Below are 56,272 nucleotides of genomic sequence, written 5' to 3'. Positions count from 1 at the left end.
CCACCGGGCCGCAGGGGGAGCAGCCCTCGGGCGGCCCGGGAGCGGACGGTCGCAATTCCGACGCCCCTGCGCAGGGCGAGCACAAGCCGACCATGGCGTTCAGCCGCGTCCCGGACCCGGCGGCGGCCGATGCCGCCGCTGAGGCCGTGGCCGAGCCCGTGGCCGAGGGCGTCGAGCCCGCCGAGGACGGTGGGCACAAGGCGACCATGGTGTTCAGCCGGGTCCCGGACCCGGCGGCGGCCGATGCCGCCGCCGCCGCTGAGGCCGCCGACGTCGCCGACGTCGCTCCGGCCGACGGCGGGCACAAGCCCACCGTGGCCTTCACCAAGGTCTCCGCGCCGGAGGCGCCCGCTGCGGCCGCCGCTGCCGAGCCCGGCGTCGACCCGGCCACCGGCTACCTCGACGCGCCCCCGCCCGTCCTGCCGCCCGCCGCCCCTGCGGCGCCCGCCGCCCCCGCCCAGGCCGCGCCGGTGCTGCCGCCGGTCGGCAACCCGTACGCCACCCCGACCCACGGCGTCCCGGCCGCCGGCGCGCAGGAGCCGTACGGCACCGCGCCCGTGGCCCCCGTAGCCCCCGGCGCGCCCGCCGCGCACGCCCACCACCCCTTCGGCTCCGGCCAGCCGCTCGGCGGCTGGGGCGCCGGCCCCGACGCCACCGTCGGCGGTCCGGGCCACCCCGGCGGCCCGCAGGGCCCGCTCGGCTACCCGGCCGAGTACCCCGGCGGCCCGCAGGGCCCGAAGGCCCCGGGCAGGAAGCGCGGCGGACTGGTGGCCCTGATCGCCGCCGTCGCCCTGGTCGCCGGTGTGGCCGGCGGCGCCGTCGGCGTGACCGTCGCCCGGCACGACGACAGCACGAGCAGCAGCGCGAACGACCACCGCAGCACCACCATCCAGGCCGGCAACACCCAGAAGAACGAGCCCGCCGCCGGCTCGATCGCCGGGATCGCGCAGAAGGCGCTGCCCAGCGTCGTCACCATCAAGGCCGTGGGCAACGGCGAGTCCGGCACCGGCACGGGCTTCGTCTTCGACACCGAGGGCCACATCCTCACCAACAACCACGTGGTCGCGCCGACCCTCCAGGGCTCCGGCGGCAAACTGACCGTCAAGTTCGCGGACGGCACTTCCTACAGCGCCTCGGTGCTGGGCAACGCCTCCGGCTACGACGTCGCCGTCATCAAGATCGACAACCCGCCCAAGGGCAAGCTGACGCCGCTCCCGCTGGCCGACTCCGACAAGGTCAACGTCGGCGACACCACCATCGCCATCGGTGCGCCGTACGGCCTGGAGTCCACCGTCACCAGCGGCATCGTCAGCGCCAAGGACCGCCCGGTCGCCTCCGGCGACGAGACCGGCTCGCAGGCCTCCTACATGAACGCCCTGCAGACCGACGCCTCGATCAACCCCGGCAACTCCGGCGGCCCGCTGCTCGACGCGAGCGGCGCGGTGATGGGCATCAACTCGGCGATCCAGTCCAACGCCTCCGCCAACGGCCGGGCCGGCAGCATCGGCCTCGGCTTCGCCATCCCGATCAACCAGGCCAAGTGGGTCGCCGAGACCCTGATCAAGACCGGCAAGCCCGTCTACGCCAAGCTCGACGTGCTGCGCAACGACGACTACAAGGGCGACGGCGCGCAGATCCAGACCCGCGACATCCAGGGCCAGTCCGCCGTCACCCCCGGCGGCGCCGCCGACAAGGCCGGCCTCAAGCCCGGCGACGTCATCACCAAGCTCGGCGGCGCACCGATCGAGAACGGCCCCGCCCTGGTCAGCCGCATCTGGACCCACAAGCCCGGCGAGACCGTCGACGTCGAGTACACCCGCAACGGCCAGCCCTTCAACACCAAGGTCACCCTCGGCTCCCGCGAGGGCGACGCCTGAGCCCCCCGGTGACCACCGGTGAAACCGTGTGCACCGAACCCCGCCGGACCCGTTAGGCTGACCTCCGCCTGTGGAGAGCTGCCCGAGCGGCCTAAGGGAACAGTCTTGAAAACTGTCGTGGCGTGACCCGTCACCGTGGGTTCGAATCCCACGCTCTCCGCTGACGGGGAACACCCGGCCCAGGGCGGGTGCCGAGACCACTCGGCACCCGCCCTCGGCGTTTTCCGGGGGGTTCCGGCCGGCCGGTGTTGACCCTGACACCGTGGGAGGCGGTGGAGTGGAGACATCATGTTGAACATCGGAGACTTCGCCAGCCACGGCCGGGTGTCGGTGCGGATGCTGCGCCACTACGACGCGATCGGCCTGTTGCGGCCCGCCCGGGTCGACCCCGTCAGCGGGTACCGCTCCTACGAGGCCGCCCAACTCGCCCGGCTGAACCGGGTGATCGCGCTCAAGGAGCTCGGCTTCACGCTGCAGCAGGTGCGCGCGGTGCTCGACCAGCAGGTGGACACCGCCGAGCTGCGCGGGATGCTGCGGCTGCGCAGGGCCGAACTCGCCGCCGCCATCGCGGTGGACGAGCAGCGGCTGGCCCGGGTGGAGGCGAGACTCCGGACGATCGAGAGCGAGGGGAACATGTCCGAGCACGATGTGGTCGTGAAGCCGGTTCCGTCGGTGCGGGTGGCCCAACTGACCGGGGTGGCGGCGAGTTACGAGCCCGAGGACATCACGCCGGTGATCGGTCCGCTGTTCGAGGAGCTGTGCCGCCTGGCCGCCGAGGCCGGGATCGAGCCGGCCGGCCCGTCCGTCGCCTGCTACGAGGACTCGGCGGAGGAGGACGGCTCGGTGCTGATCCGGGTCTGCCTCCAGGTCGAGCCCTCGGTGAAGCCGGGGCCGTACGGGTTCGAGGTGCGCACCCTCCCGGCGATCGAGGAGGCGGCGACGATCGTCCACCACGGCTCGATGGACGCGGCCGTGGGAAGTTTCCAGGCGCTGGCCCGCGCCATCGAGGCCGGCGGCTACCGCTCGGCCGGGTACGCGCGCGAGCGGTACCTGGAGACGCCGGACGACATGTCCAAGTGGGTCGTCGAGCTGCAGGAGCCCGTGGTCCGCGCCTGACGGCCCGGCGCCGGGCGGCGCTTGCCCTCGACCAGGTCGAGGGCCCTAGCGTCGCCCGGCGTGACCATCACCGCCGCCGCCCCTTCTCTGCCCCGGCCGTACCTGTTCTGGCTCTCCGGGGTCCAGGCCGGGCTGCTGGGCGACGCCGCGCTGTACTTCGCCCTCGGCTGGGCCGCCTCCGCGTACGGGGGAGGGGCGGCCGGGCTGGTGCTGACGGCGATCACCGTGCCGCGCACGCTCCTCGTCCTGCTCGGCGGGGCGGTGGCCGACCGGTACGGCGCCCGACGGGTGCTGCTCGCCGGGGACGCGGTGATGCTGGCCGCCGTGCTGCTCCTCGCCGCCGCCGTGGGCCGCCTCGGCACTCCGCTGTGGCTGCTGGTCGCGGCGGGGGCCGTGATCGGCACGGTGGACGCGTTCTACCTCCCGGCGAGCGGCTCGATGCCGCGACGCCTCGTACCGGCCGAACTCCTGCCCAGGGCGCTGGCGTTGAGGCAGGCCGGCGGGCAGATCGCGGTCCTGCTCGGGGCGCCGTTCGGCGGGCTGCTGGTCGCCTCCGGCGGGCTCTGCGGCGCGGCCCTGGCGGACGCGGCGAGCTTCGGGGCCGTCCTGCTGGCCGTGCTGTACGTGCGCCCGGCGGGTGCGGACGGGCCCGCCGGCGGTGCCTCGCCCGGGCTGCTGCGGGAGGCGGCCGGAGCCGTCCGCCTCGCCCTGCGCGATCCGCTGCTGCGGGCCGCGCTCCTGCTCACAGGCGCGGCCGCCGGGGGCCTGCTGCCGGTGGTGTCCCTGCTCGGGCCGCTGCTGGCCCGCTCCCACGGGTGGGGCGCGGGCGCCGCGGGCCTCCTCGGGGGCGGGCAGGCGGCCGGGGTGCTGGCGGTGGCGGGCCTGGTGGCCTGGCGCGGCGCGCTGTCCCGCCCGGGGGTGGGTGCCTCGGCGGGCCTCGCCGTGGCCTCGGCCGGTACCGCCGTCCTGGGCCTCGCCACCGATCGGGCGACGGCGTCCGTCGCCGCCGTCGTGATCGGCCTCGGGTCCGGGCTCTTCGCCTCCCACCTCGGCCCGCTCGTCCTCGGCGCGGCCCCGGCTTCGCATCTCTCGCGCGTGCAGGCGTTGTTGACGCTGGTGCAGAGCACGGCGCTGATCCTCGCAAACCCCCTCCTGGGCCGCCTCGCGGACACCACTGGCGCCCAACTCCCCACGCTGCTCTGCGCCTTCCTCACCCTGGCCGCCGCCGCCAGCGCGGCGCACTTGCCCGGCTCCGGACCCCGGGGCAGAGTGCCGGTGTAAGCGGCGGGCGGCGGTGGAGCGGAGGCGGCGATGGGTGAGCTGGTGGAGCGGCTGGAGCTCGGCCTGCCGGACGGGTCCGTGGTGGTGGACCCGGACGTGACGGCCGCGTACCGCCGGGACATGGCCGGGTTCTGCGAGGCCGGCGAGCCCGCCGTGGTGGTGTTCCCGGAGACGGTCGAGCAGGTGCAGCACGTGCTGCGCACCGCCACCGAGCTGCGGGTGCCGGTGGTGCCGCAGGGCGCCCGCACCGGGCTGTCGGGGGCGGCGAACGCCGTCGACGGCTGCGTCGTGCTGTCGATGGTGAGGATGAACCGGATCCTGGAGCTGGACCCGGTGAACCGGATCGCCGTGGTCGAGCCCGGCGTGGTGAACGCCGAACTGTCCCGCGCCGCCGCCGAGTCGGGCCTGGCCTACCCGCCGGACCCGTCGAGCTGGGAGTCCTGCACGATCGGCGGCAACATCGGTACGGGCGCGGGCGGGCTCTGCTGCGTGAAGTACGGCGTCACCGCCGAGTACGTGCTCGGCCTGGACGTGGTGCTGGCGGACGGGCGGCTGCTCTCCACCGGGCGCCGCACGGCCAAGGGCGTGGCCGGGTACGACCTGACCAGGCTGCTGGTCGGCTCGGAGGGCACGCTCGGCGTGGTCGTCCGGGCGGTGCTGGCGCTGCGGCCCGCGCCGGCCCCGCAGCTGGCGCTGGCGGCGGAGTTCCCGAGTGCGGACACGGCGGGGGCGGCCGTGTGCGAGGTGATGGCGCAGGGCCTGACGCCGTCGCTGATGGAGCTGATGGACGCGACCACCGTGCGGGCCGTCAACGAGCTGGGGCGGATGGGCCTGCCGGAGTCGACCCGGGCGCTGCTGCTGGTGGCCTTCGACGGGCCGGACCAGGTGGCGGAGCTGGAGCGGACGGCCGGGATCTGCCGGGCGGCGGGGGCGACGGAGGTGGTGCCGGCCGAGGACCGGGCGGAGTCGGAGCTGCTGCTGGAGGCCCGCCGGCTGGCGCTGCCCGCGCTGGACCGGCTCGGGACCACGATGATCGACGACGTGGCGGTGCCCCGCTCCCGGCTGGCCGTGATGCTGAACGGGGTCGAGGCGATCGCCGAGCGGCACGGGCTGACCATCGGGGTGGTCAGCCACGCCGGGGACGGCAACACCCACCCGATCGTGATCTTCGACGCCTCGGACGAGGACCAGGCGGCGCGGGCCCAGCGGTCCTTCGACGAGATCATGGCGCTCGGCCTGGAGCTGGGCGGGACGATCACCGGGGAGCACGGGGTGGGGCTGCTCAAGCGGGACTGGCTGGCGCGCGAGCTGGGTCCGGTGGGGCTGGAGCTCCAGCGGCAGCTGAAGGCGGTCTTCGACCCGCTGGGAATTCTGAACCCGGGCAAGATGGTCTGATTTTCCTTCCGCCCAATTTTCTGATCTTCTCTCGCCTTCCTTTTCCGCCTTTTTGACAGTGACTGAAAAGTCGACACGGAAGGGTGGCCGAACTTTTCTGGGGCGCATTCGCGGGCGGGACGCGCCCCCGTGGTGCGCCGAGCGGTTCGTACGGTCTCCAAGCGCCCTCGCCAGGGCGTCGCGCCGGGGCTCACCGGAGGCCACCGTCCGGGCGAAACCCCAGTTCGCCGACGGTGTGTCGCCGCGCTGTCCGGTTTCGCCGCCGTTATGCGCCGCCTGGGTGGATATCACGCGAACGGGCGAAATCCGCCGTCGCGGCTAGTGCTTTGTCGATTTGTTGCGGAAGTCTGTCCCTCGGCGTCGCAGCCGCAGGTGTTCGTCTGGCCGGCGAACTCCCGCACATCGCGCTCGGAATCGGGCGAGATAAGAGAGATAAGCACGATAAGCAGCTTCTTGGAGGCTTCTGATGGCTCGTATCCACACCCGTCGGGTGACCGGGTTCCTGCTCGCCGCCCCGCTCGCGGCGGGCCTGCTGCTGGCGGGCGCCGGTGTCGCCGCCGCCGACAACGGCGCGGCCGCCGGGGCCGGTTCCAACGCCGGCGTGGTGTCCAACGTCGGCACCGGCAACGTCTTCGGCGGTCTCGACGGCAACTACGTCTCGACCCAGCAGACGGCCACCGGCTCCGGAGCGTCGAACCAGAGCAACACCCTCGCGGTGAAGGACAACGCGGGCAACGTCCTGGCCGGCCAGGGCAACAAGAACATCAACGTCATCTTCGCGCCGGTCTTCCACTGACCACCCCTCGCACCACCGACGGCGGGGGCGCCGGAGGTGGATGACCGCGGGCGAGCTGAGCATCCGCGGAGGGGCTCGACAACAGTCTCCGGGCGGCACGACCGCCCGGGCTCGGGTCATGTCGGAATGACGACGACGAGCGCATGACCGGCCAGCGGAAAGGGTCGCCGCGAAACCGGCCTCGTGGGCGGTGCCGCCATCGGCACCGCCCACGAGTGCGTCCGGAGCCGGGAGGGACGTGCCCCGCACCGCCGGAACCAGCGCCGGAACCACCGCCGGAATCCACCGGAACCCGCCGGAACGCCACCGAAACGTCACCGGAAACCGCCGCCCACCAGCGGGGACCCGGCCACCGAGGGCCCGCGCCCGGTGGCGTCGGCCCACGGCGGTACGGTTGCGCTCCGACAGCGCACCACGAGCCCGGGCCGGCAGTCGGCCCGGGCGGGTGGAGCGACCGCGGCAACCGGAGGGAAGGACGCCCCATGGCGGCGGAAGAGGAGAGCCTGACCGGCCCCGGCGGGGCCGTGTCCGAGCCGGACGCGCGACCCCGGCAGCCCGAGTGCCCCACCGGCCCGGGCACCGTCCCCGAGCTGCTGCTCGGCCGCCCGCCGATGGCCCGCCCGCTGCCGTCCTTCGACACCGGGGCCCTTCCCGACGAGCCCGGCCCGCTGTTCGTGGAGTGGCTCGCCACCGCGCTGGACGCCGGGGTGCTGGACCCGCAGGCGTTCACCCTCTCCACCGTCGACGAGGACGGCATGCCGGACGCCCGGGTGCTGGTGCTACGCGACGTGGACGCGGCCGGCACCGGCTGGAACTTCTCCATCACCGCCGACAGCCCCAAGGGCCGTCAGCTCTCCGCCCACCCGGCCGCCGCGCTGTCCGTCTACTGGCCGCAGCTGGGCCGCCAGGTGCGGGTGCGCGGCAGCGTCGAGCGCGCGGCCGACGTGGTCGCCGCCGCCGAGTTCGCCACCCGCTCGCCCGCCGCCCGGGCCGCCTCGCTCGTCGGGCGGCAGAGCGAGCGGATGACGGCCCTCGACGAGTACGACGACGCGCTCGCCGCCGCCCACCGCCAGCTGGAGGCCACCCCGGACGTGGTCGCGCCCGGCCACGCCGTCTACACCCTGTGGGCGCACGAGGTGGAGTTCTGGCAGGGCGAGGCCCGCCGCCGCCACGTCCGGGTGCGCTACACCCGCACCGGCCCGGTCCTCACCCCGGAGTGGACGCGCATGCTGCTCTGGCCCTAGACGGGGCCCTACCGCCGCCCGGTCAGCGTGGCCCCCACGCTGGCCGCGACCACGCACGCGATCCCCGCCAGCTGCGGCACCCCGAGCAGCTGCCCGAGCACCACCAGCCCGACCAGCGCGCTGACCGCCGGCTCCAGGCTGACGAGCACGCTGAACACCCGCTGCGGCATCCGCCGCAGCGCCGTCATCTCCAGCGCGTACGGGATCACCGGCAGCAGCAGCGACACCCCGGCGACCGCGGCGAGCAGCATCAGCGGCGAGGCGCCGGGGGCGGTCAGCCCGTCCCGGGCTTCGCCGAACCCGAAGGGAGCGAGCGTCAGCGCACCGGCGGTCATCGACACCGCGAGCCCCTGGAAGCCCTCGAAGACGGCGCCGACCTTGTCGGTGAACAGGATGTACGCCGCGTAGCAGGCCGCCGCGCCGAAGGCGTAGAGCAGGCCGACCGGGTCGAGCCCGCCGCCGCCCTCGCCCTCGCCGAGCAGGGTCAGCAGCGCGACCCCGCCGGCGGCGAGCAGCGCCCAGAGCAGATGGCTGGCGCGCCGGGCGAAGACCAGGGCGACGGCGAGCGGGCCGAGGAACTCGATGGTCGCGGCGGTGCCCATCGGCAGCCGGTCGATCGCGCCGGCGAACAGGAAGGTCATCCCGGCGGAGGCCATCCCGAGCACGGTGGCCGCGGCGAGGTCGCGCGGGCGCTTGCCGCGCAGCTTCGGCCTGGTGACGGCGAGCAGGATGACGGCGGCGAAGCCGAGCCGCAGGAAGGTCGTGCCGCTGACGCCGAGCGGGCCGAACAGCGGCTTGGACAGGGCGATGCCGGTCTGCACCAGGAACATCGCGGTCAGACAGAGAAGCGGCGCCGGGATCCTCTCCGGGCGCCGCAGGGTCCTGCCGAGTCTCCGGCCGGTGGGCCGGCCGGGGAGCGCTTCCGGGGGAGCGGCTGCCGGCATCGGTGCGAGGGTTTCGCTGGGGCTGGAGCTGGGCATAGTGACGAGTTTGCCGTAAGGAGTGACAAACGGGCAAGCTCGTTACCGGAATCGGGACGGATGCGGACGGGTGCGTCCGAAAGGGTGGACTCCCGAGGGGTCCGCGGCGTGGCTGCGGGATTCGTCCGATGGTCCGTCAGTATCAATGGCCGGTGCGCTATCTCCGCCCCGCGGCCCTGCTCGCCGCCTCCCTCGTGCTCCTGCTGGCCACCGACGGGACGGGCGAGAGCGCCGAAGCCTCCGCCCCGGCCGCCGTCGCCCTCCCCCGCATCCGCGCCGTGAAGCTGCCCGACCGGGCCGGCCCGCCCAAGCGCCGCGACACCTGGACCGGCCCCGCCTTCGACGCCTGCACCGCCCCCACCCTCGACACCCTCCGCGCCTGGCGCGGCGCCTCCCCGTACGGGGCGCTCGGCATCTACGTCAGCGGCTCCCAGCGCGGCTGCGCCCAGCCCCGGCTCACCGCCGACTGGGTCCGCCAGGCCCGCGCCATGGGCTGGCGCTTCCTCCCCGTCCACGTCGGCCTCCAGGCCCCCTGCGCCGACCCCACCCACAAACCCAAGCGGATCGACCCCGCGAACGCGGCCCGCCAGGGCCGCGACGAGGCCGGCGAGGCCGCCCGCGCCCTGCGCTCCCTCGGCTTCGCCCAGGGCAGCCCCGTCTACCTCGACATCGAGTCCTACCCCATGCGCGACCCCGCCTGCGGCCAGGCCGTCGTCGAGTTCACCCTCGGCTGGACCCAGGCCCTCCACTCCGCCGGCTACCGCTCGGGCTTCTACTCCAGCCTCGACTCCGGCATCGCCGACCTCGCCGCCGCCGCCCGCGCCGACAGCTCCCCCCTCCCCGACGCCCTCTGGTACGCCCGCTGGGACGACCACCCCGACACCAACGGCTCCGGCCGCCTCGACCCCGACCTCTGGCCCCTCCACCAACGCATCCACCAATACCGCGGCAACACCGAGGAAACCTACGCCGGCGCCACCCTCACCATCGACCGCAACCAGGCCGACGCCCCCACCGCCGACTGAGCGCAGGCCGGTTTCCGGTGACGGCGGGACCAAACCGGGACGAATGCGTGAGCGGTTCCACGGGGGTGGAGGGCTGACAGGGGGCGGGTGGGGCGGCACAATCGGGCACGTCCGCGTGCATTACCGATCGGTAGGGGTGCTCGCGGGAGCTGTCGTCAGTGCCGCCAGGTCAAGGAGGACCCTTGTTCAGCACGATGCAGGATGTCCCGCTCACCGTCGCCCGGATCCTGGAGCACGGGTCCACGATCCACGCCCGTTCGACCGTCACCACCTGGGACGGGACCGGTCCGGTCGTCCGGACGTACGCCGAGGTGGGGGCCCGGGCCGCGCGGTTGGCGTACGCGCTGCGCGACGAGCTCGGGGTCGTCGACGACGACCGGGTGGCCACCCTGATGTGGAACAACGCCGAGCACCTGGAGGCGTACCTGGCCGTCCCCTCGATGGGGGCCGTGCTGCACACGCTGAACCTGCGGCTGCCCTCGCAGCAGCTGTCCTTCATCGTCAACCACGCCGCGGACCGCGTGATCATCGTCGACGGCAGCGTCCTGCCGCTGCTCGCCGCCGTCCTGGGGGACCTGGCGCCGACGCTGAAGCACATCGTGGTCAACGGCCCCGGCGACCGCTCGCTGCTGGCCGGGTTCCCCGGCGCCGTGCACGACTACGAGGAACTGCTCGCCGGCCGCCCGGTCACGTACCCCTGGCGCACCGAGATCGACGAGCGGCAGGCCGCCGCCCTCTGCTACACCTCCGGCACCACCGGCGAGCCGAAGGGCGTGCTGTACAGCCACCGCTCGGTCTACCTGCACTGCCTGCAGGTCAACACCGGTGACAACTTCGCCTTCACCCCGCGCGACACCGCGCTGCCGGTGGTCCCGATGTTCCACGTGAACGCCTGGGGCATCCCGCACGCCGCCTTCATGTCCGGCGCCAACCTGCTCATGCCGGATCGTTTCCTCCAGCCCAAGCCGATGGCCGAGATGATCGCCGCCGTCCGCCCGACCGTCAGCGCGGCCGTCCCCACCATCTGGAGCGGCCTGCTGGACGAGCTGGACGCGGGCGACTATGACACCTCAAGCCTGCGCATGGTGGTCATCGGCGGCAGCGCCTGCCCGCCCTCGCTGATGAAGGGCTTCGAGGAGCGCCACGGCATCCGGGTGCTGCACGCCTGGGGCATGACCGAGACCTCCCCGCTGGGCTGCTTCGCCCAGCCCCCGGGCGGCCTCACCCCCGAGCAGGAGTGGCCGTACCGGGTCACCCAGGGCGTCTTCCCGGCCTCCGTCGAGGCCCGGCTGATCGGCCCGAACGGCGAGCGGATGCCCCACGACGGCGTCGCGGCCGGGGAGCTGGAGGTGCGCGGCCCCTGGATCGCCGCGGCGTACTACGGCGGCGCCGGGCAGGACCCGGTCCGCCCGGAGGACAAGTTCTCCGAGGACGGCTGGCTGCGCACCGGCGACGTCGGCACCATCACGGCGGACGGCTACCTGACCCTCACCGACCGGGCCAAGGACGTCATCAAGTCGGGCGGCGAGTGGATCTCCTCCGTCGAACTGGAGAACGCCCTGATGGCCCACCCCGAGGTGGCCGAGGCCGCCGTGGTCGCCGTGCCGGACGAGAAGTGGGGCGAGCGCCCGCTGGCCACCGTGGTGCTGCGCCCGGGCGCGACGGTCGGGCTCAGGGAGCTGCGGGCCTTCCTCGCGAAGCGGATCGCCTCCTGGCAGCTGCCGGAGCGCTGGTCGATCGTCGAGTCGGTGCCGAAGACCTCGGTGGGCAAGTTCGACAAGAAGGTGATCCGCGCGAGCTACGCGGCGGAGGAGCTGGACGTGACGGTGCTCGGCAAGGAGTAGCCCCGACAGGCAGGGAAGGGGGCCGGTTCCACGTGGAACCGGCCCCCTTCGTCGCTGGTCAGCCCGCTGCGGCGACGCCCGCCTCGCCCATCGCGCCGATCCGCCCGAGCAGGTCGACGATCCGGGACTGCACGTCCTCCCCGGTCGAGCGCTCGGCGAGGAACAGCACCGTCTCGCCGGTGCGCAGTCGGGGCAGTTCGCGCGGGTCGAGGTCCACCGAGGTGTAGACCACCAGCGGGGTGCGGTGCAGCCGGTCGTTGGCGCGCAGCCAGTCGAGCAGGCCGACCCTGCGGCGGCGGATCTGCAGCAGGTCCATCACCACCAGGTTGGGCTGCACGCTGCTGGCGCGGGCCACCGCGTCGCTCTCGTCCGTCGCGTGCTCGACGTGCATGCCGCGCCGCTCCAGACTGGCGATCATGGCGGCGGCGATGTCCGGGTCGCTCTCGACCAGCAGCACCCGGGGCGCGTGGTGCTCGCCGTCGCGCGGGGCGAGGGCGCGCAGCAGCACGGCCGGGTCGGCGCCGTACGCGGCGTCGCGGGTGGCCTGGCCGAGGCCCGCGGTGACCAGCACCGGGATGCGCCGGTTGAGCGCCGCGGTGCGCAGCGACTGCAGCGCGGTGCGGGTGATCGGGCCGGTCAGCGGGTCGACGAAGAGCGCGGCGGGGTCGGCGCCGACCTGGGCGTCCACCTCCTCGCGGGAGCGGACGATCACCGGCCGGTAGCCGCGCGACTGCAGCGCCTGGCGGGTGTTCGGGTCGGGCTCGGGCCAGACCAGCAGCCGCCGCTCGCCGTTCGACCCCTCCTGCGACCCCTCCTGCGACCCCTCCTGCGGCGCCTCCGCGCGCTCGGGGGCCGCGGGCAGCTCGGCCACCGCGCGCGGCGCCGTCCGGGTCTCGACCGGTACGGGCGGCTGCGCGGGCACGGCGGGCAGCGGCGGCGGGCCGATCGGGCGCGGCGGGGCCAGCTCGGCCAGGCCCGTGCCGACGGGCCGGGGCGCGGCGGGCTCCTCGGCGGCGGGCAGCGCGGGCCGGGCGGGCTCCAGCGCGGTGCCGGGGGTGCCGGGGGTGCCGGGGGTGCCGTTCGGCAGGGCGGGGGCCTCCTGGCCGGGGCCGGGCGGCACGGCGAGGCGGCGCCGACGGCCGGTGGGCGCGACGGCGGGCTCCGGCGGCGCGGGCGCGGGGCCCGCGGGCAGGGCGTGCTCCAGGCCGGGGTAGACCGGGAGCACCTCGGGCAGCCCCGGCAGGGCTCCCGGCGCGGCACCGGGCATGGCACCGGTCATCGCGCCTGGCATGGCGTCCGGCAGGGCGTCCGGTAGGGCGAAAGCGCCGGAGGAGTCCTCGGTGGAGGGCAGTCCGCGGCGCCGTCTGGGCTTGGCGGCCTCGCCCTCGCCGGACGGGTCGGCCGACGACACGGGGGCCTCGGCCACGGCCGTGCCGGGGCCGAGCGCGAGCGGCTCGCGACCGCCCGTACGGGCCTGGGCGGGGCGGCCCCCCTCGACGGGCACGGCGTAGGCGGGGCCGGAGCGGCCGTCGTCCTTGCCCCAGGGGTCGGTCCGGGTGCCGTCGGGGCCGGTCAGGCCCTGGCGCCCGTACGCGGGGCCGGCGTTGCTGACCCACTGCCCGGTGGCGTCCCGCTCGGCGGGAGCAAGGGGTGCGGCCGGGGCCCCGGGGCCGACCGGTTCGGTCTCGGCGGCGGGGCGGCCACGGCGGCCGCGTCGCTCGGCGGGGGGCTCCTCGGCGCCCGCGCGCTCCGGCTCGGGGGTCTCGCGCGCCGGGCGCTCGCCCCCGGCCGGCGACTCCGCGGGCTCGGCCGCCTCCTCGCTGCTGGGCAGCTGCGGGATGCCGGGCAGCTCGGGCAGGACGGCGCTGTCGGTCTCCTTGGGCCGGTCCGAGCGGCCCTCGGCGGCCGCGCGCTCGGCGGCGGCCTTCGCGGCGGCCGGGTCCAGCGGCAGCTCGACGACGTACGTGGTGCCGGCCTTGCCGGGCAGCTCGTGCGGCTGGAGGACGCCGCCGTGGCGCTCGACCACCGCGCGGGCTATCGGCAGGTGGACGGCGCTGCCGCCGCGGCCGGGGCCGCGGATCTCGACCCGGGCGACGTCGCCGCGCTGGGCGGCGGCCAGGACGACGGTCGGCGGTTCGGGGACAGGCCGCGGCGCGGGCACGCCGGTCAGCCCGGGCACGGCGAGGCCGGGGGAGGCGGCGAGGGGGGCGTCCAGCGCGTGGCCGACGCCGCTGACGTCGGCGACCAGGTGCGCCAGCGCCTGGGCGAGCCGCTGCTCGTCGGCGATCACCTCGACGGCGGCGGCGTGCACCGAGAACCGCACCCGGCCCGGGCCGGTCAGCTCCCCGGCCTCCTGGACGGCCCGCCGGACCACCGTGTCCAGGCCGACGGGGACGTGCTCCTGGGCGGGCTGGCGGCCACCCTTTCCGTCCCCGCTTTCCTTACCGTCCCTACCGTCCCTACCGTCCTTGCCGTCCTTGCCCTCGGCCGGGGCGCCCGCTCCGGCCTCGGCGCGCTGGTGGGCCAGCACGTCGTCGATGAGCTTCCCGTAGCGGCGGCACTCGTCGGCGAGGCGACGCAGCGTCCAGTTGGCCTCGGGCCACAGCTGCCCGGCCGGGTCGGCGGCGAGGGTCTCCAGCCGCTGGTTCAACGCGCCGAGCGCGCCGCCGAGTTCGTTCTCCAGGACGGCGGTGAGGTGCTCGTTGCGGGCGATGAGGGCGAGTTCGCGGCTGCGGTCGGTGAAGGTCATCACCGCGCCGACCAGCTGGTCCCCGTCCCGGACGGGGGCGGTGGTGAGGTCGACGGTGACGGGCCGGCCGTCCTTGCGCCACAGCACGGTGCCGCGCACCCGGTGCTTGCGCCCGGAGGTCAGCGTGTCCAGCAGCGCGGACTCCTCCAGCGCCAGCGGGGTGCCGTCCGGCCGGGAGTGCTGGATCAGCGGGTGCAGCTCGCGCCCGCCCAGCTCGCTGGCCCGGTACTCCAGGATGTGCGCGGCGGCCGGGTTGACCAGGACGCAGCGCCCCTCGAGGTCCACGCCGAGCACGCCCTCGGCGGCGGCCCGCAGGATCATCTCGGTCTGCTTGTGCTGGCGGCGCAGCTCGGCCTCGACGCCGACGCGGCCGGAGAGGTCGCGGACCAGCAGCAGGAGCAGGTCGGAGGAGGGGGAGCGGTTGCCCTCGCGGTAGGGGTCGTACGGGACGAGCGGCGAGAGCGCGTAGCCGCGGCCGTCGGTGTCGCCGTCGGCGAAGTCGTTGCCGGACACCTCGACGGGGAAGGTGGTGCCGTCGGTGCGGTGGGCGGTCATCCGGACCGGACGGTCCAGGGGGTCGTCCTCGCGGGTGGCCGGGCGCATCGAACCGGGGATGCGGCTCGGGTCGAACTCGGGCAGCAGGCCCAGCACGCCCATGCCGACCAGTGAGGTGCCCGGGGCCTGCAGCGACTGGACGGCGGCGCTGTTGGCGTCCACGACGGTGCCGTTGCTGTTCACCAGCAGCAACGCGTCGGGCAGGGCGTCGAGTATGGCGTCGAGGCGAGCAGCGCCTCGGATCGGCCTGCTGCTCACGTCGACAGGTCTCCTCGGCTCGGGGCAGCTCCTCCGGAGACGGCAGTATCTCATTCTTCTTTGCGGCGGGGACGACCCGCCTAGTAACGTGGGCGGTGGTTGGTGCCGGGCCCCACGGTTATGGCATCATCACTGACACACGGAACGGGTCCGCGCGAGCGGGCGTGCTCCTTGTGGGGAGGCTTCGCCTAGTCCGGTCTATGGCGCCGCACTGCTAATGCGGTTTGGGTCTTAAAGCCCATCGAGGGTTCAAATCCCTCAGCCTCCGCAGCACGGGAGCCCCGTCGACGGTCACGTCGGCGGGGCTCTTCGCATGCCGGGGCATGTCGGGAGCCGGTCGCCGGACGACCCTCCGACCGCCCCGTCCCGGGGCCGGAGCAATCGATTTCGTCCCACGTCGCAGGTCATGTAATGTTGTCCTCGCACCGCCCCGGGGGCAACGTTCACCGGGGCGAGCGCTCATAGCTCAACGGATAGAGCACTTGACTACGGATCAAGAGGTTGCAGGTTCGAATCCTGCTGAGCGCACCACAACTCCGCAAGATCGGGTTCGCCCGTTCCTTGCGCTCATAGCTCAACGGATAGAGCACTTGACTACGGATCAAGAGGTTGCAGGTTCGAATCCTGCTGAGCGCACCACCGAGAAGCCCCCGGCCACAGGCCGGGGGCTTCTCGCGTTCCACGGCCGCCCCGGAGGATCGAACGGGCATTCCCGGTCGATGGGTTGACACCGAACACCGGGCTCCGGCGGATTGTTCTGAATTCCCCTTTCCCGTACGGCATTTCCGTGCGCCGCGAGCAGGATCGATTGCCGCCTAATGGATGAAATGCATCCGTTTCGGGTACATCCCGTCCTGCCGCCCGGATGCCTGCCAAACGGGTGGGACCCGGCCAAAACAGCAGGTGTCGCGGTATGACCGGCTCAGGATCGTGATTCCGTTTTGTCCGATCTTGTGTCCAGACTGCCCGCCGTCCCGGCAGCCGACCGTGAAGGAGAGCCGGATGAGCCGACAGTTCCCCCGCACAGCTGCCGCCCTGGCCGTCCTCACGGCAGGGCTGCTGACCGGCTGGAACGCCCCGCTCTCGGTGGCCGAACAGTCCCCCGACACCTGGTCCGGGGAGCACCGCGCGGTGCTGCCCTCGGGCCTTTCCGTCCAGCTGGAATTCGCCGCCTCCCCGGGCGTCGGCATCACCGCCACGGCCGGGGAATTGGCCGACCGGGCCGGCGGGCGTTCGGCCACGCCGTACGCGGACGGAATGAACCCCGGAGATCCGGCGCAGGTATTCGCGGTCGCCGACGGCGAAGCGCGGCCGGACGGTTCCTGGCACCAGGTCGGAACGCTGCGGCTGACATTCTCCCGGCCCGTCCGCAATCCCCGGCTCCACCTCAGCGGGCTCGCCGCCCTCGCCACCGGGAAGTCCGGCACCACCTCCACCGCGGCCCGCCTCACCCTCACCGGCGGCGCGCCCGCCGCCCCCGCCCTGACCGGCCGCACCGACTGGGCGGGCTGGAGGGTCGACGCCGCGACCCTGGCCCCGGCCGGCGCGGACGGCTCCACCGACGGCGCGGCCGGCTCCGCCGCCGAGGGCACCGTCGAACTCACCGGGACGATCCGCGGCGCGGAGTTCCGCGTCGAGCAGCGCAGCACCGCCCGGGCCGGGAGCACCACCCCCGCGCCCGCGCTGAGCCACGCCTACACCGTCAGCGTCGACGAGGACCTCGGCACCGCCCCGCAGGACTACGGCAACGCCTCCCACGTCGTCTCCGACCTCTTCCTCGGCCGCGACGCCACCGGCTCCGGCCGCAGCGCCCGTCCGTCGGCCTCCGGGGGCTCCGGTGCCTCCGGTTCCTCCGGCCGGGGCGACGAGCCGATGGTCCAGCTCGACCACGGCGCCGCCCGGCGCAGCCCGTTCGACCGGCCCGCCGCCAGCCCGCCGCCGCCCAGGCTCCAGCCCGGCCGCGGTGAGTACCAGGGCGCCGACCCCTCGATCAGCTTCCCCGCGGAGGCTTCCGTCGGCCGCTATTACCGGGTCACCGTGCCCGTCGCCGTGGGGGACCAGGCCGCGACCCTGGCCGGCTGGATCGACTTCGACCACAACGGCCACTTCGACCCGACCGAGCGGGTGCAGGTCGAGATCCCCGCCGGCGCCGACACCGCGACCCTGGAGTGGACCGTCCCGCCCGCCGCCGCCGGCGACACCTGGGCCCGGCTGCGGCTCGCCCGGGACACCGGCCAGCTCATCGGCTCCGGCGGCTTCGCCGACTCCGGGCAGGTCTCCGACCAGAGGATCAAGCTGACGGTCGGCGCCGCGCGGCCCGAGATCGCCGACCCCGTCGACGGCGACGTGCTCGCCGACACCCGCCCGCAGATCCGCGGCGAGGCGGCCATCCCGGGTGCCACCGTCGAGGTCCGGGACGGGGACACCGCGCTCTGCCGCGCCAAGGCCGGGCGCGGCGGCGACTGGACCTGCCGGCCCGACACCGCGCTGGCCGGAGGTGTGCACAGCCTCACCCCGGTCGAGACCACCGCCGGCGGCGTGGTGCTGCGCGGCGAGGCCGTCCGGGTCAGCGTCAAGACGGCGCCGCCGAGCACGCCCGTGCTCACCGTGCCGGAGTTCACCGACGATCCGGCGCTGCTGCTCACCGGCACCGGCGAACCCGGCAGCGCCGTCTCGGTCTCGGACCGCCGCTCCGACAGCGAACTGTGCACCACCGCCGTGCGGGCGGACGGCCAGTGGTCCTGCATCCCCGTCGAGAACCTGGCGGACGGGCAGCACCTGCTCACGCCCGTCGCCGTCGACGCGGCCGGGAACCGGACCACCGGCAAGCCGGTCACGCTGACCGTCGACACCGTGCCGCCGGACAAGCCCGTCCTCGCCTCGCCGGCCTCCGGGGAGACCGTCCGCAGCAGCCGTCCGAAGCTCACCGGGCGCGCCGAACCCGGGGTGAACGTGCAGGTCACGGCCCGGACGGGTGGCGCGGACGCGGTGGAGCGGACGGTGTTGTGCGGGGCCACGGCGGCCCTCGACGGCAGCTGGAGCTGCACCGCCAACCGGGACCTGGCGGACGGGGCGCAGTGGCTCGTCGTCACGGCCACGGACCGGGCGGGGAACGCGACTTCGGGGGACCCGGTGGCGATCCGGGTCACGGCGGGGGCGGGTACGGCCGGCGCCTCGCCGAGTCCGTCCGCGGCGGCCACGGCGACGGCGACGGCATCGGCCGGTGGCACGGCTTCGCCGAGCGCACCTGCTTCGGTGCCTGCTTCGGTGCCCGCTTCGGTTCCGGCGAGTGCCTCGGCTTCGAGCCCGGTGGCGGGGACGGGTTCGGCCTCGCCGAGTGCGAACCCGAGCCCGACTGCATCGGTCTCGGTCTCGGTCTCGGCCTCGACGTCGTCGTCGGCGGCGGTTTCGCCGAAGCCGAGCCCGAGTGCTCCGGCCTCCGTGATGCCGGAGGTGCCGGAGGTGCCGGTGACGGTACCGCTGCCGCCGGGTGTGCTGCCGATTCCCGTACCGGCGGTCCCCGTGCCGGCCCCGGTTCCGGGGGTGCCGAGCCCGAGTGCGGTCGCCTCGGCACCGGTGGCCTCGCCGTCGGCGGTGCCGACGGTGTCGGGCGCGCCGACTGCGTCGGTGTCGCCTTCGGTGGCGGCGTCGGCTCTGCGGCCGGTCGAGCCCGGGGTGTTGCCGGTCTACGTCCCGCCGGTCCCTGCTCCGGTTCCGCCGGTCGCGGCCCCGAAACCGAGCGCTTCCCCCGCCTCACCGAAGCCGAGCGCGAGCCCGAGTACGAGTATGAGCGCGAGTACGAGCGCGAGCCCGAGCCCGAGTCAGAGCCCCAGCGCCTCCGCGCAGGTCACGGCTTCGCCATCCGCTTCGCCGTCCGCCGCTTCGTCCGCTTCATCCGCCTCGGCCGGTTCGAGGGCCGTGCTCACACCCACCGACCCGCCGCCCTCGTCGGCAGCGGCTGCGGAGGAGGAGCAGCCCGAGAGCGGAGTGGCGCGGCCGCAGGCGGCGCCGCCCTCCGCGGGGCATGTGGCGGCCGCGCCGCGCGGGGAGTCCGCCCGGCGGGGCCTGCTCGCCGGAGTCCTGCTGGTGCTCGCCGGGATCGCGCTCATCACCCGCCGGGTGATCGCGCGGGGGCCCGGCTCCAGACGGCGCTGACCTGCACCGACCCGCATCGACCTTCCTTCGACCGTCCCCGAACCGTCACGACCATCCGTTCATGTGCCTGCGCGTCAGGTCGGCTTTGGACGATTCGTCAGCAAATGTCGACACACCTCGGCTCAAATGTCGCATTTGATGACGTATGAACTTAGCCTGACTCTGGCACTGCCCGTCAGATCCGGGCCGCCCGTTGCGCGACACACCGACCCTGAGGACCCGTGCATGGACGTCACCCGCGATTCGTCGCAGCGACCCGACCACCTGCCCAAGCCGCTCCCCCCGGCACTGCCGGAACGTTCCGCCTCGGGTTCCAGCCCGCTGGCCAAGGCCCCGACCGTGCAGATGACCAAGACCGCCAAGCCGGCCGGCCCGGTCGGCCCGGTCAGCCCGGTCGATGCGGCCGACGCGGGTCCGGCGACCACCCCGCTGGCCCTGGTGCCCAGCCCCTTCCAGGGCGGCCCCTCCGACCTGCGCGATCCCCTGGAGGCGGCCGCGCCGGAGACGGTCGAACTGCCCGGAGCCGGTGTGCCGGGCGCCGCCACCTCCCGCCGCCCCCCGCGCGCCGACCAGGCGCTGCGGGAGCACGGCGCCAGGGCCGTGCCCGGCTGGATCGCCGTGTTCGTCGTGCTGCTCGGCCTGGCCGGAGTGCTGTACCCGCTGCTGCGCACCGGCGTCGTCCCGCACTGGGACGTGCTGCCCGACCTGCGCGGCGCCGCCGCGAAGGAGGGCGGCCGGGCCGAGGTGGACCTCGTCTCGATCGCCGAGGTGGCCGGGGCGGGCCTGGTCGCGGTGTTCGCGCTGGCCGGCCTGCTGGCCAACGCCGGCGGCGAGACCCGGGTGCTGACCCGCTGGGGCCGCTACCGGGGGACGGTGCGCCGCACCGGCCTGATGTGGGTCAACCCGCTGCTGCGCCGCCGCCGGGTGGACGTGCGGCTGCGGCACTGGCGCAGCGAGCCGGTCAAGGTGGTCGACCGCACCGGCACCCCGATCGTGGTCCGGCTGCTGATCGTCTGGCGGGTCAAGGACACCGCGCGGGCGCTGCTGGCGATCGAGGACCACGAGGGCTACCTGCGCGAGCAGGTCCAGGCCGTGCTGACCCGGACGGCCTCCATCCTGCCCTGCGACAGCAACGCGGCCCCCGGCCCGGCCCTGCGCGACGGGCAGTGGTTCGCCGACGAGCTGACCCGGGCCCTGGCCGCCGAGGCGGCCCCGGCCGGGCTGGAGGTGTACTCGGTGCAGCCGTTGGCGCTGGACTACGCGCCCGAGGTCGCCGAGTCGATGCGCCGCCGCCGGCTGGCCGACCTGGACGCCGGTCTGCGCACGGTGCTGGTCGACGACGCGGTGGAGGCGGCGGCCCTGGCCGTGCGCCGGCTGGAGCGGGCCACCGCCCACGAACTGGACGAGGCCGCCCGCAGCGCGCTGATGGAACAGCTGCTGGTCGCCTTCGTCGCACCGGCCGGAGTGGCCGCTTCGGTACCGCCTCCGGCCGTCCGGGCCGGGAGGAAGGAAGGACGACCCGCATGAGGATAGCCACCGGCGCGTACGCCGAACCCGACGTCGAGCAGGCGGTGGACGCCGGACTGATCGGCTTCGAGGAGAGCCTCGGCAGCATCCCCGCGATCGCCGGCTGCGGCTGCCCGAACTGCGCGGCCCGGCCGCGTACCGCCGACTCCGACTCCTCGGCCGGTGGCAGCCGAATACACCGCGCCGTGCGGGGGACCTGCCTGGCGACCACCGTCCTGGCGGGCGCCGGAGTGGTCGGCCTGACGGCCGGTGCCGGGGCCGCGCACGCCGCGCCGGGCACCCAGGGCTGGGACGGGTCGAAGTACTGGTTCAAGAACGGTGCGGGCGAGTGGCGTTGGACGAGCCACTACACCGTGTACTCCGACCGCACCGGCGGGTCGGGCTCCTCCGGCGGCCAGGCGGTGTCCAACGGCTCGGCCTCCTCCTGGGGGATGCAGCAGGGCTGGGACGGGTCGAAGTACTGGTTCAAGAACGGCGCCGGCGAGTGGCGTTGGACGAGCCACTACGACGTCTACCTGAACCGCACCGGCCAGTCCGGCGGCGGCTCGGCGCCGCAGACCTCCTCCCAGCCGTCCGGGAGCAGCGCGCCGAGCTCGGGCAACACCGAGGCGGCGATCGGCTACGCGCTCGCCCAGCTGGGCAAGCCGTACGTCTGGGGCGGTGACGGCCCGACCGGCTACGACTGCTCGGGGCTGGTCCAGCAGGCGTACCGGCGCAGCGGGATCAGCCTGCCGCGGGTGGCCGACGACCAGTACGCGGCCACCACGCCGATCAGCGCGGGGCAGCTGCGCCGGGGTGACCTGGTGTTCTGGTCGGACAGCGGCCGGGCCTCGGGGATCCACCACGTGGGGATCTACCTGGGCGGCGGCAAGTTCGTCGAGGCGCCGAGGCCGGGCAAGACCGTCCGGATATCGACGCTCAACTCGGGCTACTACCCGACCCACTTCGGTCGGCCGTAAGCCCTTCGTGGCATGCCTCGGCCCCGGCGGGAACACACCCGCCGGGGCCGAGGCGTGCGGTCAGGCGGAGGCTTCGTCCAGCAGGGCGGTCTGCGCCGGGGTGAGCTCCAGGGCGGCGGCGGCCAGCAGCGGGGGCAGCTGCTCGACGGTGCGGGCGCTGGCGATCGGGGCGGCGACGGTCGGGCGGGCGGTGAGCCAGGCGAGGGCGACGGTGGCGAGTTCGACGCCGTGCTCGGCGGCGACGGCGTCCAGGGCCTCCAGCACCTTGGGGCCGCGCGGCTCGGCCAGGTAGCGGGCGGCGCCCTCGGCGCGGGCGCTGGTGACGTCCGGGCCGCCCGGGCGGTACTTGCCGGTCAGGAAGCCGGAGGCCAGCGCGTAGTAGGGGACGGTGGCCAGGCCGTGCCGGGCGACGACCTCGGCCAGCGGGCCCTCGAAGGTGGCGCGGGAGACCAGGTTGTAGTGCGGCTGGACGGCGACGTACGCGGCCAGGCCCTCGCGCTCGGAGAAGGCCAGCGCCTCGGCGAGCCGCTCGGCGGAGATGTTGGAGGCGGCGACGGCGCGGACCTTGCCCTCGCGGACCAGCTCGTCCAGCGCGGTGACGAACTCCTCGACCGGGGTCTCGTCGTCGCGGTGGGTGTAGTACAGGTCGATGTGCTCGACGCCGAGGCGGCGCAGCGAACCCTCGGCGGACGCCTTGATGTTGGCCGCGCTCAGGCCGCTCGCCTCGGGGTGCATGCCGACCTTGGTGGCGATCACCACGTCGTCCCGGCGGCCGCGGCTGCGCAGCCAGTCGCCTATGACGGTCTCGGACTCGCCGCCGGCGTTGCCCGGCGCCCAGGCCGAGTAGACGTCGGCGGTGTCGACGAAGTTGCCGCCGACGGCCGTGTAGGCGTCCAGGACGGCGAAGGACTGCTGCTGGTCGGCCGTCCACCCGAAGACGTTGCCGCCCAGGGAGAGCGGGGAGACGGACAGGTCGGAGGTGCCGAGGCTCACCCGGCTGAAGGCTGCGGTCATGATCGCAGTCAACCGGACGGGCGGGCGGCGCATTCCGTGCGTCGCACGGACTTCACGCGCTCGTCGTCCCGCCGTCGCAGAACGCGGTGCGTGCGGGCAGGTGAGGCGGGGTCCGGGGTGTGCCTGAGGTGGGCGGATTCGTTAGAGTCCGTGCCATGGCTGACAACGACTACGACCCCGCCGGCAGCACTCAGATGTTCCGGGCGTTCGTCGACGAGACTCCGGCGGCCCCCCAGGCTCCGGGTTCCGTCTCCACCTACGGCAGCACCGGCGGCGGCAGGCGCACCGGCGTGATCGCGCTGATCGCCGTCGTGGCCCTGGTGGTTCTGGGCACCGTCGTCTGGCTGGCGGTCAAGTAGAACCCTCGGGCGACCCCCGCGCGGGTGACCCTCGTCCGGGTCACCCGCGCGGCGGGCGCGTGAGGTTCAGCAGGGCTTGCGCCAGGCGTTCAGGTCGAGCTGCTTCTGCATCGAACTGAAGCCCAGGGACTTGGCCTTGGCGCAGAACTGGTTGGTGTCGAGCTTGTACTCGACGTGGAAGACCGCCTTGTTGGCCTTGATGAACGGCGCGACGCGGTCGCACTCGTCGAACTGCGAGCACTCCTCGTTGACCGCGAAGTCGAAGTCCGGCAGCAGCGCGGGGATCTGGTCGAGGTCGTTCTTGAGGCCGATGGCCAGGCCGCGCTCGTGCGCGAGCTTGGCGAGCATGCGGTTGTACGCGAGCTGGTCCTCGGGGGTCAGCGGGAAGCCGCTGTGCTGGTTGTACGCCTCGATGGTGTCGGGCTCGATGGCGTCGAAGCCCTTGCTCTTGCACATGTCGAAGCGCGCGGCCATCAGCGGCTTCAGCTGGTCCAGCTTGCGGATGTCGAACCACTTCTCGCCCGTCCAGCCCGTGTCCGAGCCCTGGAGGGCCTTGGAGAAGGCTTTGGAGTCGGGGCGGAAGTCCTCCCAGGAACCGGCGTTGATGTAGCAGATCACCTTGCGGCCCTTGGCGTGCAGGGCGGAGACCACCGAGGCGTCGTTCTCGAAGCCGTCGATGTCGTAGACCGGTACGTCCACCGACTGGTCCACCGGGCCGCTGCCGAGCTGCCACTGCCAGGCCAGGCCCGGGGTGGGCTGCCAGTGGCCTCCGGCGGCCGGCGGCGGGACGGGGGCGCCCGGGGTGCTGGGGGCGGTCGTCGTGGCGCCCGGGGTGGTGGGCGTCGTGCCGGGCGGGGTGGCCGGGGTGGTGGTGCCGGGGGCCCCGGGGGTGCTCGGGGCGGTGGCCGCGGGCGGGTTGCTCGGGGAGGCGTCGGCCGAGTCCTGGTCGTCGTCCGAGCCCGAGCTGCTGCACGAGGTGGCGAGCAGCGCGGTGGCGGTGGCGAGGGCTACGGCGGCGGGCGTCAGCCGGAGGCGGCGGTTCACGGGTGTCGAACTCCGAGTCGGGTCAGGTGAGTTCGGCGGCGGCCAGGCCGTACGGCAGGGTGCACCAGGGGTTGTCCCCGGCGCCCGGTACGGCGCAGCCGACGCCGGCGCGGCGGGCGGCGATCAGTGCGGTGGCGTCCTTGGCGTCGTCGGCCGGGACGCCGTAGACCAGGTGGCAGAAGCGGGAGGCCGCGTGACGGCCCGTCCACAGCGGCTGGGTCATCGAACGGTACGCCGTCCAGTCGCCCTCGAAGGTGACCAGCAGGTCGGCCAGGCCGACGTCGGCGTAGCCCGGGTCGGGGTGGTCGCCGTGGCCGAACACCACGGTGTGGCAGCCGGCCGCCCTGGCCGCCGTCGCGAGACGGCGGTAGTGCGCCAACGCGCCGGGGTGGGAGGCGACTTGGTCGAGGTAGGCGCCGTTGACGCCATGGCGCTGACGATACGTGAGGATGTCCGCGACCACCGCCGCGTGGGGCCTGCGGCCGTAGTCGGTGTCCGTGTACCCGATCAACGGCAGCCCGGCGGCGCGGAGTCGCTCGACGGCTTCGGAGAAGACGCCGTCCGGGGTCTCGCCCGGGCCGTCCGCGAGGTTGAGCACCACGGCGGCGATCCGGGAGGGGTCGGCGGCGGCGACCGCCTGCCAGGCCGCCGGGTCCACCGCGGGGTGGACGTACAGCGGCACCAGCAGGCGGCCGTCCGGTATGGGCCCGGTCGTCATGCCACCACCGGGGTGGTGGCGGGCGCGGCGCTGTCGAGCCACAGGTCGCGCAGGGTGTCGGCGAGGTTCGTGGTCGGGTGCCAGCCGAGCGCCCCGGCCGCGGCCGAGACGTCGGCCTGCTGCCAGGAGACGCCGGCGGAGCGCTCGGAACCCGCGCCGCTCTCGTCGATCCGGCCGGTGAAGCCGGAGGCGGCGACCAGCCCGTCCGCGATCGCCCGGACCTGTTGGGCCCGGCCGGAGGCGAGGTTGAGTATCCGGGGCAGCGGGCCCTCGGCGGCGACGGCCAGGCCGACCGCCCCGGCGACGTCCCGGGCGTCGACGAAGTCGCGGTAGGCGGAGAGGTCCCCGACCTTCACGACTCCCTCGGCGCCCTCGGGGGCGGCCCGGCGCAGCTCGGCGGCCAGCCGGCCGGGCAGCGAGCCCGCCGGAGCCCCCGGGCCGACCGGGTTGAACACCCGCAGCACCACCGCGTCGAGCGGCGAGCCGGCCACCGCGAGGGAGCCGGCCAGCTTGGTGGCGCCGTAGACGCCCACCGGGCGGGCGTCGGCCTCCTCGGACAGCGAGTCGCCCTCGGCGCAGACGCCGTACTCGCCGGCCGAACCGATGTGGACCAGACGGGTCTTCGGGGCGCACAGGGAGAGCGCCTCGCAGAGCACCGCCGGGCCGCGGGCGTTGACCTCGGCGAGCTTGACCGCGCTGCCGGCCACCGCGCCGGCGAAGTTGACCACCGCGTCGGGTGCCAGCGCGGCGATCTCCTCGCCGAGCGGGCCGGCCTGGGCGGTGGCCAGGTCGAGCCGGAGGTCGTGGGCGGGCCGCCGCCCCGCGGTGAGCACGGTGGCCCCGGGAAGGGCCCGCAGGACGGCGGCGGCGTGACGGCCCAGGAAGCCGTCACCGCCGAGCAGCAGGATTCTCACGCGGCCCGTCCGTCGCTGTCGGAGCCGACGGAGCCGACGGCACCGGCGGTGCCGGTGGTCGCGGCCGGGGCGTCCGGCTGGGCGCTGTCGTCCGGGGCGGTGCGGGCCGCCGGGATCGGCAGCTCCGTGACGGCCGGGGCGACGGCCGGGGCGACGGCCGGGGCGTCGGCCGACTCGAAGGGCATCAGGACCGGGCGGATGCTGGAGAACTCGGCGTTGGCCCGGTCGTAGTCGTCCGGGCGGCCGATGTCCAGCCAGTAGCCGTCGAAGTCGTAGGAGGACGGCGGGGTGTCGGCGGCCAGCAGGTCGAGCACCAGCTCGTCGAAGCCCAGCGGCAGGCCGGGGGTGTACGAGGCCAGCGCGGCGCGCGAGACGCCGTACACGCCCATCGAGACGCGGTAGTCGATGCTCGGCTTCTCCTGGAAGCCGGTGATGCTGCCGGCCTCGGTGGTCAGCACGCCGAAGTCGATCCGGACCTGGCGGGCGTAGGTGGCGATGGTCAGCGGGGCGCCGGACGCCTCGTGGTGGCGGAGCACCGCGGCGAAGTCCAGGTCGGTGAGGATGTCGCCGTTCATCACCAGGAAGTGCTCGGGCAGGCGGTCCTGCATGGTGAGCAGCGGGCCCATGGTGCCGAGCGGGCTGTCCTCGACGGCGTAGCCGACCCGCAGGCCCCACTGGGAGCCGTTGCCGACGTAGGCGCGGATGATGTGGCCGAGGTGGCCGATCGCCAGGGTGACGGTCTTGAAGCCCGAGGCGGCGAGCTGGCGCATCACGATCTCGAGGATCGCGTGCTGGTCGCCGATCGGGACGAGGGGCTTGGGAAGGGCGGTGGTGTACGGGCGCAGACGGACGCCCTTGCCACCGGCCAGGATCACTGCGTGCATGGTGTTTCCCCCACGGAAAGGATGTGCTGGACGCGAGCCTCGGATACCAGGACGGTCATGATCGCGACGGTGCGTCAGACGTTGTAGATGTCCGTCTTGTAGCGGGCGAGGTTGGCCGGGTCGCGGAAGAACTCGATGGTCTCCTCCAGGCCCTCCTCCAGGCTGAAGCGCGGAGCCCAGCCGGTGGCCTCGCGCAGCCGGGTCGCGTCCGCGACGAGCCGCATGACCTCGGAGTTGGTCGGGCGGATGCGCTGCTCGTCCTCCTTGACGACCAGGTCCACGCCCATGAGCTTGCCGACCAGGGTGACCAGGTCGCCGACCGAGATCTCGCCGCCGGTGCCGGCGTTGAAGGTGCGGCCGACCACCGACTCGGCGGGCGCGGTGCCCACCGTGCGGAAGGCGTTGGCGGTGTCCTTGACGAACGTGAAGTCGCGGGTCGGGCGCAGGTCGCCGAGGGTGATCTCGGTCTGGCCGGCCGCGACCTGGGCGATCACGGTGGGGATGACGGCGCGCATCGACTGGCGCGGGCCGAAGGTGTTGAACGGGCGCAGGGTGACGACCGGGGTCTCGAAGCTGGCGTGGTAGCTGTCGGCCAGCCGGTCCCCGCCGGCCTTGGAGGCGGCGTACGGGGACTGGGTGTTGATCGGGTGGTCCTCGGTGATCGGCACGGTCTGCGCGGTGCCGTAGGTCTCGCTGGTGGAGGTGTGCACCAGGCGCGGGATCTCCAGGTGGCGCACGGCCTCCAGCACGTTCAGGGTGCCGGTCACGTTGGTGTCCACGTAGGAGTGCGGCGCGCGGTAGGAGTAGGGGATCGCGATCAGGGCGGCCAGGTGGTAGACCGCCTCGGTGCCCTTGACCAGGCCGTTGACGGAGCCCGGGTCGCGGACGTCGCCGAGGACGATCTCGACGGAGTCCAGGACCTCGGAGGAGAGGGTCTCCAGCCAGCCGAAGGAGGAGAAGGAGTTGTACTGCACCATCGCGCGGACGTGGTGACCGTCGGCGACCAGGGTCTCGACGAGGTGGGAGCCGATGAAGCCCTCGGCTCCGGTGACCGCGACGCTGCTGCTCATGCGGAATTCGCTTTCTCGATGTGCGGGACGGTCCGACGCCCTGTGGCGGTCGGCCGCGGTTGTCGATCGGTTGTCGATCAGCGGTGCTGGGTGGTGCGGCCGAGCGCGGGCCCGGCGATGGCGGTGAGGAGGAGTGCGGCCGCCCCGCAGCCGATGAGCTGCAGGGCGATCGGCTCCGCACCGGTCAGCAGCCCGACGCTCTCGGCGACGGCGGCTGCCAGACAGATGAGGGCGGTGCTCCAGCTGAACCCGAAGGCGTTCAGCAGCAGCGCCAGCCAGAGCGAGCCGCCCAGGAGCAGCATCGCGCCGAGCTGCGGGACGCCGAGCGCGGGAGCGCCGGGCCACAGCACGGTCGCGGCGGCGTCCAGCGCGGCCACGGTGGTGAGGTAGATGAACAGGCAGCCGAGCAGGATGCCGCCGGTGCGGCGGCCGAACTGCGCGCTGGTGTGGCTGGTGCGCAGCGCCGCCACGGCCATCGCCCGGTAGCGGAACAGCAGCCACTCGGCCAGGCCCAGGCTGAGCGTCAGCGCGATCATGGCCGGGCCGGTGAGGGCGGCCTTCGCCTGCTCCGCGGCCTGGTGGGCCGCGGGGTGCGCACCCGCGTGGGCGGCGGCGTGGGTGACGGTGCCGTGGACGGCGTGGACGGTGTGCCCGCTCGCCTGCACCGCCTGGTGGATGGTCTCGCCGAGGCCCGCGATCAGCGTCAGCGCGCCGCAGGCCAGGCCGAACAGCAGGTGCGGCAGCTCCTGGTACAGCGGCAGCCTGAGCGCGGGCGCGTCCTTGTCGTCGGCGCGCACGCAGCGCAGCAACTCCCGGGCGGCCAGCCCGATCGCCAGCGCCACCGAGGCGAGCAGCACCACCGTCCGTACGGCCTGCGGCACGTCGGCGGCGAGCACCACGCCCGCGCCGACCGAGGCCGGTGCCAGTGCGACCAGCAGGAACTTCTCCCGGCCCAGCACCAGCAGCACGGTGGCCGCGCCCAGGTACGCCGACTGCCCGGCGGCGAAGCAGAGCGAGCCCAGCGGGCCGCCGACCGCGTACGCGGCGGCGGCCGCGACCAGCGCGCCCATCGGCGCGCCCACGGCCAGGCAGACGGCGGCGTCCCGGCGGCGCACCCGGCTCAGCCAGCGGTAGGCGCGGTGCGCCAGCGCCTGGTTGAAGCCCCAGCTGACCAGCGTCGCCACGGAGAGCGCGAGCATGCCCGAGGGCAGGCCGAAGCGCATCCGGGCGGTCGCGAACAGGTTGGCGCCGAGCAGGTAGCCGAGCCCGGGGAGGGCGAACACCAGGCCGCGCACCACGCAGCGCCAGGGGTCGGCCCGCCAGGGGTTGGCGAACTCGGAGCTCGGGCCGGGGTAGCGGCGCTGGACCTTCTCGAACAGCTCCTCGGCGACGGTGAAGGCGTCGGGGCGGCCGTAGAGCAGGGCGGCCTGCTCGTCCGAGAGGCCGTCCGACTCGAGGATGGCCGCGATCTCGTAGGGGTGGACGGCGTCGGCGCAGATGTCGTTCAGGCGCTCGGCGAGCTCGTCCAGGGGGTCGGCGGAGAGGCCGAGTTCGTCCTCCGGCTCGGGCTGCACCGGGGCGGGGGCATGGCGGCGGAGCTTGAGCGGCAGCGTGCGCAGCTGCATCGTCGGCTCGGCGCCGCCCTCGTCCTGCACCAGGCGAAGCGGCCCACTCATGCGCCCACCTCGCTCGGTGCGGGGACGGCGGCGAGCGGGCGGTCCCAGTCCGGGCTGGGGGCCTGGTCGGTGACGGGGACGACGCCGCCGGGCATCCAGCGGGCGGTGCCCAGGAGTTCGGTGTAGATGCCGCGGAAGCCGTCGATGTTCTGGCGCAGCGTGAACTGCTCGATGACCCGCAGCCGGGCGCCCTCGCCGAGGCGGGCGCGGCGTTCCGGGTCGCGCAGCAGCTCGATCGCGGCGGCGGCCATCGGCTCGGGCTCGCGCGGCGGGACGACCAGACCGGTGTCGCCGACGGCCTCCCGCACGCCGCCGACGTCGGTGGAGACGGTCGCGCGGCCGCAGGACATGGCCTCGATCAGGGTGAACGGGAAGCCCTCGCTGATGCTGGAGAGCATGACCACGTTGCCGGCCGCGTAGGCGTCGGTGATGTCGGCGACGCGGCCCTCGAAGACCACCGAGTCGGCTATGCCGAGTTCGGCGGCCAGGGCTATGCAGCCGTCCCGGTACGCCTCGCCGCCCTTGGGCGTGCCCCCGAAGAGCCGCAGCCGCGCCTCGGGGATCTCGCGCCGGACGATGGCGAAGGCCCGGATCAGCGTCTCCAGGTCCTTGATCGGGTCGACCCGCCCGGCCCAGCTGAGGGTCGGCGTCTCGGGCTCGGGCCCGGCCGGCGGGAAGGCCGCCGGGTCGACCCCGTTGTAGACGGTGCGGATGTGCGTGGACGGCGTGCCGCCGCGCTCCTCCCAGCGCCGGTTGTACCGGTTGCCGGGGGTGACCAGCGCGGCCTGGCGGTAGCTCTCCTCGGCGAGCATCCGGTAGAAGCCCAGCAGCAGCGCCTTGACCGGCCAGCGGTACGGGCCGGTGCGGTAGCCGAGGTAGCGCTCGCGCAGGTAGATGCCGTGCTCGGTGAGCAGAAACGGTACGCCGTACTGCTGGGCGGCGATCAGCCCGGGCAGGGTGGCGAGGCCGCCGCTGGCGGCGTGGGCGACGCCGTCGGTGGGCGGTTCGACCGCGAGCGGCCGCAGGGCGTGCTCGAGCAGGTCGGTGGCGTTCAGGGCGTCGTGCAGGGTGGGCCGGGAGGCGGCGGTCGGCAGGTAGTCGCGGGTCCAGACCTGCTGCAGGGTGCGCAGGGCGCGCTCGCTGCGCAGCGCCGGGCTGAGCAGCCCGCGCCGGGCGAGGTCGGCGAAGCCGTACAGCTCGGTGCCGAAGTGGGTGGTGTAGACCGGGTCGAGGACGGAGTGCAGGAAGCGCTCGTACGCGTTGAGGAAGAGCCGCATCTCCTTGCCGCGCGGTGCTCTGGCGTCGGAGGCCGGGCCCCACAGCGGCGCGGTGGTCACGGACCGTACGTTGGCGGGCAGTTCCCACGCGAGCGGTTCCTGGCCGGTGCCGGTGACGGCGATGATGTCGAAGTCGACGTCGGGCATGCCCTGGACGAGCTGGTCGCACCAGACGCTGACCCCGCCGTGCTGGTGCGGGTACGTCCCCTCGGTGAGCAGGGTGACGCGCATGGCCTGTCCCCCCTCCTGTTCTTGCCTGTTCGTGCGTCGGTTGTCCGGCCTGGATGGCCGGAACGGGAGCCGTGGCGGGGCCGGGCCGGTCGCCCGGTCCGGCCCCGTCATCGGGTGTGTCGGTTACCGGTTGCCGGAGCGGCCGGTGGTGGTGCCGCGCGAGGCCGTCCCCCCGGAAGCCTTGCCGCGCGTGTCACGGGAGTCGGCGCCCTTGGCGACGACGCCCTTGCCGGGAACGGGGGTTCCGCTGCCGGGCACCAGGGACGGAGTGGCGCCGCGAGCGGTGTCGCTCGGGCCCACCGGGACGGGAGTGGCCACGCCCTGCGGGACGACCTTCTTGTCGGCCGGGGCAGGGGCCGGGACGGACTTGGCGGCGACGCTCGGGGCGACGGCGGCCGGAGCGGCGGGAGCGGCACCCGAGGGGAGCTGCAGCATGACGCTGGTCTGCATGGGTCCGGGAGCCACCCAGCCCGAGAGGCTACCGGCGTAGGCCGAACCGAAGGCGGTCGTTCCGATGACCAGCTTCTGAGCAGTTCCGGTCGGCATGGTGGCCTGGACCTGAACACCGGTCGGCGCGTTGACCGTGACGGTGTTCCCGATCCGGTAGCCGGTGACCTGGCCGGCGGCCACGGCCGCGTTCCAGGCGCCGCGCTTCTGGAACTCCTGGCCGATCTCGCGCTCGCCGAGGTTCACGATCGGGGTGTTGTCGGCGTGCAGCGAGCGGTAGTCGCCGAGGATCTTCTCCAGCACCGGGTACAGGATGCGGTCCTCGGACAGGTTCGACTGGTGCACGAAGTGCGGGCGCGGGTCGTTGTTCAGCACGTGGCCGAGGTCGATCCGGGCCTCCAGCGGCACGATGTACGACTGGTAGCCGGTGGTGGTGTTCAGCGGCTGGGGCAGGCAGGTGGAGTTGGCGTTGTTCTCGCAGACGCCGCTTCCGCCGTTGGCCTTGCTGGTGTAGATCCAGTTGTACTCGTCGGTCTCCTCCACCGCCGAGCCGGCGTTGTAGAAGACGTTCATCGGGTACCGCGGCACGGTCAGCGTGGACGAGCCGACGGACCGCTGGGCGGGCTCGCGGGAGGCGTCGCTGCCGGTGAACTTGATGCCGTTGGCGGCCAGCGCCGGCGCCAGGTTCGGGTTGTCGCTGGTCTCCTGCGGAGCGGTCAGCAGACCGGAGTGCTCGCCGGTCACGAGAGCCTGCGGGTCGACGTGGAGCCCGTTGCGGGTCGCCCAGTCGAAGTTGTTCTTGATCTGGGTGTTGATGGTGTTGTAGTCGACCCAGACGGTGTTGCCCACGGCGTCCTTGGTGCACCGCCACGGCACCACGGTGACGTCCTGGAGGCAGCCCAGGTACGGGTGGGTGTAGGTGTGGTTGACCCACCGGTAGCTGGTCTGGTCGGCGATCATCTGGTTCGCGGTCGGGTCGACCGTGGCCTGGTGGTCGGTCTTCCAGTCCTCGCTGCCACCGCCGTTGAACACCATGTCCAGCGTGAAGTTGTTGGTGGTCTGCCACTGCTTGAGGAACTGGGCGTCGGCCTGCGTCATCCGGATCGGGTTGGCCGTGTCCGGGGTGCCGGGCGGGCAGGTGACGTCGCCGGGGGTGCACTTGAGCGTGGTGCTCCAGCGGTCGTCGGCCAGGAAGACGTCGTCGACGTGGGTCGCGAAGTAGTTCCGGTCGTAGCCGAGGTGGACGCCCTGGGTGATCCAGTCGACCATGCCGCGGGCCAGCAGCCGGTACTGCTGCTGGTACTGGTTGTAGACGAAGGTGACGACCAGTTCCTTGCGGCCGTCGTGGGTGTACTCGCCGACCAGCGAACCGCGGCTGGTCGTGCTGGGTATCGGTGCGTCGACCAGCGGGGTGAACGAGGCGCCGGCCGGCAGGGAGGCGAGCGGGGTGGCCAGGTAGCCGTAGCTCTCGCTGACGTTCGGGTCGTTGTCCTCGAACGGGACGCTGCCCTTCAGGTACCCGAAGGGGCCGGAGGTGCCGGCGGTCGTGGTGGCGGCCTGGAATCCGTCGAGGGTGCCGACGTATCCGGGATTCGCCGCGTAGTTCAGCCCCACCGCCGGGCTGGCCCACGTGTACGCGTCGATCTGACGGACATTGAAAGCGGCCTCGTAGGTCGCGATCGCGGTCATCTCGGCGGCGCTGTTGGGGAAGGGGTTCTCATTGGGCATGACAATGCCCTGGAACTTGCCCCGGGGCAGACCGTTCACGGTGTCGCTCAGGAAGGCCGAGTTGATCACCGGCCGGCCGGCATCGCTGAGGGTGACGACCTTGTACGGGGTGCCCTGGCTCTTGAGTTCGGCGGTGATGGCCGCGACCGCCGGACCGCCGTCGTCGATGACGAGGACGGTGAGGTCGATCCTGGGCGGTGTGGTGTCCGCGTGGGCCAGGGTGGTCTGAAGCCCTCCGGCCAGCAGAACTGCCGCCGCACACGCGGCGACTCTTCGGGTCGCTCGACCCATGTTGTGCCTCCCCTTGGGGTCGGACGCCGGGCTGCAACCGCAGCCGTCCGCCCCCTTGTCGCTGTTCGCGGGCAGCAGGCTGCCCGGCGCCCATCCTGGTGGAGGCCCGGGTGTGGGAGTGACCATTTGGGCGAGAGTGCAGCGAACCTGTTACCAACGTTCATGGCAAAGCCATGAAGGCGCTGATTGTGACTGGAAGAGGACCGGGGATGCAAATAATGAATTGAAAATGAAAAACCGGAGCCCCGGGCATCCCGTGTCATGTCACAGCCTGAATTCACAATGCGACGGAGACGACAACATCACGCCCGGGGACGGCATGATCAACCCTCGTTGATCAATCCCTCGCGGAGCTGGGTCAGGGTGCGGGTGAGGAGCCGCGATACGTGCATCTGGGAGATGCCGATCTCCTCGCCGATCTGCGACTGGGTCAGGTTGCCGAAGAACCGCAGCATGATGATCCGGCGCTCGCGCGGCGGCAGCTTCGCCAGCAGCGGCTTGAGCGACTCGCGGTACTCGACGCCCTCCAGCGCGAGGTCCTCGTACCCGAGCCGGTCGGCCAGCGGTCCGTCGCCGTCCTCCTCACCGGGGCTGGAGTCGAGCGAGCTGGCGGTGTAGGCGTTGCCCACCGCGAGGCCCTCGACCACGTCCTCCTCGCTGACCCCCAGGCAGGCCGCCAGCTCGGCGACGGTGGGGGAGCGGTCCAGCCGCTGGGACAGCTCGTCCCCGGCCTTGGTGAGCGCCAGCCGCAGCTCCTGGAGCCGGCGCGGCACCCGCACCGACCATGCGGTGTCCCGGAAGAAGCGCTTGATCTCGCCGACCACCGTCGGCATCGCGAAGGTGGGGAACTCCACCCCGCGCTCCGGGTCGAACCGGTCGATCGCCTTGATCAGCCCGATGGTGCCGACCTGGACGATGTCCTCCATCGGTTCGTGCCGGCTGCGGAAGCGCGCCGAGGCGTACCGGACCAGCGGCAGGTTGAGCTCGATCAGCGTGTCGCGGACGTACGTGTGCTCGGCGCTGCCTGGTTCCAGGGCGGCCAGCCGCAGGAACAGCGAGCGGGAGAGCGTACGGGTGTCCAGCGCGGCGCCTGGCGGGGCCGCCTCCGTCGGCCCGCGTTGCGCCGGGAGGCCGCCCTCGGCGACCGTGGTGACCTCGGCCTGACCAGCGTGGATCTCCGCAGTGCCCAGCTCTCCGGACATGCGCCCACCCCCTCGTGACTGACGGTTGAACGGGGGCCGACGGCCGGAGGTTCCCGGTGGGGGCCCAATCCCCTCCTTACCGGATCACCGCGCACGGCAAACCCGAACGTCGCGAATCGTCACGCCCGGGTAACGCGCTGCAATCTCACTCTTCCCATGAGTTTCCGGTCCGAAGCCTCGTCAGAATCCGCGACAGCAGCCGGGAAACGTGCATCTGCGACATTCCCAGCTCGGTGCTGATCTGGGACTGGGTGAGGTTGGCGAAGAACCGCAGCATCACGATCCGCCGCTCCCGTTCCGGGAGTTGGACCAGCAGGTGGCGCACCATGTCGCGGTGCTCGACGTCGGCGAGCGCGGAGTCCTCGTAGCCGAGCCGGTCGAGCAGGGCCAGCCCGCCCTCGTGCTCCTGGGCCGCCTCCAGGGAGGCGGCGTTGTAGGCCCGCCCGGCGTCCAGGCAGGCCCGGACGTCCTCCTCGGGGATGCGCAGGCTGGCGGCGATCTCGGGCACCTTGGGCACCCGGCCGTTCAGCACCGTCAACTCCTCCATGGCGCCGCTGACCTGGACCCAGAGCTCCTGGAGCCGGCGGGGGACGTGCATGGTGCGGACGTTGTCGCGGAAGTAGCGCTTGATCTCGCCGAGGATGGTCGGCAGCGCGTAGGTGGGGAACTGCACGCCGCGGGTGGGGTCGAAGCGGTCGATGGCGTTGATCAGGCCGATCGTGCCGACCTGGACGACGTCCTCCATCGGCTCGCTGCGGCTGCGGAAGCGGGTGGCCGCGTAGCGCACCAGCGGGATGTTCACCTCGATCAGCGCCGCCCGGACCCGCTCCCGCTCGGGGGCGCCGGGGGGCAGTTCGGCGAGCCGCTCGAACAGCACCCGGGTCAGCGTCCGGACGTCCACGGCGGGCCGGCCATTGGGGCCGCGCAGACCGTCCGGGCGGAGTTCGCCGGCCGGGCTGATGATCGCAGCCAGCACTTCGTCCACGGACACGTCACCCCTCCCAAAGTCGTCTACGGCGGGCCCTGCGGATCGGGTGTCGCGGCTGGTTCTCCACCTCGCCATGTCCGGCAAAACCGGTCATAGCATCACAAGGCGGGCACAGGTCGGGCAAGTACCCGGCGGAGGTGTGTTGATGGGGCGGACGGCCGTAGCGGGGCCCGGGGGCGGGGCGCGGCACGGGTCGTTCCGGGGCGTAGCAAGGCGCCCCGCCCGGTGACCGGGCGGGGCGCTGGGGTCCGTCCGGGGGACAGGCGGGGGCGCGCTTCGGGAGCGAGGGGGCCTTTCGGGGCTCAGACCTCGATGTCGGCGATCACCCAGGTGGCGAATTCGCGCCACCGGCCCGCCGCGGCCTGGTGGGCCGGGTGGGTCAGGTACGCCTGCAGGGCCTCGCGGTCCTCGACCAGGCTGTTGATCGCGTAGTCGTACGCGATGTCCCGCTCGGTGGCGTTCCAGCCGCACTCCCACTCGCGGAGCTCGGGGATCAGCGAACCGAGCTCGGCGAACGCCTTCGCACCGGCGAGCGCGCGCTCGTCGTCCTTGGTGACGCCTTCATCGAGCTTGAACAGGACCAGGTGCCGGATCACGACGGGCACTCCTCGCGGACGGGGGGAACAGAGGGTCCCGCCCACCGTAACGGGTGCGCCGGGGCCGCTCGCGGGCCGTCCCGCTACTTGATCAACCCGGTCATGAAGGTGCCGACCGCCTTGGCCGCGTTCGAGATGCCCTCGAAGCCCAGCTGGACGAGCTCGGCCGAGCGCGACGGTGAGGTGATGATCGAGTAGAGGACGAAGACGAGCAGGAGCACCATGCCGATCTTCTTCGCCTGCGCCATCGGGGGTCCCTTCCTCCCAGCTGTGGGCCGCCGTCACCCTGCTCCCCGAGCGGCCCTGCACTGGGCAGCTTATCCACCGGACGGGCTATCAAGTGTGCGACGCGTTCGCCCGACGGGACGAAGGTCCCCGCGAGTGGGGCCTTTCTCCGGATGCCCGGGCCCGGCCGCGGCGGCAGGATGGACGGTGTACCGCGGATCTGGCAGGAATCCCCGGTACGTGGACCGGAGCTCCCCGCTGTGGGACCGGGCGCCGCGACTTCCCCCCGACGCGGCACCGGTTGTGGGACTCCGCCAGGGGGAGCGGTGAGTCCCCCCGAGCCGCTCCCCCTCCAGGCTCCGTACGGACCGGGTGCCGGTGGTCATCGGCCCGGCGTACGGAGCCTTTTCCGTGCCCCGGCAACCGAGACCAGAGCCGAGACCACAACCGAGACCACAACGACGAAGGCCCCGACTGTCTCCAGTCGGGGCCTTCGTTCTTCCTGCTCATGGCGGTAGCGGTGGGATTCGAACCCACGGTGGAGTTGCCCCCACACACGCTTTCGAGGCGTGCTCCTTTGGCCGCTCGGACACGCTACCGAGGGGAACTCTACCGGACGGGTGGCACGGTCACGAAATCCGTTTCGGGACGAGCCGGCCGGAGGGGGTGGCCGGAGGGGGTGTCAGCGGCGCCCGGTCAACGGTGGCCGTCGAAGAAGGCGCGCAGCTGGGCGGCGCACTCCTCGGCGAGGACGCCGGGGACGACTTCGGGGCGGTGGTTGAGCCGGCGGTCGCGCATCACGTCGAAGAGGGAGCCGGCCGCGCCGGCCTTCTCGTCGAGGGCGCCGTAGACCACGCGGTCGATCCGGGAGAGGACGATGGCGCCGGCGCACATGGTGCAGGGCTCCAGGGTGACGACGAGGGTGCAGCCGCCGAGGCGCCACTCGCCCTCCCGTCGCCCATCACCACCCTTGTTCGGCGCGCTACGCGCGACACCCCTCAACTTCTCGGCCGCCTGCCGGATGGCGACCACCTCGGCGTGGGCGGTCGGGTCGCCGATCGCCTCGCGCTCGTTGTGGCCGCGGCCGATCACCTCGCCGTCCGGGCCCAGGACGAGCGCCCCGACCGGGACGTCACCGGTGGCCGGCGCCAGGGAGGCCTCGGCGATGGCGAGGCGCATCGGCGCCGCCCAGCGGTCGCGTACCGGGTCGGGGCGGACGGGGGCGGGCAGCGGGGGGACGTGCGGGACGGTCGGGACGGTAGGCGGGGTGGCGGCGGGCTGCATGGCATCCAGTGTCGGCCATCCGGCCCGGGGGCCGGGGCGGGGCACCGGCCGTTACCGGACCGCCTCCAGGACCTCGCCGCAGCCGAGGGCCTCGGCGATCTCCTCCAGGGCGTCGCCCGGCACCGCGCCCTCGCCGCTGAGGGCGAGCAGGCCGTCGGAGGCCAGGCCGAACTCGGTGAGCAGGTGGGAGTCGCCGAGCGGGCCGACCGGGACGCCGTCGCGGGCTTCCGCGTCCTCGTCGTCCTGCTCCTCGGCCTCCTCGGCCTCGTCCAGGAGGTGGTCCAGGTCGCCGAACTCGCTCTCGCCGGCCTGGTCGACCAGTTCGTCGGTGAGGACGGAGCCGTAGGAGCTGCGGGCGGCGGCGGCGCCGTCCGACACGAAGATCCGCGGGTCCTCCTCGCCGTCCACCCGGACGATGGCGAACCAGGAGTCCTCCTGTTCGATGAAGATCAGGACGCTGTCGTCGTCCTGGGCACTGCCGCGGGCCAGGTCGGCCAGATCGGCCAGGGTTTCGACGTTGTCGAGTTCCGCCTCGCTCACGTCCCACCCGTCCTCGGTGCGAGCAAGCACTGCAGCGAAGTACGCCACCAGGACACTCCCAAGATGATCGGTCTCGGCTGTCGGCGCGCACGGGCGGCGCGAAATCCTGGCCGCCCCCGCGCCAGAGGCGGCCCGCTTGTTCGGACCGTCCCATCGGAATCGTGACAGAAAGCCCGCCCTTGCGGGGGGTGTTCGGCAGCGCGTCTTCGCAGGTCGTGTCGGAAGGCCCGGTCGGTGTCCGGCCCCGCGGCGCCGCAGGCTCCGAAGGCGGTCGAACTTCGCCCGGTGCGTCCGAAATGGCCGCGTCGGATCCGGGCCGCGCTGGATCCGGGCCGCGTCAGATCCGGAATGTGCGCATCCGCATGGCCTCGCGCATCCGCCGCTCCTTGGTCCTCCGGGGCTGGACGCGCTCGCGCAGCTCGCGTGCCTCCGCGAGTTCGCGCAGGAAGAGGGCCCGCCGCCTGCGGCGCTCCGTCTCGGTCTCCGGAGGGTCCTGGGGAGGGCCGGAGCGGAGGCCCGCCCCGATGACGGGTTCGTCCGCCGAGCCGTCCCCGGGTTTCGGGTTGCTCGTCATGGGTCGAGACATTCCCCGTTCCGCCCGGTTGATACCACAGCGGGCCGTTCCGTCCGGACATCCGTCCGGTGTCACGGCGTGTCACCGGACGGTGACGTGTCCAGGCGGAAGCCCTGGCACGGCGTGTCGTACGGGCGTCCGGGAGCGGGCTAACCTCGGTACATGCGTCTCCACGTCGTCGACCACCCCCTGGTGGCCCACAAGCTCTCCACCCTGCGCGACGAGCGCACCGACTCGCCGACCTTCCGTCGCCTGACCGACGAGCTGGTGACCCTCCTCGCGTACGAGGCCACCCGGGACGTCCGCACCGAGGAGGCGGAGATCACCACGCCCGTGGCGGTCACCCTCGGCACCAAGCTCAGCTACCCGCGCCCGCTGGTGGTGCCGATCCTGCGGGCCGGCCTCGGCATGCTCGACGGCATGACCCGGCTGCTGCCCACCGCCGAGGTCGGCTTCCTCGGCATGGTGCGCAACGAGGAGACCCTGGAGGCCTCCACCTACGCCACCCGGATGCCGGACGACCTCTCCGGCCGCCAGGTCTACGTGCTCGACCCGATGCTGGCCACCGGCGGCACCCTGGTCGCGGCGATCCGGATGCTGATCGAGCGCGGCGCCACCGACGTCACCGCCGTGGTGCTGCTGGCCGCGCCGGAGGGCGTGGCGGTGCTGGAGCGGGACCTCGCGGGCCTGCCGGTCACCGTGGTCACCGCCGCGCTGGACGAGCGGCTCAACGAGAACGGCTACATCGTGCCGGGCCTCGGCGACGCCGGCGACCGGCTGTACGGCACCGCGGGCTGAGCCCGTACCGGACCTGAAGGAAGGAGCCCCCGGCCATCGTGGCCGGGGGCTCCTTCCTTTCGAGGTCCCGGGGCTCAGCAGCTGCCGGTGGCGGTCGGGGTGGGGGAGGGCTTGACGGCCAGGGCCAGGGCGGCGGCCGCCTGGGTCTCGTCCAGCAGGGCGCTGTAGCCGTCGCCGATCACGAAGTCCACGGAGGCGTCGGTGCGGGCGTCGGGGGTGGTGACGGCCCCGGCGATCTGCGAGCCGATCAGGGTGGCGGCGCCGGCGCCGGTCGGGCCGGCGATCACCTGGGCGGTGCCGGGCACCTTCTTGTCCAGCTCGGCCGGGGCGTTGCCGACCTTGCCGATGACGAAGCCGCGCTTCTTCAACTCCTCGGCGGTGCGGCCGGCGAGGCCGCCCTTGGCGGTGGCGTTGTAGACGTTCACCGTCACGGTGGAGGGCTGCGGGATCGCGTGCGGGTCGCCGGCGGCGGGCGTGGTCGGGCCGGGGGCCGGGGCGGCCAGCGCCTTGCCGGAGGGGGTGGCGCACGCCTGGGCGGAGGCGTTCTTGTTCCTGCCGGTGAAGATGTCGTACAGCTGGACGCCGCCGAGCCCGATCAGGGCCAGGGCGAGCAGGCCCGCGAGGGCCGCGATCACCTTGCGGCTCTTCTTCGGGGGCCGGCCCAGCCGTGGATAGCTGTTGCCGGTGACGCGGTACTGCTTCCCCTTGAGGCCTTGGGGGGTCAACATGCTCACGGAATGTCTCCCCCTCGTGCCGGGGCGGGGTCGGGATGACGGGACGGCCGGTGCGGGCGTCCGCCGGGTGCGGCGGCCTATCTGTTCGTGACTGCCTGGTCGTGACGGACTGCCTGGTCGCGGCCGTAGTCAGCAGCCTAGTGCCGTCCGGCGGCGAAGGTACTAAACGATCATCATCTGGAGTACCCCGGCACCCGAAAGGGGTACCGGGGTACGGATGGGGCTTGGTCCCGGAGGTCCGTCACTCCATTTCGAGGACACGGGCGTGCAGCACCTGGCGCTGCTGCAGCGCGGCCCGTACGGCCCGGTGCAGCCCGTCCTCCAGGTAGAGGTCGCCGTGCCACTTCACCACGTGGGCGAAGAGGTCCCCGTAGAAGGTCGAGTCCTCGGCCAGCAGGGTTTCCAGGTCGAGTTGGCCCTTGGTGGTCACCAGCTGGTCGAGCCGCACCGGACGCGGGGCGACGTCAGCCCACTGGCGGGTGCTCGTCCGGCCGTGATCCGGGTATGGCCGCCCATTGCCGATGCGCTTGAAGATCACACGGAAAGCCTACCGTTCGGACGGCGGATGGCCCAGCAGCGGCGGCGCCGCCACGCGCGCGGGTGCGAGCTGCGGGTGGGCGAATGCGGTTGTTTGATGGGAAATGTCGCGAACATCGCCTCGTCACGGTGTCGTTCAGGCACGCCGTTCAGTCGCCGTTCACGTTCAGTCGCCGTTCAGGAGTGTGCACCCATGTCCTCCGCCCCCACCCCGCAGTCCGTCCGGGAGATTGCCGACGGGTACGCGTTCACCGGGCCCGCGCTCGACCTGGGCGCGGTGCTGCTGGACGGCACCGCGTACGCCGACGCGCAGGTGCGCATCCCGCTCGCCGTGCTCAACCGGCACGGGCTGGTCGCCGGGGCCACCGGCACCGGCAAGACCAAGACGCTCCAGCTGATCGCCGAACAGCTCTCCGCGCAGGGCGTCCCGGTCTTCCTCGCCGACGTCAAGGGCGACGTCTCCGGCATCTCCGCGCCGGGCGCGCCCGGTGGCCGGACCGCGACCAGGGCCGCCGAGGTCGGGCAGAGCTGGGCGGCGCAGGGCTGCCCCGCGGAGTTCTACGCGCTCGGCGGCATGGGCGCGGGCATCCCCGTCCGGGCCACCGTCACCGACTTCGGGCCGCTGCTGCTCTCCAAGGTGCTGGACCTGAACGAGACCCAGGAGTCCTCGCTCAGCCTGGTGTTCCACTACGCCGACCGGCGCGGACTGGAGCTGTTCGACCTCAAGGACCTCACCGCCGTGATCGCCCACCTCACCTCGCCCGAGGGCAAGGAGGAGCTGAAGGGCATCGGAGGCCTCTCCCCGGCCACCGCCGGGGTCATCCTGCGGGCGCTCACCGTGCTGGAGAACGAGGGCGCCGGCGCGTTCTTCGGCGAGCCCGCCTTCGACACCGCCGACCTGCTGCGGACGGCCCCGGACGGGCGCGGTGTGGTCTCGGTGCTGGAGCTGCCCGCCGTGCAGGACCGGCCGCGGCTGTTCTCCACCTTCCTGATGTGGCTGCTCGCCGACCTCTACCAGGGGCTGCCCGAGGTGGGGGACCTCGACAAGCCCAAGCTGGTGTTCTTCTTCGACGAGGCGCACCTGCTGTTCAAGGGGGCCTCCAAGGCGTTCCTGGAGGCGATCACCCAGACCGTGCGGCTGATCCGCTCCAAGGGCGTCGGCATCTTCCTGGTCACCCAGACCCCGAAGGACGTACCGGCCGACGTGCTGGCCCAGTTGGGCAACCGGGTGCAGCACGCGCTGCGCGCGTTCACCCCGGACGACGCCAAGGCGCTCAAGGCCACCGTCTCGACGTTCCCGCGCTCCTCCTACGACCTCGGCGCGGTGCTCACCTCGCTGGGCACCGGGGAGGCCGTGGTGACCGTGCTGTCGGAGAAGGGCGCGCCGACGCCCGTCGCGGCGACCAGGCTGCGGGCGCCGCAGTCGCTGATGGGGCCGATCGAGCCGGCCGCGCTGCAGGCGGCGGTGGACGCCTCGCCGCTGACGGCCCGCTACCGGGACGCGATCGACCGGGAGTCGGCGTACGAGAAGCTGGCGGCGCGGGCCGCCGTTCCGGAGGAGCCGGTGCCCGCGCCGGAGCCCGAGCCGGCGCCTCGGGAGGAGAAGAACGGGGAGAAGAGGGAGGAGCGGGAGGCGGCGGGCGGGCTGCTCGGCTCCCTGCTGAACAACCCGACGGTGAAGTCCTTCGCCCGCTCGGCGGGGCGGCAGCTCGGGCAGGAGATCTCGCGCAGCCTGTTCGGGACGTCCAAGCGGCGGCGCTGACCCTCTCCGTCGGGTCAGCCCGCGAGCGCGGCGGTCGGGTCAGCCCGCGAGCGCGGCGCCGATCCGGTCGAGGGAGGTCAGGCGCATCAGGCCGTAGTTGTAGAACTCGACCTCGGGAACGCCGAGTTCGCGCAGGGTGGCGATCTTGGCGGCGAGGTTCTCGGGGCCGTCGCAGTCCGAGGCCATCGGGCGCAGGATCACCGCCATGTCCTGGGGGCGGACGCCGTGCAGGGCGAAGGCGGCGATCTTTTCGCGGACGGCCTCCGGGGTCTTGGCGTAGCCGAGGGTCTCGATCTGGTCGGCGGCCTTCGCCAGGGCGGGCAGGTCGATGCCGGACAGCCAGCCCTTGCCGGGGCCGCCGCCGTCCATGAAGCTCAGCCGCAGGCCGTGGCGGCGGGCCTGCTCGGTGAGGTCGGCGGTGAGGGCTGTGACGGTGGCGGAGGAGGCGTCCACGTACGCGGCGAAGGCGCCGTCGGCGAGGGTGCTCAGGTCGGCCGGTTCGGCGGCGGCGTGCTCGTCGGCGAGGCGGCGGCGCAGTTCCGTCCGTACGGCTTCGGCGACCTCGTCGGCCGGGACGCCGGCGCGGGTGGCGGCGGTGCGGCAGTGGGGGCAGAAGCAGACGCCGAGCAGGGCTTCGGCGGTGGGGCCGAGCCACTCGAAGTAGCGCTCGTGGTGGTGGCCGTGGCGCAGGCCGTGGAAGTGCAGGGACTCGGCGCGGATCGCGTCCACGCCGTAGCGGGCGAGTTCGGCGACCAGGGTGAGCGCGTACTCGCGGACCTCCGGGTTGGCCGGGCAGAGCTCGGTGAGGTGGCGGTCGCCGAAGGCGTTGGCCGGGGCGCAGTCGGGGTGGGCGAAACCGAGGCGGTCGTTGTGGCAGAAGACCGTCCAGGCGTGCAGCTTCAGTCCGCGGCGGCGGGCCTCCTCGGAGGCCTCGGCGAAGGGGTCGCGCTCGCCGATCGCGGTGGAGGGCGCGGGGGCCAGGCGGCGGCCCTGCCAGGCGGCCGGGTCGGGGCGGAAGTAGGCGGCGCCCGGTTCCAGGTAGCGGATCACCCGGCGGGGGTTGTGCGGGAAGACGTCGCGGGCCTCGTGGTAGACGGAGGCGAGGGTGACGCCGCCGACGCCTGCGCGGTCGGTGAGGTTGCCGAAGAAGGTGTCGGCGCCCTCGTCGAGCAGGTCGGTGGCGAAGGCGAGGACGGACGACTCCACGGCGCGGCTCCGGAGCTGGGGGCTGGTGCGCCGACCACGCTAGCCGCCGGGGTGGGAATGGTCTATACCGCCGCGCTAGAGCCCCAGGTCGTCGAGCTGCTTGAGCAGGTCGGCGTTGGGGCTGTTGGGGTTGGTGGCGGACTGCGGGGCCTTGGCGTCGGTCTTGGTGGGCTTCGCGGCCTTGGCCGGCTTTGGAGCTTTGGGGGCCTTGGGCGTCGCTGCCGGGCGCGGGCCGCGGTTGCGGAAGATCCAGGCGCCGGCCAGGCCGCCGACCAGCCCGCCGAGGTGCGCGGCCCAGCTGATGCCGTGCGGGGCGACGCCGGGGACGGCGCCGCTGACCATGTAGGCGAAGGAGGCGCCGAGGACGACGCCGATCAGGGTGTCGACCAGGTTGCGGTCGATGATCCCGCGCAGCACCACGTAGCCGAAGTAGCCGAAGACCACGCCGCTGGCGCCCGCGCCGATGCTGTTCGGCGGGTCGAAGGCCCAGGCGGTCAGCTCGCTGGTCAGGACGACCAGCAGGGTGAGGCCGAGGAACTTCTTCACGCCGCGGTAGGCCGCGAGGAAGCCGAAGACGAACAGCGGGCCGGAGTTGGCCTCCAGGTGGGCCCAGTTCCAGTGCAGGAAGGGCGCGGTGACGATGTTCGGCAGACTGCCCAGCTCCTGCGACTTGACGCCGAACTGCCGGCCGAGGTCGTAGTCGTCCATCCAGTTCACCAGCTGGATCAGCCAGACCGCGGCCAGTACTCCGACCATGGTGAACAGCGCCCGGCGGGCGTCGGCGATCATCTGGGCGGGGTCGAGCGTGCTTGCGGTGGTGCTGCGGTCGTCCGAGGCCATGGCTTCGACTCTAGGGGCGTCGGGAAGGGACGTGCACCCGATTACAGTGACTCGTGTCGATTCCCGATTCCCGATTCCCGAGTCGATCCCCGATTCGCTTCCCGATCGTGAGAGGTGGCCCCCGATGGGCGTTCGTCCGCCGCTGCCGTACGAGTTCCTCCCGCAGGTGCCGTCCTTCGAGCTGACCAGCCGGGACATCACCGAAGGCGGCACGCTGGCCCAGGAGTTCGTGTACGCGGCCGGCAACCTCTCGCCGCAGCTGGCCTGGTCGGGCCTGCCGGAGGGCACCCGGAGCATCGCCGTCACCTGCTACGACCCGGACGCGCCGACCGGCTCCGGCTGGTGGCACTGGCTGGCGCTGAACCTGCCCGCCGACACCGTCGAACTGCCGCGCGGCGCGGGTTCCTCGGACGGGAGCCTGCCCGGCGAGGCGTCCTTCCACGGCCGCAACGACTTCCCCGGCAACCGCTACGACGGCGCGGCCCCGCCGCCCGGCGCGCCGCACCGCTACGTCTTCGCGGTGCACGCGCTGGACGTGGAGAAGCTGGACGTCTCCGCCGACGCCCCGCCGGCGCAGGTCGGGTTCAACCTGACCTTCCACACGCTGGGCCGGGCGCTGCTGACGGCGGAGTACGGGGTCTGACGGTGATACCCGGCAAGGACCTGGCCGAGGTCTGGCGGCTGCCCGAGGAGGAGCGGCGGGCCGGCCGCCGGGCCGTGGCCTGGACGGTCGGCCCCGCGGGGGAGCTGGCCGTCCTGCTGGTGCCGCAGGAGTTCGTGGCGCCGGCCGGGTCCTGGCCGTCGGTGAAACCGCCGTTCGACGGCGAGGTGGTGGTGCTCGGTGAGCGGGGTGAGCGGCGGGTGCCGCTCACCGGGGTCGGGGTGGTCCCGCACCACCTGGCGCTGCTGCCGGGCCGGCGGGTGCTGCTGGCCGAGTACCGGGCCGAGGAGTCGGTCGGCGGCTGGAAGCCCAACGGCGTCGTGTACGGCCCGGACGGCGCGCCCGTAAGGGAGTTGAGCCTCGGCGACGACATCCCGGCGCTGGTGACCGACCGCGGTGGCCGGATCTGGATGGCGTACGGGGACGAGGGCATCTACGGCGACCACCCGCTGGCCGCCGCCGGGCTCCGGGGCGTCGACGCCGAGGGCGAGGTGGTCTGGAGCCCGGACCACGAGCGGCTGCCCGGCTACCCGCTGGAGGGGCTGGCCGGGGCGACCGAGGGCCGGCACACCTGGCTGGCCTGGTACCCGGGCTCCACGGAGAGCCACCTCACGCGGATCGATCCCGAGGACGGGTCCTCCTCCACGGTGCCCAGCCCGGTCCGGGAGCCGGCCGGGTTCGCGGTGCGTGGCCCCGAGGGCGTGTTCCTGTCCAGGGGCGGGGAGTTGACCCGGCACCTGCTGGTCGGCAAGAAGAAGTGGAAGCAGACCGGGAAGCGGAAGGTCGAGGGCGGGGTCGACCACCGTGCCCACGGCCGGGACGGCGTGCTGTGGTTCCGCTCCGGGGACGTCTGGTACCGGGTGGCCGCCTAGCCCGCTGCTCTGTTGGCCTGGTCGGCGAGGGAGCGGAGGAAGACGCGCATCTCCTCGGGGGCGCTCACCTCGAAGGGGTGGCCCAGTCTCAGCAGCCGCATCGCCGTCCACTCCACGGAGTCGGTGGTGCGCAGCAGGCAGCTGTGCTCGTCGACCGGCTCGATCGTGCCGTCGCAGCGGCCGAAGCGGCGGCGCAGCTCCTCGGCGGAGGTGTGGACGGTGGCGACGATGGTCGTCAGGGCCGGGCGGCGCAGCTTGCCGGCGACGAACGCGGCGGCGTCCTCGGCGGGCAGGGCGCGCGGGGTGAAGCGGGCGCCGGTGGCGTGGGGTTCGCCGAGGCGGTCGACGCGGAAGAGCCGCCAGTCGTCGCGGTCGAGGTCGTAGCCGACCAGGTACCAGCGCTGCCCGGCCGAGACGAGGCGCTCGGGTTCCACGTTGCGCCTGCTGGCGGTGCCGTCGTACGTCCGGTAGGCGAAGCGCAGCCGTTCCCGGTTGGTGACGGCGCCGGCGATCACCGTCAGGTCGTCCGGGTCGACGGTCGTGCCGTCGCCGGGCAGCAGCGCGACGGTCGCGGCGTTGAGGGCGCCGACGCGGTGGCGCAGCCGGCCGGGCAGCACCTGGAGCAGTTTGCCGAGGGCCCGTACGGAGGCTTCCTCGAGGCCGGCGACGGCGTGGCCGGCCGCGGCGCGCAGGCCCACGGCGATGGCCACCGCCTCCTCGTCGTCCAGCAGCAGCGGGGGCATGGCGGTGCCGGCGATCAGGCGGTAGCCGCCGATGGCGCCCATGCTGGCCTGCACCGGGTAGCCGAGGTCGCGCAGCCGGTCGATGTCGCGGCGGATGGTGCGCGGGCTGACGCCGAGGCGTTCGGCGAGTTCGGTGCCGGGCCATTCGCGCGGGGTCTGGAGGAGGGAGAGCAGGTTCAGCAGCCGGGCGGGGGTGTCGGACATGCCGTCCATGATGCCGGAGGAACTAGGACAGGATCTGGCCTACTTCCCTCGTATCGTCGGGGACGTGCCGACGAGCGAGGAGTACGGAATGAGCAGCGCGGACGTGGACCGGCGGAGGTGGATCGCACTGGCGATCGTGATGGTCGCCTCCTTCATGGACCTGGTGGACGTGACCATCGTCAACATCGCCATCCCGAGCATCCAGGCGGACACCGGCGCCTCCTTCAGCGCCGTCCAGTGGGTGACCGGCGGGTACTCGCTGGCCTTCGCGGTCGGGCTGATCACCGGCGGGCGGCTCGGTGACATCCACGGGCGGCGGCGGGTGTTCCTGGTCGGGATCGGCGGCTTCACCCTGGCGTCCGCGCTGTGCGGTTTCGCCTCGGGCCCGGAGATGCTGGTCGCGATGCGGGTGCTGCAGGGCGGGACGGCGGCGCTGATGGTGCCGCAGGTGCTGTCGATCATCCACGCGACCTTCCCGGCGGAGGAGCGCGGCAAGGTGTTCGGGATGTTCGGCGCGGTGGTCGGGCTGGGCGCGGTGTCCGGTCCGATGATCGGTGCGCTGTTGACCGAGTGGGACCTGTTCGGCCTGGCCTGGCGCCCGATCTTCCTGATCAACCTGCCGGTCGGCATCGCCGGACTGCTGCTCGGACGCCGCTTCATCGACGAGTCCAGGGCCGAGAAGGCGCTCAAGCTGGACCTCGTGGGCATGGTGCTGGCCAGCCTCGGCCTGCTGATGCTGATCTACCCGCTCACCCACGGGCGCGAGGCCGGCTGGCCGCTCTGGGGGTACCTGTCGATGGGCGGCAGCGCGGTCGTGTTCGCGCTGTTCGTGGCGTACGAGAAGGCCAAGACGCGGCGGGACGGCTCGCCGCTGGTGGAGCTGTCGCTGTTCCGGGTGAAGTCCTTCGCGGCCGGCATCGCCGTGCAGACCGCCTTCGGCATCGGGCTCGGCATCTTCTTCCTGGTCTGGACGCTGTACATGCAGATCGGCCTGGGCTGGAGCCCGCTCAAGGCCGGCACCACCGGCATCCCGTTCTCGATCGCCGTCTCCACCGCCGCCGGGCTGTCCGTGCAGAAGCTGGTGCCGCGGTTCGGGCGGAAGGTGCTGCAGGCGGGGGCGCTGGTGATGGTGGCCGGCGTGCTGGTCTACATCGCGGAGGCGAACCGGTACGGGACGGACATCGCGCCCTGGCAGATGGCGCTGCCGCTGGTCGTGATGGGCCTCGGGATGGGGCTGGTGGTCGCGCCGATCACGGACGCGGTGCTGGCGGAGGTGCCGCGCGAGCACGCCGGGTCGGCCTCGGGGCTGATCAACACCGTGCAGCAGGTGGGCAACGCGCTCGGGCTCGGGCTGGTGTCCGTCGCCTTCTTCGGGCAGGTGGACGACGTGGTCGCGCCGCAGGCGGTCGGGGCGGCCTTCAACGGGGCCTTCGTGCACGCGATGTGGTGGGTCGCGGCGGTGCTGGCCGGGGTGTTCCTGCTGATGTTCGCGCTGCCGCGGCGTAAGGCGGTCGTCGCGGGGGAGACGGAGACCTCTGTCGTGGAGCAGCGGGAGAGCGCTCTGGTGTGACGGTCGAGTGAGGGGCCCCGGTCGCGGACAGCGGCCGGGGCCTTCGCCGTTGGGGGGCTCAGGGGTTCATCGGACGGCGGGCATGCTCGCGATCGAGGCCCGGGTGACGGTGCGGGGCTTGGCGGCGGCCTTCGCCTCCTTCGCGGCGCGCTTCAGCTCCTGCTTGAACTCCCGTACCAGGATCAGGGATTCGGGCCCGGTGATGTCCGCGACCGACCGGTGGGCGCCCTCCTCGCCGTACGCTCCGGCGGCCTCGCGCCAGCCCTCCGGCCGGACGCCGTACTGCTTGCCGAGCAGGGCCAGGAAGATCTGCGACTTCTGCTTCCCGAAGCCCGGAAGGGCGTTGAGGCGGCTGAGCAGTTCCTTGCCGGTGCGCACGTCCTTCCACAGCGCGGAGGCCTCGCCGTCGTACTGCGCGACCAGGAACTGGCAGAGCTGTTGCACCCGCTTGGCCATCGCGGCCGGGTAGCGGTGGACGGCCGGCTTCGCGGAGAGCAGGGCGACGAACTCCTCGGGGCCGTAGGTGGCGATCTCGTGCGCGTCCAGGTCGTCACGGCCGAGGCGCTGGGCGATGGTCAGCGGGCCGGTGAACGCCCATTCCATCGGGACCTGCTGGTCCAGCAGCATGCCGACGAGGACGGCGAGCGCGCTGCGTCCGAGCAGTTCGTCGGCCTCGGATTGCTGGGCGAGCCGGACGGTGACGTTCATGGGCGTCCCTACCTCGGAGTTGGCGTCGGGTCGGCGCCCAGTCTGGTCGACGGGCTGGGGGCGCGCGTGGTCAACACGCCCGTTTGGTGGGGAGTTTTGGTGTGTACCACCCTTGGGGGGTCTGCATGGTTCGTCAGCGGAGCGGTTGTTGAGGATGCGACGGAATATTTTTTGCCCGTGATCTCGTCCGAGCTGTCACATCGGCGGCGCGCCCTGGGTCAGAGGGGTGTCGAGCCGCCGCGGAACGGACCGGGGCGGCGCCAGCCAAGGGGAGAACCACCATGTCCGTCGCCTACGTCGTCGTCACCGTCTTCGCCGCCCTGAACACCGGCTTCTCCGCCTACTCGGTCTTCGCGAAGGCTTCGTACGTGGTGGAGCCCCTGACCCAGTACGGCGTCCCGCGCTCCTGGTGGATCTGGCTCGGCATCGCCAAGGCGGCCGGAGCGGTCGGTCTCCTCGCGGGCCTCGCCGTCCCGGCCCTCGGCTACGCGGCGGCGATCGGCCTGATCCTCTACTTCCTGGGCGCGGTCCTGACCGTGCTCCGGGCCCGGGTGTACAAGAACGTGGTGTTCCCGCTGATCTACATGGCCCCGTCGGCGGCCTCGCTGGTGCTGGCGCTCGCCAGTTGAGCGGGTGTTCGGTCGGGCGTCCGGTCGGGCGTTCGGTCGGGAGTCCGGGCGAGGTTTCGAGCGGATGAGTCATTTCATATGACTGTTCCCGTTGTGCTGCTCATCGGGCCTGACGGGAGGTCATCCTTGGTCCAATTGGAGTGTCCAGTCGAAGCGTCCAGAAAGGCTCGCCCGCCGTGACCCAGCCGTTCGAACTCCCGTCCTTCTACGTGCCGCACCCGGCACGGCTCAATCCCCATCTGGACGAGGCCAGAGCCCACTCCACCGTCTGGGCACGGGAGATGGGCATGCTGGAAGGTTCCGGCATCTGGGACCAGGCCGATCTGGACGCCCATGACTACGGACTGCTCTGCGCCTACACCCACCCCGACTGCTCCTCCGAGGCGCTGTCGCTGGTCACCGACTGGTACGTGTGGGTGTTCTTCTTCGACGACCACTTCCTGGACATGTACAAGCGCACCAACGACCGGGAGGGCGGCAAGGCGCACCTGGACCGGCTGCCGCTGTTCATGCCGGCCGATCCGGACGCGCCGATGCCGGAGCCGGAGAACCCCGTCGAGGCGGGGCTGGCCGACCTGTGGCGGCGAACCGTTCCGGCGATGGGCGAGGACTGGCGGGTGCGGTTCGCGGAGAGCACCCGGAACCTGCTGAACGAGTCGCTGTGGGAGCTCTCCAACATCGACGCCGGGCGGATCGCCAACCCGGTGGAGTACATCGAGATGCGCCGCAAGGTCGGCGGGGCGCCCTGGTCGGCGCAGCTGGTCGAGTACGCGGCCGGGGCCGAGGTGCCGAAGGAGGTGTCGGGGTCGCGGGCGCTGCGGGTGCTGATGGACGCCTTCTCCGACGGCGTGCACCTGCGCAACGACATCTTCTCGTACCAGCGGGAGGTCGAGGACGAGGGCGAACTCAGCAACGGCATCCTGGTGTTGGAGACCTTCCTGGACTGCTCCACCCAGGAGGCGGCCGAGGCCGTCAACGACCTGATCACCTCGCGGCTCCAGCAGTTCGAGAACACCGTCTTCACCGAACTGCCGGTGCTGTTCGCCGAGACCGGGCTCGGACCCGAGGGCCGGGCGCGGGTGTTGGCGTACGTCAAGGGCCTGCAGGACTGGCAGGCGGGCGGCCACGAGTGGCACATGCGCTCCAGCCGGTACATGAACGGCGGTGGTGCGGCGGCCGGTTCGCAGGGTGAGGTGACTCCGGGCGCGGGCGGCGCGCTGCCGGGGGCCTCGCTGCCGGGGGCTTCGCTGCCGGGGGCTTCGGGCAACTGGTGGGACGCGTACGCGATCGGCGGGATCGGGACCTCGGCGCTGGACATCCTGCGCAGCGGGGCCACCGTCCTCCAGGGGGACAGCTCGGCGGGGCGGTCGGGTGGCCTGGCGCCTGCGGTGCGGCGGGCGCGCTCGCACAGCCACGCGCCGTACCGGCCGGTCGGGCCCGGCCAACTGCCGGAGTTCAGGCTGCCGTTCGATCTCCGGCTGAGCCCGCACCTGGACGGCGCGCGGGAGCGGGTGATCGAGTGGGCCGAGCGGATGGGCCTGCTGGCGGAGGAGCCCGGCGTCTTCGGCTCCGGCATCTGGGACGCCGAATCGATGCGTGACTACGACCTCCCGCTGTGCGCCGCCGGCATCCACCCGGAGGCCAGTGCGGAGGAACTCGACATCTCCTCGGCCTGGTTGGCGTGGGGCACCTGGGCCGACGACTACTACCCGGCCGCCTTCGGCCGCACCCGCGACCTCGCCGGCGCCAAGCGCGCCAACGAGCGGCTGTCGCTGTTCATGCCGGTGGACGGCACCCCCGCGCCCGAGCCGGCGAACGCGCTGGAGCGCAGCCTCGCCGACCTCTGGGAGCGCACCGCGGGCCCGATGGCCGTCGAGGCCCGGGGCCGGCTGCGCGAATGGGTCGAGTCGATGACGGCCAGCTGGATCTGGGAGCTCGCCAACCACATCCAGAACCGGATCCCGGACCCGGTTGACTACCTGGAGATGCGCCGCGCCACCTTCGGCTCCGACCTCACCACCGGACTGTCCCGGCTCGGCCACGGCAGGACCGTGCCGCCGGAGGTCTACCAGCACGGCGCGATGCGGGCGCTGGAGAACTCCGCGATGGACTACGGGTGCATGGTCAACGACGTGTTCTCGTACCGGAAGGAGATCGAGTACGAGGGCGAGCTGCACAACACCGTCCTGGTGGTGCAGAACTTCTTCAACTGCGACTACCCGGCGGCGGCGCGGATCGTCGACGACCTGATGCACTCGCGGCTCGACCAGTTCCAGCACGTCGCGAAGAACGAACTCCCGGTGATGTACGACGACTTCGGGCTGGACGCCGAGGCCCGGGCGATGCTCGACGGGTACGTGCGGGAGCTGGAGGACTGGCTGGCCGGGGTGCTGAACTGGCACGAGGGGTGCCGGCGGTACCGGGAGGAGGACCTGGAGCGGCACTTCGGGCCGGAGCGGGTGCTCGCGGCTCGGGGGGCGGGGGCCGGTGCCGGTGCGGGTGTCGGTGCGGGTGCCGGTGGGACTTCGGTGGAGGCTGAGGCGCCTCGGACGCTCGGGGTGGTGCCGACGGGGCCGACCGGGCTGGGCACGGCCTCGCTGCGTCTGTCGGCGCCGACGGGCGGGGTTTCAGGGGTGCACTGACCTCACGGCTGAGCGGCGCCCCCGCGCGGGGGCGCCGCGTCGTGGTTAGGCTGGCGAACCGGGGAGGCGCGTACGCCCGCCGGTGTGCGTGTACCGCCGCACGCGAGGGCAGAAGAGATGGCTGCGCTACCTGAGGGCACACCCTGCTGGGCCGACGCGATGTTCACCGACCTGGAGGGCGCCAAAGCCTTCTACGGGGACGTCCTGGGCTGGACGTTCGGCGAGAGCTCGTCCGAGTTCGGCAACTACACGCAGGCGTACTCGGACGGCAAGGCCGTCGCCGCGATCGTGCCGCCGATGCCCGGCGCGGAGGCCCAGTCCGCCTGGTGCCTGTACCTCGCCTCGCCGGACGCCGCCGCCACCGCGGAGCGGATCCGTGCGGCGGGCGGCGAGGTGGTGATGGGGCCGATGGCGGTCGGTGACTTCGGCACCATGGTCATCGCCCGGGACCCGGGCGGCGTGACGTTCGGCGTCTGGCAGGCCGGTGTGCACGTGGGCTTCGAGAAGCAGGACGCGCCCGGCTCGTACGCCTGGGCCGAGGTCATCACCCGCGAGCCCGGCAAGGCCGACGCCTTCTTCCCCGCCGTCTTCCCGTACAACGTGCGGAAGATGGCGGGCGGGGACTTCGACTACCGGATGTTCCTGGTGGGCGACCGGCCCGTGCTGGGCCGGATGGGCGCGGAGGGCGACTTCCTGCCGCCCGGGGCCCCCTCGTACGTCAGCGTGTACTTCGCGGTGGACGACACCGACGCCGCGATCGGACGGCTGACGGCGCGCGGCGGCAAGGTCTACTTCGGGCCGATGGACAGCCCGTTCGGCCGGTTCGCGGCGGTCGGCGACCCGCAGGGCGCGGCCTTCGGGCTGATCGACCTCGGGCGGACCGTGGGTGAGCGGCCCGCGACCGAATCCGTCTGATGGGAGAGCGGGAGGAGCTCGTCGGAAGCCTGGACCGGCGCCGCATGCTGCTGCTGCGCACCGTCCGGGACCTCACCGACGAGCAGGCGGCCCGGCGCACGACGGTCAGCGAGCTGACGCTGGGCGGGCTGATCAAGCACTGCGCGTTCGTGGAGGCGCGGTGGGCGCGGTTCGTCACCGGCGGCGCGGAGGCGATGCGCGGCGGGGACGAGGACTGGGCCGGGCAGTTCCGGATGGCGGACGGCGAGACCCTGGCCGGGCTGCTCGACGGGTACCGGCGCGTGGCCCTGGAGACGGACGGCATGCTGCGGGACCTGCCCGACCTGGACCTCTCCCATCCGCTGCCGCCGGCGCCCTGGTTCGAGCCGGGCGCGCGGTGGTCGGCGCGGCAGGTGGTGCTGCACCTGATCGCGGAGACGGCGCAGCACGCCGGGCACGCGGACATCATCCGGGAGTCGCTCGACGGGGCGAAGTCGATGGGGTGAGGGTGGTGTGGTGACGGCGGTGTGGTGACGGCGGTGTGGTGACGGCGGTGTGGTGAGGGCGGTGTCGTGACGGCCGGCCGGGGGCGTTCCCCCGGCCCGACCGCCCTCGGTCAGTGCTTCCAGCCCTCCCCGAGGGAGGCCTCCAGCCCGTCCAGCACCAGGCGGACGCCCTTCGTGAAGCCGCTGTCGCGGCCGGCGTCGAGCTCCTCCGGCATGTGGTTGGTGTACAGCCGGTGCAGCCGCGGGAAGTCCTTGGTGGCCTCGACGACGGTCGGCATCACCTCGGAGGCCCACTGCTGCTCGTCCCGGCCGCTCTTGGCGAGCGCGCTGAGCCAGGCGGCCTCCACGGTGGCCGTCCCGATGACGAAGCCGAACAGGACGCTCATCGCGTCGTTGGCGTCGTGGGCCTCGAAGCCGGCCGTCTCCATCAGGGCCAGCCCGGCCTCGCCGAGCCGCATCCAGCTGGGGCCGAAGTAGATCATCCCGACGTCGCCCATCACCGAGACCATCCACGGGTGGCGCAGGATGCAGGCCCGCAGGCTCTCGGCCACCTCCTCCAGGGCCTTGCGCCACACCGTCGGGTCCTCGGCCCCGGCCGGGTCCGGCAGCGGGAGTTCGCCGAAGACCGCGTCGACGACCAGGGCGAGCAGCTCGTCCTTGTTGGCGACGTGGGTGTAGAGGGAGGTCGCGCCGGCGTTGAGGCGGGCGCCGAGCTTGCGCATGCTCAGCGCCTCGATGCCGTCGGAGTCCAGCAGGGCCAGCGCCTCCTGGACGATCTGCTCGCGGCTGAGCAACGGCTGGTCGCGCCGGGCGCGCTGCGGGCGGGCCCACGGGTTGGTGATCGCCGGGGCCGCGCTCCTGCGGGCCTTCGGGGATTCCTTCGGTGCTGCTTCCTGCGGCGCTGCTTCCTGCGGTGCTGCTGCCTGCGCTGCTTCCTGCGGCGCTGCTTCCTCAGAGTCGGCCTTCATCGGGCCCTCCTTCGGTCCTGTTCCGTCCGCTCCCTGCCGGGGCGGTTCACGAGCCCAGCATAGGCCCGATCCCGAACGGTGTGCGGAGTCGCGCACGATGTTCGGTCCATGCGAACGCCGTGCGTCGATACGAACGACGTACGGCCTTGCGTACGCCGTTCGGTGTCCGTACAGTGTTCGGCGTGGCGCACACCGTACTCCGGGGGAAACGGAACGGAGGGCGGTGTGGCCGAGACGACTTCCGAGCGCCGTGACGGACGGTGCCGACTTCGAAGGGGGTGCGCGCGGTGGCACGTCATCCGCAGCGCTGGCTCATCCTGATCGTGCTCTGCCTCAGCAGCCTGGTGCTGGTGGTCGACAACATGGTCCTCACGGTGTCGATCCCGCCGATCGCGGCGGACATCAACGCCGGGGCGCAGGACATCCAGTGGATCATCGACTCCTACATCCTGGTCTTCGCGGGCCTGCTGCTCACCTCCGGAAGCCTCTCCGACCGCTTCGGCCGCCGAAAGGTGATGATCATCGGACTGGCCTTGTTCGGCGCGGCCTCCCTGGTCGCCGCCGAAGCCGCCAGCCCCGGCCAGCTCATCGCCGGACGCGTCCTCATGGGCGTCGGCGGCGCGCTCGTCATGCCGAGCACCCTCTCCATCCTCATCACCGTCTTCGACGACGAGGAGCGCCCGAAGGCGATCGCCGTCTGGAGCGCGGTGGCCATGATCGGCCTGGTCGGCGGCCCGGTGCTCGGCGGCGCGCTGATCGCGCACTTCTGGTGGGGCGCGGTCTTCCTGCTCAACGTGCCGATCGCCGTGGTCGCGATCATCGCGGCCCTCGTCCTGATGCCCGAGTCCAAGGGCCCGTGGCGCAAGCCCGACCTGCCCGGCATGGTGCTCTCCATGGTCGGCATGACCGCCCTGGTCTGGTCGATCGTCGTCCTGCCCCGCGACGGCATCACCAGCGCCGCCACCCTCGTCCCGTTCGCCGCCGCCGTGGCCGCGCTCGTCGGCTTCGCCGTCCGTCAGGTCCGCACCGACGCCCCGATGGTCCCGCTCCACCTGTTCCGCAACCGGGTCTTCACCGGCGCCAGCTTCTCGCTCGTCCTGCTCACCTTCGCCACCGGCGGCCTGATGCTGGTGCTCACCCAGTACCTGCAGTTCGTCCTGGAGTTCACCCCCACC

The 56,272-nt window shown here is 73.1% G+C and carries 46 protein-coding genes, 5 tRNA genes and 1 pseudogene (2 of these 52 only partly in view); 26 read left to right on the top strand and 26 right to left on the bottom strand.

Features of this window, described 5'->3' with window-relative positions; translation table 11 throughout:
- From ACIBCA_RS15925 to ACIBCA_RS15895, 7 genes are all read left to right on the top strand, one after another.
- Positions 1-1,877, top strand: partial view of a S1C family serine protease gene (locus ACIBCA_RS15925; RefSeq protein WP_396283461.1) — the 3' portion only. 25 nt of this gene lie to the left of the window's left edge; the window shows 1,877 of its 1,902 coding nt (coding positions 26-1,902); its start codon lies off the left edge, out of view; its stop codon occupies positions 1,875-1,877.
- Positions 1,878-1,949: 72 nt separating this feature from the next.
- Positions 1,950-2,037 (top strand) — tRNA-Ser (locus ACIBCA_RS15920).
- A gap of 128 nt (positions 2,038-2,165) precedes the next feature.
- Positions 2,166-2,993, top strand: coding sequence for a MerR family transcriptional regulator (locus ACIBCA_RS15915; protein ID WP_396283460.1), 828 nt, complete (start codon positions 2,166-2,168; stop codon positions 2,991-2,993).
- Positions 2,994-3,053: 60 nt separating this feature from the next.
- Positions 3,054-4,274 carry an MFS transporter gene (locus tag ACIBCA_RS15910; protein WP_396283459.1) on the top strand — a complete coding sequence of 407 codons (1,221 nt, stop codon included), beginning with the start codon at positions 3,054-3,056 and terminating at the stop codon, positions 4,272-4,274.
- A 30-nt stretch (positions 4,275-4,304) separates the two neighbouring features.
- Positions 4,305-5,669 (top strand): FAD-binding oxidoreductase, encoded by a 1,365-nt coding sequence (locus tag ACIBCA_RS15905; RefSeq protein WP_396283458.1) that lies wholly within the window; start codon positions 4,305-4,307, stop codon positions 5,667-5,669.
- A gap of 466 nt (positions 5,670-6,135) precedes the next feature.
- Entirely contained in the window at positions 6,136-6,465 is a 330-nt protein-coding gene (locus tag ACIBCA_RS15900) for a hypothetical protein (protein WP_396283457.1), read from the top strand.
- 482 nt (positions 6,466-6,947) lie between these two features.
- Positions 6,948-7,709, top strand: a complete 762-nt coding sequence (locus ACIBCA_RS15895; protein WP_396283456.1) for a pyridoxal 5'-phosphate synthase — start codon at positions 6,948-6,950, stop codon at positions 7,707-7,709.
- 8 nt (positions 7,710-7,717) lie between these two features.
- On the opposite strand, the gene ACIBCA_RS15890 is transcribed toward ACIBCA_RS15895, so the two are convergent.
- Positions 7,718-8,689 carry an EamA family transporter gene (locus ACIBCA_RS15890; protein WP_396283455.1) on the bottom strand — a complete coding sequence of 324 codons (972 nt, stop codon included), beginning with the start codon at positions 8,687-8,689 and terminating at the stop codon, positions 7,718-7,720.
- Positions 8,690-8,841: 152 nt separating this feature from the next.
- Between ACIBCA_RS15890 and ACIBCA_RS15885 the strand changes: the two genes are divergently transcribed.
- Positions 8,842-9,714 carry a DUF1906 domain-containing protein gene (locus tag ACIBCA_RS15885; RefSeq protein WP_396283454.1) on the top strand — a complete coding sequence of 291 codons (873 nt, stop codon included), beginning with the start codon at positions 8,842-8,844 and terminating at the stop codon, positions 9,712-9,714.
- 182 nt (positions 9,715-9,896) lie between these two features.
- Positions 9,897-11,558: a long-chain fatty acid--CoA ligase gene (locus ACIBCA_RS15880; RefSeq protein ID WP_396283453.1), complete on the top strand. Its 1,662-nt coding sequence runs from the start codon at positions 9,897-9,899 to the stop codon at positions 11,556-11,558.
- Between the two features lie 58 nt (positions 11,559-11,616).
- Here the strand turns inward: ACIBCA_RS15880 and ACIBCA_RS15875 are convergent, their stop codons facing one another.
- Positions 11,617-15,120: a PAS domain-containing protein gene (locus ACIBCA_RS15875; RefSeq protein ID WP_396283452.1), complete on the bottom strand. Its 3,504-nt coding sequence runs from the start codon at positions 15,118-15,120 to the stop codon at positions 11,617-11,619.
- A gap of 177 nt (positions 15,121-15,297) precedes the next feature.
- Here ACIBCA_RS15875 and ACIBCA_RS15870 point away from each other — a divergent pair.
- The 6 genes from ACIBCA_RS15870 to ACIBCA_RS15845 all read left to right on the top strand — a co-directional run bounded on the left by ACIBCA_RS15870 (position 15,298) and on the right by ACIBCA_RS15845 (position 21,761).
- Positions 15,298-15,388: transfer RNA gene (locus ACIBCA_RS15870), tRNA-Ser, on the top strand.
- A gap of 187 nt (positions 15,389-15,575) precedes the next feature.
- Positions 15,576-15,651: transfer RNA gene (locus tag ACIBCA_RS15865), tRNA-Arg, on the top strand.
- 32 nt (positions 15,652-15,683) lie between these two features.
- Positions 15,684-15,759, top strand: a tRNA-Arg gene (locus tag ACIBCA_RS15860).
- A gap of 363 nt (positions 15,760-16,122) precedes the next feature.
- A complete protein-coding gene (locus tag ACIBCA_RS15855; protein ID WP_396283451.1) occupies positions 16,123-19,275 on the top strand; it encodes an Ig-like domain-containing protein in 3,153 nt (1,050 codons plus the stop codon).
- Positions 19,276-19,500: 225 nt separating this feature from the next.
- A complete protein-coding gene (locus ACIBCA_RS15850; RefSeq protein WP_396283450.1) occupies positions 19,501-20,802 on the top strand; it encodes an SPFH domain-containing protein in 1,302 nt (433 codons plus the stop codon).
- On the top strand, positions 20,799-21,761 hold the full coding sequence (locus ACIBCA_RS15845) for a C40 family peptidase (RefSeq protein ID WP_396283449.1): 963 nt from the start codon (positions 20,799-20,801) through the stop codon (positions 21,759-21,761). Before ACIBCA_RS15850 ends, ACIBCA_RS15845 begins: the two co-directional genes overlap by 4 nt.
- Before the next feature lie 60 nt (positions 21,762-21,821).
- On the opposite strand, the gene ACIBCA_RS15840 is transcribed toward ACIBCA_RS15845, so the two are convergent.
- On the bottom strand, positions 21,822-22,775 hold the full coding sequence (locus ACIBCA_RS15840; protein ID WP_396283448.1) for an aldo/keto reductase: 954 nt from the start codon (positions 22,773-22,775) through the stop codon (positions 21,822-21,824).
- Between the two features lie 155 nt (positions 22,776-22,930).
- Here ACIBCA_RS15840 and ACIBCA_RS15835 point away from each other — a divergent pair, with 155 nt between their 5' ends.
- Positions 22,931-23,134 carry a hypothetical protein gene (locus ACIBCA_RS15835; RefSeq protein WP_396283447.1) on the top strand — a complete coding sequence of 68 codons (204 nt, stop codon included), beginning with the start codon at positions 22,931-22,933 and terminating at the stop codon, positions 23,132-23,134.
- Between the two features lie 66 nt (positions 23,135-23,200).
- On the opposite strand, the gene ACIBCA_RS15830 is transcribed toward ACIBCA_RS15835, so the two are convergent.
- The 16 genes and pseudogenes from ACIBCA_RS15830 to ACIBCA_RS15755 all read right to left on the bottom strand — a co-directional run bounded on the left by ACIBCA_RS15830 (position 23,201) and on the right by ACIBCA_RS15755 (position 38,823).
- The gene (locus tag ACIBCA_RS15830) at positions 23,201-24,178 is read right to left on the bottom strand and encodes an endo alpha-1,4 polygalactosaminidase (RefSeq protein WP_396283446.1); all 978 of its coding nucleotides are present in this window, start codon (positions 24,176-24,178) and stop codon (positions 23,201-23,203) included.
- Positions 24,179-24,200: 22 nt separating this feature from the next.
- Positions 24,201-24,896, bottom strand: a complete 696-nt coding sequence (locus tag ACIBCA_RS15825) for a spherulation-specific family 4 protein (RefSeq protein WP_396283445.1) — start codon at positions 24,894-24,896, stop codon at positions 24,201-24,203.
- Positions 24,893-25,810 carry an NAD-dependent epimerase/dehydratase family protein gene (locus tag ACIBCA_RS15820; RefSeq protein WP_396283444.1) on the bottom strand — a complete coding sequence of 306 codons (918 nt, stop codon included), beginning with the start codon at positions 25,808-25,810 and terminating at the stop codon, positions 24,893-24,895. The genes ACIBCA_RS15825 and ACIBCA_RS15820 overlap by 4 nt, the downstream gene beginning before the upstream one ends.
- A gap of 182 nt (positions 25,811-25,992) precedes the next feature.
- A pseudogene (locus tag ACIBCA_RS15815) lies at positions 25,993-26,694 on the bottom strand (NDP-sugar synthase); the annotation flags it as partial.
- A 74-nt stretch (positions 26,695-26,768) separates the two neighbouring features.
- Positions 26,769-27,764, bottom strand: a complete 996-nt coding sequence (locus tag ACIBCA_RS15810) for an SDR family NAD(P)-dependent oxidoreductase (protein WP_396283443.1) — start codon at positions 27,762-27,764, stop codon at positions 26,769-26,771.
- Positions 27,765-27,841: 77 nt separating this feature from the next.
- On the bottom strand, positions 27,842-29,440 hold the full coding sequence (locus ACIBCA_RS15805) for a hypothetical protein (RefSeq protein WP_396283442.1): 1,599 nt from the start codon (positions 29,438-29,440) through the stop codon (positions 27,842-27,844).
- Positions 29,437-30,948, bottom strand: a complete 1,512-nt coding sequence (pelF, locus tag ACIBCA_RS15800; protein ID WP_396283441.1) for a GT4 family glycosyltransferase PelF — start codon at positions 30,946-30,948, stop codon at positions 29,437-29,439. The genes ACIBCA_RS15805 and pelF overlap by 4 nt, the downstream gene beginning before the upstream one ends.
- 123 nt (positions 30,949-31,071) lie before the next feature.
- Positions 31,072-33,414, bottom strand: a complete 2,343-nt coding sequence (locus tag ACIBCA_RS15795; RefSeq protein WP_396283440.1) for a hypothetical protein — start codon at positions 33,412-33,414, stop codon at positions 31,072-31,074.
- Between the two features lie 323 nt (positions 33,415-33,737).
- A complete protein-coding gene (locus ACIBCA_RS15790) occupies positions 33,738-34,616 on the bottom strand; it encodes an RNA polymerase sigma factor SigF (RefSeq protein ID WP_396283439.1) in 879 nt (292 codons plus the stop codon).
- Positions 34,617-34,761: 145 nt separating this feature from the next.
- Positions 34,762-35,679 (bottom strand): RNA polymerase sigma factor SigF, encoded by a 918-nt coding sequence (locus ACIBCA_RS15785; protein ID WP_396283438.1) that lies wholly within the window; start codon positions 35,677-35,679, stop codon positions 34,762-34,764.
- A 227-nt stretch (positions 35,680-35,906) separates the two neighbouring features.
- Positions 35,907-36,200 (bottom strand): Dabb family protein, encoded by a 294-nt coding sequence (locus tag ACIBCA_RS15780; protein WP_396283437.1) that lies wholly within the window; start codon positions 36,198-36,200, stop codon positions 35,907-35,909.
- Positions 36,201-36,283: 83 nt separating this feature from the next.
- Positions 36,284-36,448 carry a hypothetical protein gene (locus ACIBCA_RS15775; protein ID WP_199823286.1) on the bottom strand — a complete coding sequence of 55 codons (165 nt, stop codon included), beginning with the start codon at positions 36,446-36,448 and terminating at the stop codon, positions 36,284-36,286.
- 486 nt (positions 36,449-36,934) lie between these two features.
- Positions 36,935-37,024: transfer RNA gene (locus ACIBCA_RS15770), tRNA-Ser, on the bottom strand.
- 97 nt (positions 37,025-37,121) lie between these two features.
- Positions 37,122-37,709, bottom strand: coding sequence for a nucleoside deaminase (locus ACIBCA_RS15765; protein ID WP_396283436.1), 588 nt, complete (start codon positions 37,707-37,709; stop codon positions 37,122-37,124).
- Between the two features lie 51 nt (positions 37,710-37,760).
- Positions 37,761-38,297 carry a hypothetical protein gene (locus ACIBCA_RS15760; RefSeq protein ID WP_396283435.1) on the bottom strand — a complete coding sequence of 179 codons (537 nt, stop codon included), beginning with the start codon at positions 38,295-38,297 and terminating at the stop codon, positions 37,761-37,763.
- Between the two features lie 289 nt (positions 38,298-38,586).
- A complete protein-coding gene (locus tag ACIBCA_RS15755; protein WP_396283434.1) occupies positions 38,587-38,823 on the bottom strand; it encodes a hypothetical protein in 237 nt (78 codons plus the stop codon).
- A gap of 162 nt (positions 38,824-38,985) precedes the next feature.
- Here ACIBCA_RS15755 and upp point away from each other — a divergent pair, with 162 nt between their 5' ends.
- Positions 38,986-39,621, top strand: a complete 636-nt coding sequence (gene upp, locus ACIBCA_RS15750; protein ID WP_031067409.1) for a uracil phosphoribosyltransferase — start codon at positions 38,986-38,988, stop codon at positions 39,619-39,621.
- A 74-nt stretch (positions 39,622-39,695) separates the two neighbouring features.
- Here upp and ACIBCA_RS15745 read toward each other — a convergent pair whose 3' ends face one another.
- Together ACIBCA_RS15745 and ACIBCA_RS15740 are read right to left on the bottom strand one after the other, a co-directional pair.
- Complete coding sequence (locus ACIBCA_RS15745) at positions 39,696-40,349, bottom strand: LytR C-terminal domain-containing protein (protein WP_396283588.1); 654 nt, start codon at positions 40,347-40,349, stop codon at positions 39,696-39,698.
- Between the two features lie 247 nt (positions 40,350-40,596).
- Entirely contained in the window at positions 40,597-40,893 is a 297-nt protein-coding gene (locus ACIBCA_RS15740) for a type II toxin-antitoxin system VapB family antitoxin (RefSeq protein WP_030061387.1), read from the bottom strand.
- Positions 40,894-41,085: 192 nt separating this feature from the next.
- Here ACIBCA_RS15740 and ACIBCA_RS15735 point away from each other — a divergent pair, with 192 nt between their 5' ends.
- Positions 41,086-42,654, top strand: a complete 1,569-nt coding sequence (locus ACIBCA_RS15735) for a helicase HerA-like domain-containing protein (RefSeq protein ID WP_396283433.1) — start codon at positions 41,086-41,088, stop codon at positions 42,652-42,654.
- A gap of 39 nt (positions 42,655-42,693) precedes the next feature.
- On the opposite strand, the gene ACIBCA_RS15730 is transcribed toward ACIBCA_RS15735, so the two are convergent.
- Together ACIBCA_RS15730 and ACIBCA_RS15725 are read right to left on the bottom strand one after the other, a co-directional pair.
- On the bottom strand, positions 42,694-43,860 hold the full coding sequence (locus tag ACIBCA_RS15730) for a hypothetical protein (RefSeq protein ID WP_396283432.1): 1,167 nt from the start codon (positions 43,858-43,860) through the stop codon (positions 42,694-42,696).
- Positions 43,861-43,935: 75 nt separating this feature from the next.
- Positions 43,936-44,700 (bottom strand): rhomboid family intramembrane serine protease, encoded by a 765-nt coding sequence (locus tag ACIBCA_RS15725; protein ID WP_396283431.1) that lies wholly within the window; start codon positions 44,698-44,700, stop codon positions 43,936-43,938.
- 124 nt (positions 44,701-44,824) lie between these two features.
- Here ACIBCA_RS15725 and ACIBCA_RS15720 point away from each other — a divergent pair, with 124 nt between their 5' ends.
- Positions 44,825-45,343, top strand: coding sequence for a YbhB/YbcL family Raf kinase inhibitor-like protein (locus tag ACIBCA_RS15720; RefSeq protein ID WP_396283430.1), 519 nt, complete (start codon positions 44,825-44,827; stop codon positions 45,341-45,343).
- 2 nt (positions 45,344-45,345) lie between these two features.
- Complete coding sequence (locus ACIBCA_RS15715) at positions 45,346-46,233, top strand: hypothetical protein (protein WP_396283429.1); 888 nt, start codon at positions 45,346-45,348, stop codon at positions 46,231-46,233.
- Here ACIBCA_RS15715 and ACIBCA_RS15710 read toward each other — a convergent pair.
- Positions 46,230-47,180, bottom strand: a complete 951-nt coding sequence (locus ACIBCA_RS15710) for a helix-turn-helix transcriptional regulator (RefSeq protein ID WP_396283428.1) — start codon at positions 47,178-47,180, stop codon at positions 46,230-46,232. The genes ACIBCA_RS15715 and ACIBCA_RS15710 overlap by 4 nt on opposite strands.
- Before the next feature lie 88 nt (positions 47,181-47,268).
- On the opposite strand from ACIBCA_RS15710, the gene ACIBCA_RS15705 reads away from it, so the two are divergent.
- Positions 47,269-48,750, top strand: coding sequence for an MFS transporter (locus ACIBCA_RS15705; protein ID WP_396283427.1), 1,482 nt, complete (start codon positions 47,269-47,271; stop codon positions 48,748-48,750).
- A gap of 66 nt (positions 48,751-48,816) precedes the next feature.
- On the opposite strand, the gene ACIBCA_RS15700 is transcribed toward ACIBCA_RS15705, so the two are convergent.
- Complete coding sequence (locus tag ACIBCA_RS15700; protein WP_396283426.1) at positions 48,817-49,458, bottom strand: HhH-GPD-type base excision DNA repair protein; 642 nt, start codon at positions 49,456-49,458, stop codon at positions 48,817-48,819.
- A gap of 281 nt (positions 49,459-49,739) precedes the next feature.
- Between ACIBCA_RS15700 and ACIBCA_RS15695 the strand changes: the two genes are divergently transcribed.
- The 4 genes from ACIBCA_RS15695 to ACIBCA_RS15680 all read left to right on the top strand — a co-directional run bounded on the left by ACIBCA_RS15695 (position 49,740) and on the right by ACIBCA_RS15680 (position 54,129).
- A complete protein-coding gene (locus tag ACIBCA_RS15695; RefSeq protein WP_396283425.1) occupies positions 49,740-50,087 on the top strand; it encodes a DoxX family protein in 348 nt (115 codons plus the stop codon).
- A 176-nt stretch (positions 50,088-50,263) separates the two neighbouring features.
- Positions 50,264-52,729, top strand: coding sequence for a germacradienol/geosmin synthase (locus ACIBCA_RS15690; RefSeq protein ID WP_396283424.1), 2,466 nt, complete (start codon positions 50,264-50,266; stop codon positions 52,727-52,729).
- Between the two features lie 117 nt (positions 52,730-52,846).
- Entirely contained in the window at positions 52,847-53,644 is a 798-nt protein-coding gene (locus tag ACIBCA_RS15685) for a VOC family protein (protein ID WP_396283423.1), read from the top strand.
- Entirely contained in the window at positions 53,644-54,129 is a 486-nt protein-coding gene (locus ACIBCA_RS15680) for a DinB family protein (RefSeq protein WP_396283422.1), read from the top strand. The genes ACIBCA_RS15685 and ACIBCA_RS15680 overlap by 1 nt, the downstream gene beginning before the upstream one ends.
- Positions 54,130-54,239: 110 nt before the next feature.
- Here the strand turns inward: ACIBCA_RS15680 and ACIBCA_RS15675 are convergent, their stop codons facing one another.
- Positions 54,240-55,097, bottom strand: a complete 858-nt coding sequence (locus ACIBCA_RS15675; protein WP_396283421.1) for a TetR/AcrR family transcriptional regulator — start codon at positions 55,095-55,097, stop codon at positions 54,240-54,242.
- Between the two features lie 287 nt (positions 55,098-55,384).
- On the opposite strand from ACIBCA_RS15675, the gene ACIBCA_RS15670 reads away from it, so the two are divergent.
- Positions 55,385-56,272, top strand: partial view of an MFS transporter gene (locus ACIBCA_RS15670; RefSeq protein WP_396283420.1) — the 5' portion only. 636 nt of this gene lie beyond the right edge of the window; the window shows 888 of its 1,524 coding nt (coding positions 1-888); it begins with the start codon at positions 55,385-55,387; the stop codon falls past the right edge of the window.

The organism is Kitasatospora sp. NPDC051170 (assembly GCF_044455705.1).
In the GTDB taxonomy this organism is placed as follows: domain Bacteria; phylum Actinomycetota; class Actinomycetes; order Streptomycetales; family Streptomycetaceae; genus Kitasatospora.
Note: the sequence above shows the minus strand (reverse complement) of the source record. Positions and strands in the feature narration are given on the sequence as shown.

Excerpts from the sequence above, each read along its gene's own strand:
- ACIBCA_RS15695 (WP_396283425.1), top strand. The coding sequence starts at position 49,740 with ATGTCCGTCGCCTACGTCGTCGTCACCGTCTTCGCCGCCCTGAACACC.
- ACIBCA_RS15720 (WP_396283430.1), top strand. The coding sequence starts at position 44,825 with ATGGGCGTTCGTCCGCCGCTGCCGTACGAGTTCCTCCCGCAGGTGCCG.
- ACIBCA_RS15840 (WP_396283448.1), bottom strand. The coding sequence starts at position 22,775 with ATGACCGCAGCCTTCAGCCGGGTGAGCCTCGGCACCTCCGACCTGTCC.
- ACIBCA_RS15915 (WP_396283460.1), top strand. The coding sequence starts at position 2,166 with ATGTTGAACATCGGAGACTTCGCCAGCCACGGCCGGGTGTCGGTGCGG.
- upp (WP_031067409.1), top strand. The coding sequence starts at position 38,986 with ATGCGTCTCCACGTCGTCGACCACCCCCTGGTGGCCCACAAGCTCTCC.
- ACIBCA_RS15790 (WP_396283439.1), bottom strand. The coding sequence starts at position 34,616 with ATGTCCGGAGAGCTGGGCACTGCGGAGATCCACGCTGGTCAGGCCGAG.
- ACIBCA_RS15805 (WP_396283442.1), bottom strand. The coding sequence starts at position 29,440 with ATGAGTGGGCCGCTTCGCCTGGTGCAGGACGAGGGCGGCGCCGAGCCG.
- ACIBCA_RS15890 (WP_396283455.1), bottom strand. The coding sequence starts at position 8,689 with ATGCCCAGCTCCAGCCCCAGCGAAACCCTCGCACCGATGCCGGCAGCC.
- ACIBCA_RS15705 (WP_396283427.1), top strand. The coding sequence starts at position 47,269 with ATGAGCAGCGCGGACGTGGACCGGCGGAGGTGGATCGCACTGGCGATC.
- ACIBCA_RS15855 (WP_396283451.1), top strand. The coding sequence starts at position 16,123 with ATGAGCCGACAGTTCCCCCGCACAGCTGCCGCCCTGGCCGTCCTCACG.
- ACIBCA_RS15835 (WP_396283447.1), top strand. The coding sequence starts at position 22,931 with ATGGCTGACAACGACTACGACCCCGCCGGCAGCACTCAGATGTTCCGG.
- ACIBCA_RS15735 (WP_396283433.1), top strand. The coding sequence starts at position 41,086 with ATGTCCTCCGCCCCCACCCCGCAGTCCGTCCGGGAGATTGCCGACGGG.
- ACIBCA_RS15680 (WP_396283422.1), top strand. The coding sequence starts at position 53,644 with ATGGGAGAGCGGGAGGAGCTCGTCGGAAGCCTGGACCGGCGCCGCATG.
- ACIBCA_RS15700 (WP_396283426.1), bottom strand. The coding sequence starts at position 49,458 with ATGAACGTCACCGTCCGGCTCGCCCAGCAATCCGAGGCCGACGAACTG.
- ACIBCA_RS15775 (WP_199823286.1), bottom strand. The coding sequence starts at position 36,448 with ATGGCGCAGGCGAAGAAGATCGGCATGGTGCTCCTGCTCGTCTTCGTC.
- ACIBCA_RS15745 (WP_396283588.1), bottom strand. The coding sequence starts at position 40,349 with ATGTTGACCCCCCAAGGCCTCAAGGGGAAGCAGTACCGCGTCACCGGC.
- ACIBCA_RS15785 (WP_396283438.1), bottom strand. The coding sequence starts at position 35,679 with ATGGCGAGGTGGAGAACCAGCCGCGACACCCGATCCGCAGGGCCCGCC.
- ACIBCA_RS15765 (WP_396283436.1), bottom strand. The coding sequence starts at position 37,709 with ATGCAGCCCGCCGCCACCCCGCCTACCGTCCCGACCGTCCCGCACGTC.
- ACIBCA_RS15905 (WP_396283458.1), top strand. The coding sequence starts at position 4,305 with ATGGGTGAGCTGGTGGAGCGGCTGGAGCTCGGCCTGCCGGACGGGTCC.
- ACIBCA_RS15845 (WP_396283449.1), top strand. The coding sequence starts at position 20,799 with ATGAGGATAGCCACCGGCGCGTACGCCGAACCCGACGTCGAGCAGGCG.
- ACIBCA_RS15725 (WP_396283431.1), bottom strand. The coding sequence starts at position 44,700 with ATGGCCTCGGACGACCGCAGCACCACCGCAAGCACGCTCGACCCCGCC.
- ACIBCA_RS15710 (WP_396283428.1), bottom strand. The coding sequence starts at position 47,180 with ATGTCCGACACCCCCGCCCGGCTGCTGAACCTGCTCTCCCTCCTCCAG.
- pelF (WP_396283441.1), bottom strand. The coding sequence starts at position 30,948 with ATGCGCGTCACCCTGCTCACCGAGGGGACGTACCCGCACCAGCACGGC.
- ACIBCA_RS15675 (WP_396283421.1), bottom strand. The coding sequence starts at position 55,097 with ATGAAGGCCGACTCTGAGGAAGCAGCGCCGCAGGAAGCAGCGCAGGCA.
- ACIBCA_RS15825 (WP_396283445.1), bottom strand. The coding sequence starts at position 24,896 with ATGACGACCGGGCCCATACCGGACGGCCGCCTGCTGGTGCCGCTGTAC.
- ACIBCA_RS15685 (WP_396283423.1), top strand. The coding sequence starts at position 52,847 with ATGGCTGCGCTACCTGAGGGCACACCCTGCTGGGCCGACGCGATGTTC.
- ACIBCA_RS15895 (WP_396283456.1), top strand. The coding sequence starts at position 6,948 with ATGGCGGCGGAAGAGGAGAGCCTGACCGGCCCCGGCGGGGCCGTGTCC.
- ACIBCA_RS15850 (WP_396283450.1), top strand. The coding sequence starts at position 19,501 with ATGGACGTCACCCGCGATTCGTCGCAGCGACCCGACCACCTGCCCAAG.
- ACIBCA_RS15810 (WP_396283443.1), bottom strand. The coding sequence starts at position 27,764 with ATGAGCAGCAGCGTCGCGGTCACCGGAGCCGAGGGCTTCATCGGCTCC.
- ACIBCA_RS15795 (WP_396283440.1), bottom strand. The coding sequence starts at position 33,414 with ATGGGTCGAGCGACCCGAAGAGTCGCCGCGTGTGCGGCGGCAGTTCTG.
- ACIBCA_RS15755 (WP_396283434.1), bottom strand. The coding sequence starts at position 38,823 with ATGACGAGCAACCCGAAACCCGGGGACGGCTCGGCGGACGAACCCGTC.
- ACIBCA_RS15900 (WP_396283457.1), top strand. The coding sequence starts at position 6,136 with ATGGCTCGTATCCACACCCGTCGGGTGACCGGGTTCCTGCTCGCCGCC.